A 57671-nucleotide genomic window follows, 5' to 3' on the forward strand; every position below is an offset into this window, starting at 1 on the left:
GTCCGTGGCGGTGAATGCCAGTCGTGATTTATTGGTGGTGGTGCCCAGCCACGTCTTTGGTCAAGTGCTCGGCCAAATCCGGCCCTACTTACGCGCGGATTCTCGCGTTTGCTGGGCCACAAAAGGGCTAGAACCGGAAACCGGACGCCTGTTGCAAGAAGTCGCGCGTGAACAACTGGGTGATTCGCGCTCGCTGGCGGTACTCTCGGGTCCCACTTTCGCTAAAGAGCTGGCGGCTGGCATGCCGACGGCGATTTCTGTTTCCTCGCCTGACCCTGAGTTTGTGCGTGATTTGCAAGAGACGATTCATTGCCAGCAGAGTTTCCGCGTTTACGGCAATCATGATTTTATCGGCATGCAATTAGGTGGCGCGGTAAAAAACGTGATTGCGATTGGGGCTGGGATTTCTGATGGTATCGGGTTTGGTGCCAATGCGCGCACGGCTCTAATTACGCGTGGCTTGGCGGAAATGACGCGCTTAGGTGAAGCGCTAGGCGCATCGCGAGAGACCTTTATGGGCATGGCCGGTTTAGGTGATCTGGTTTTAACCTGCACCGATAATCAATCGCGTAATCGCCGCTTTGGGCTGGCGCTTGGCCAAGGTGAAGGCGTGCAAGCGGCGCAGGATAATATCGGTCAAGTGGTTGAGGGCTTTCGCAACACCAAAGAGGTGTGGGCCCTGGCGCAGCGCGCTGGGGTTGAAATGCCGATTGTGGAGCAAATTTATCAAGTTTTATATCAGGGTAAATTGGCGCATCACGCTGCTCGAGACTTGCTGGCCCGCGATAAAAAATCCGAATAACGGCAACGTGTATCAGCATATAAATAGGCGCGCGGGGTGAGAACCGCGCGTTTTTTTTATACACTGGCACGGTAGGGGAACGTCCCAGTTGCCGGTGATTTTTGATAAGGATGAAGGCAGTGAATCAGGCTAAAAAAGAATGCCAACAGAACCGTGTGTGGCAAGCGGTAAAAACAGAAGCACGCGAACACTCAGAGCGCGAGCCCATGTTGGCCAGCTTTTACCATGCCACAATTATCAAGCACGATAATCTCGCCAGTGCCCTGAGCTATATTTTGGCCAATAAATTGTCGACGCCGTCGATGCCGTCGATGGCGGTGCGAGAAGTGATTGAAGAAGTGTATGCCAATGATGCGTCGGTGGCTGAATCGGCTGCCTGCGATATTTGTGCCACGGTAGAGCGGGATCCTGCGGTGGAACTGTACTCCACGCCCTTACTGTACCTAAAAGGATTTCATGCCTTGCAAGGCTTCCGTGTGGCAAATTGGCTGTGGCACCAAGGTCGCAAAGAGTTAGCGACGTACCTACAAAACCAAATTTCAGTGACCAGTCAGGTGGATGTTCATCCGGCGGCCACTATCGGACGTGGGATCATGTTTGACCACGCCACGGGGATCGTGATCGGTGAGACGGCGGTGATCGAAGATAATGTTTCGATCTTGCAAGATGTTACTCTCGGCGGGACCGGAAAAGAAGGCGGTGATCGCCATCCGAAAATTCGGACCGGTGTGATGATCGGCGCCGGTGCGAAAATCCTTGGCAATATCGATATTGGCGAGGGCGCGAAAATTGGATCATGCTCTGTGGTGCTCAACCCTGTACCGCCGCACACCACGGTGGCGGGCGTGCCGGCTAAAATCGTTGGGCGCCCGAGTTCACACATGCCCTCACTGGATATGGATCAAGAGTTTAACGGCTCACACAAAACGTTTATTTCGGGGGACGGCATATAATTGCTTTGACGCCATTCCACAAAAAAAACGGAACCGCACGGTTCCGTTTTTTGATCGCCATGCGCTAATCAGCGCAATATCGCGAGCGGCTTAGAACAGTTTTTCTGCCACTTCGTAAAGATCATCACGGAATGGGCGCTTCATGTTTTCAATGGCATCAATGATGTCATGGTGAACCATTTTGTCATTTTGAATCCCGACACAGCGTCCGCCTTCGCCGTTTTGCAGCAGGTCGACCGCATAGGCACCCATGCGCGAAGCAAGGATACGGTCAAATGCGCCTGGCTGACCGCCACGCTGAATGTGGCCCAAAATGGTCGCACGTGTTTCGCGGCCAGTTTCGGTTTCGATGAACTTCGCCAGTTCATTAGCATCGGTCATTAGCTCTGTAATCGCGATGATCGCGTGCTTTTTACCCTTGTAAATGCCTTCTTTCACTTTGGCAAGCAGCTTGTCTTTATCAAGACCAATTTCCGGTGTGATGATGTATTCACAGCCGCCAGCGATCGACGCCATTAAGGTCAAGTCACCACAGTGGCGCCCCATGACTTCGACAATAGAGATCCGCTGATGCGACGAGGAGGTGTCACGCAAACGGTCGATAGCGTCGATCACTGTGTTCATCGCGGTCATATAGCCAATGGTATAATCGGTACCGGCGACGTCGTTATCAATGGTGCCTGGCAGGCCAATACAAGGATAGCCCATCTCAGTCAGTTTTTTCGCGCCCATGAACGACCCGTCACCACCGATAACCACCAGTGCATCAATGCCGTGCATTTTTAGATTTTGAATGGCTTGCTCACGCACTTTTTCGTCAGCAAACTCGGGGAAGCGAGCTGAACCTAAAAAGGTTCCGCCGCGGTTAATCACGTCAGATACGCTTGTTCGGTTAAGGCGTTCGATACGGTTTTGATGCAAGCCAAGAAACCCGTCATAAATACCGTAAACTTCTAATCCTTCGCTCAATGCGCTGCGAACCACACCGCGAATCGCTGCGTTCATACCTGGCGCATCACCGCCACTGGTCAAAACACCAATTTTTCTAACCATGGTTACCCTCTGACTGTTCGTCACTTATTTCGTGCCGATTGCGGAAATGGCAACCTGCTTGCCCCAGTGAACCCGCAATGACGCTTGCTTAAACTGTAATTTTCCTACTTCTGTAATAGTATTACAATTACTGTAGAAAAAAAGTTGATACATGTCAGCCCGATGAGCTTTTGTTCAGCCTCTCATCAAGGCTTTTGTTTTCCTTGCCACCACCTGTTTCCCTTGCCACCACCGATTTTGGATCTTGATGAATCATGACATCCGCACCGGGAAAGGCGACCAGTAGCCTATCTTCTACGGCATCTGCAAGGGTATGTGCATCCACTAAGGGTAGCTCGTCATCAAGCTCTATGTGTAGTTGGATAAATTTTGTCATACCGGCTTGGCGCGTACGCAGTTGGTGAATGCCATGAACGCCGACGACAGAACTGGAAAGTACCGCGATTTTCTCTTGCTCTTCAAGCGGTAACTGCCTATCAAGCAGTGATTGGACCGCCTCGTACGCCATTTTGACAGCTTGAGATAGGATAAAAACACTGATGCCGATGGCAAACCAAGCGTCAGCTTGCGTCCAGCCGTACCAACTCAATGCCAAGGCGACGATGATCGCAATATTCATCAATAAATCGGATTGATAGTGAAGTGCATCGGCAGCAATGGCTGGGCTGGCCGTTTTGCGAATCACCCATTTTTGGAATAAGACTAACCCTAGCGTAATCACGGTGGCACCTGCACTGACAGCAACGCCAAGCTCTGGCGATGCAATCGGCACTGGCTTGAACAAACGTTCAAGGCCACTGAGGAGCAAGAAAGAGGCTGATCCGACGATAAAGGTGGATTGCGCGAGTGCGGCGAGGGATTCGGCTTTGCCGTGCCCGAAACTATGTTCACTATCAGCAGGTTGAACGGCGTACCGCACCACAATTAAATTGGTCAACGAGGCCAGTAGATCGAGCAGTGAATCGACAAATGAGGCCAGCACACTGACCGATCCTGTCAGCCACCATGCAATCAATTTGGCCAGAAGTAAGGTGGTCGCTACCGCGGTGGCTGCCCACGCGGCGGCCTCGACCCAGAAAGCATACTGTTTTTTCATAAAAAAGGGCTGTGTAATGAAACGCAACCCTTAGTATATAGACTGTTGACCCGATGCGTATGACACGACGCAGATTTATCGTGAACAATTGCCTCGACGATCATGGTGGCCTTGGCCGCGCTTGCCTTTTTCTTTATCCCAGCCGCCGTGTCGGCGTTGGTCATGCATCTTATCTAAGAAGATTTCTTGTTGCTCTGGCGTCAACACTTGCATCATGGCATGCATGTGGCGAGCGCGCTCGATCCCTTGGCCGTGCATTTGTCGGCCATGTTGTGGCATGGCATTAAATAGCTCGGTGGCCGCCGCTTCATCAAATTCTGGTTGAGTTAGCAGTGCCCCCATTTTCTGCCGGAATCCGTCACGCGGCTGGAGACGTTGATCGCGGTAAGTGTCGCGAAGGGTGTCGAGTTGTGATTGTTGTGCTTCCGTTAAGTCAAGATCCTGCCAGATCCCGCGGTTGGTGTCGTTACCGAACTGCGGTGCAGCAAGGGTGGGAATCGCAATGAGCGCGGCGGCTAAGCCAAGGGTTAAACGTTTCATCCTGTCTCTCCATCATTGAGTAGGTACACGTTTAGATTAACCCTTGGGATGTAAAGTCACGTTATGCGATGTAAAGATGGGTAAAGTCATGCCTGTGCCGATGTCGCTATGATAAAAAGATTGTATTCAGCGTTACTGAATTGAGGAGAGGGTCACGGGCGATGCAGCAGGTTCTAATTATTGACGATGACACCGAATTGACCGCACTGCTTGGTGAGTTGCTGTCATTGGAAGGGTTTTCGGTTCGCTGCGCGGACAATGGACAAATGGGCTTAGCAATGGCGAGTGAATTACCGCCAGATATTATTTTGCTCGATGTCATGATGCCGGTCTTAAATGGTATGGAAACGTTACGGCAACTCCGCGCCACGTCACATGTTGCGATTTTGATGTTGACCGCACGAGGTGAAGAAGTAGACCGCGTGATGGGCTTAGAGCTTGGGGCGGATGATTACCTGGCCAAACCGTTTAGTGATCGAGAGCTTCTAGCAAGAATGCGGGCGATTTTACGACGCACTCGCTTACCGGACCCCGAGCCGCCGACCCAAGCGCAAGAGCCTGTTTTAGCCCATGACGATGTGTGCGTTTACCCGCATCGGTTGGAAACAGTATGCCAAGGCGAGACGGTCGATCTGACCGGCATGGAGACAGAAATGTTGGCGTGCTTGCTGGCGCACCCGGGTGAAGTGGTAAGTAAAGCCCACTTGAGTGAGCAGGTGTTAGGTAAGCGTTTGATGCCCTTTGACCGTGCCGTGGATGTGCACATTTCTAATTTGCGCAAAAAGTTACCTGAGCGTGCTGATGCTAAACCAAGAATCAAAACGCTGCGAGGAAAGGGGTATTTATGGGTCGACTAGCCAGCGTGCGCCAAACCCTGTCGCGTGTTCCTTTTTTCTCCAGTTTGTATGGTCGGGTTTTCGTGATTTTTTGGCTCACATTATTACTGGTATTAGCGGCGGTCATTTGGGCCCAGCGTGGCGATCCGCGATCGCTGCACCCAGTGCCGGCCGCGGAGCAAGCACGTATTGCTGCTCAAATAAATCAGTTAGTGAACATCGCGACGACACGCGACATACCGATAGCCACGCTCGTTGCCAGACATAATCAGCGTCGTGGTCATCGCCACAGTCGGGCAGCGAACACCCTTTACTGGGTCCCTAAATCGGCCCGGATTGACGATTTACCGACCGAGTTACGTCGCTTTATGGCTCAAACCAATGAGACAGAGCAGCCGATGCAACGCTTGGTGCGTCGCGCCATGCTCGCCGGTCCTTTTTCTGTGAGTACGGATAACACGCAAGGCAATCTTTATCATGCCCGTCGTTGGCAGCCTCGTCTTCCTTTCGTGTTGAAAATACTGGAAACGCCGCAGCATTTGTTGCTAGTCACTATGTTGGTCAGTACCCCCCTGTTGCTTTGGTTGGCCTATACACTGACGCGTCCGGCGCGGCGGTTTGAGGCGGCAAGTCGTCGTGTCGCCAACGGCGATTTAGTGCCGGATCCTGCGTTAGAGTGCGGCCCGAGAGAATTCAGTGAGGCTGGGAAGGGATTTAATCATATGGTTACGGCGCTCAATCAAATGGTGACCGGGCAACAGCAACTGGTGTCGGATATTTCTCATGAGTTACGGTCGCCGCTGACGCGCTTACAAATGGCACGCGCCTTGGCGGAGCGTGAATTAGGACACAGTGATAGCTTGGCCAGGATTGAGCGGGAAGCGGGGCAGCTTGAAGCCTTAATTGCGGAGCTGCTTACGTTGTCAAAACTGCAAGCGCAAGGGCAGCTTGAGCGCGCGTCAGTCAGTGCGGATGTGTTGTGGCAGTCGGTGGTGGACGATGCGAGTTTCGAAGCGAATCAACAAGGCAAATCGATCACGATAACGCCATGGCCGTCGGTCACATTGAGTGTTAATTCGCGCCTAGCTTGTAGCGCGTTGGAAAACGTACTAAGAAACGCGATCCGTTATGCGCACCTAGGTATCGATATCACCACATTTATTGATGATACCATGCTGGTCATTCAGGTTGCCGATGATGGTCCGGGAGTGCCAGAGAGCATGTTGACCGATATCTTTCGGCCTTTTTATCGTGTCTCTGCCGCCCGAGAGCGGCAATCTGGCGGCTCTGGGCTAGGGCTTGCGATCACCGCGCAAGCGGTACAACAGCATGGCGGGCAGGTCCTGGCTCACAATCGACCGCAAGGCGGGTTGGTCGTTACACTTCGCTGGCCGGTGCATTAATATTGCGCTGGTTTCCCGCGGTTGCGACAATAACGGCTTATTTCTCACTGTGGTAACTGACCATGTTTGACATTGCGCTTTATGAGCCAGAAATTGCGCCTAATACGGGCAATATTATTCGATTATGTGCTAACTGTGGCGCTAACTTGCACTTGATTGAGCCGTTAGGCTTCGATTTGGAAGAGAAGAAGGTACGCCGTGCGGGGTTGGATTATCATGACTTGGCGCGGGTGACGCGACATGCGAATTATGCCGCCTTCATTGATGCCATGGCGGGACGTCGGATCTTTGCTTGTACAACCAAAGCGACGCAATATCATACTCAGGCAACATTTGCGCCTGGCGACGTGCTGTTGTTTGGCCCTGAAACACGGGGGCTACCGCAGGATCTTATTCAGGCACTGCCGGACACGCAGCGTTTGCGTATCCCGATGCAGCCAGATGCACGCAGCCTCAACTTATCCAATGCAGTGGCAATTATTGGCTACGAAGCCTGGCGCCAGTTAGGTTTTGAAGGCGCATAGCAAACAGACTGAGATACCAAAAAAACGCCCCCTACCAATAAGGGGGCGTTTTTATTCGCGATCTCGTTGCTATTAGCAATCTAACCGCACAACGAATTACGCTTTTTTCGCTTCACCGGCGGCTTTCGCGATTGCAGCAAAGCCTGCAGCGTCAAGCGCGGCACCGCCAACCAAGGCGCCGTCGATATCCGGCATCGCGAACAGCTCTGCGGCATTTCCAGCTTTGACCGAACCGCCGTACTGGATGACCACTTTGCTTGCGACGTCTTCGCTGTAAGACGCAATGTGCTTACGGATAGCTGCATGAATGTCTTGCGCTTGCTGAGCGGTTGCCGCTTTACCGGTGCCGATTGCCCAGATTGGCTCATAAGCAATGATCGCACCGTTTAGCGCTTCAACGCCTTGAGATTGGATCACAGCGTCAAGCTGGCGAGAACACACCGCCAGGGTTTCGCCCGCTTCGTTTTGTGCGTCAGACTCACCGATACAAAGTACTGGCGTGAGGCCATTTTCTTTCAAGAAAGCGAATTTTTTCGCCACAAACTCGTCAGATTCTTGGTGATATTCACGACGCTCTGAGTGGCCGATAATAATATGGGTTGCACCAAAATCTTTCAGCATGTCGGCAGAGATATCACCGGTGAATGCACCGCTGTTGTTGGTATCAACGTTTTGCGCACCCAACTTAATGGCGCTGTCAGCCAGCAGTTGTTCGGCTTGTGCCAGATACATCACCGGTGGTGCGACGGCAACGTCAACGCTTTCAACGTCTTTGAGTTCAGCATTAAGGCCGTTAAGCAGTTCAGTGACCATGGCTTTGCTGCCATTGAGTTTCCAGTTACCCATTACCAATGGACGGCGCATAGGAGTTCCTCCGCGGTTTAGTTGATTTGAAGTCAAAAGATGTAAAGAAGGTAGTCTATTGTAGCGCGGCCTTCTCTGTTTAAAATCATAGAATGGCGAGAATGTCCTCGTTTTTACCCGTTTTGCGCGCAAAAGGGAACCTTCAAGTAGTAAAATTTCATCATTATTGCGCCAATGGGGCGGCCAAAGTGTGACAGAGGTGCTCGTGATGGCGTCTATCTTGCGGCATGATGCAGGTTTGTGTTTTCAACGGAGTGAAACGATGCCTCATTTGGTGATGGAATACACCGACGCGTTAGCAGAGCGCGTGAACATTGATCAGCTGGTGGATGATCTGCACCAAGCGGCGATCGCCACCGATTGTTTTGACCCTGACGCGCTCAAATCTCGCGCCGTTCCATGCGCCGTTTGGCGTGTCGGCGCGCAAGCCGATCGCGGTGAGTTTGTGCATGTCGAGTTTCGCTTACTGGCTGGACGCAGTGATCAACAAAAACAGCAAATCAGTGACGCATTAACCGGGCCGCTGCGTGACCATGCAGGCCATGTCACCAGCCTAACGGTGGAAGTTCGTGACATGGATACCACCAGTTATCGCAAGTGGGTCGGACCCAATCATGCACTATGAGTGGCTCAATCGGTTTATCTCGATTGCGTTGGCGGTGTGGGGGCGTTGGCTGTTTGTCCCACTTTAAATTCCATGATGTCCGCTTGGTGGCTGCGCAAGGCGTCTGGGTTGGTAAACGCAGTCGAAAAGCGCGAATACTGACGAGTCAGTGCTTGGAAGAGCATCATGTTGACGTGTAATGGATTTTTACCATGATCAATCATGCGATTAATATGGCTTAACATGGCATGGAGCTGCGGCTGAGTGGCGTGGGACGCATTGGCGATCACCTCTTCGCTCATTTTAAGCCGTAATGTTTCTAACGCACGAGGATCGGTTTGGGCCAGCGCCGCTAACTCATCAAAAGAAGGAAGGGTCTTCATCGCATACTCCTTACGCGTCGTCGGCCGCGTGGCCGTGTTACCAAAGCGTTAAAGTAACTATGAGTCGAGGTTTGCCAGGGATCAAACTTGCGCTGTCTGGCTAAGCTGGCGCCGTGGATAGAGAGATGGACGACGTATTGAGTAATCAATTGAATCAACGCCGTTTTTCTGGGATTATTTTTGTGGGTAAAAATGCCCCGCTTTACCGTATGCGTATCAGCAAAGCAGGGGGAGTGTTTTTACCAGTAATGCTCAGTGGTCACATTCCCGGGCTTGCGGCGTAAGTTTTTACTGAGGCCTTTTCCTTCCAGCAGTGTTTTCACTTCTTTTACCATGGCTGGGTTGCCACACAACATCACCTGGCTGTGCTCGGAGGTCAGAGGCAGACCAACCACGCGCTCGAGCAATCCGTCTTCGAGCGCGTGTGTTACCCGACCTGATAAGGCGCCAGCTATAGGCTCGCGACTAACAAAAGGCTGAACCACCAGTTGATCAGGGTATTTTTCTGCCAGTGCGTTAATGCGTGCTTGATAGGTTAAATCGGCAGCAAAACGTACCGCATGGACCAAGATAATTTTGCGAAAACGTGACCAGACATCGCCTTGCTCCATCAGCGAAATATAAGGGCCGATGGCTGTCCCCGTGGCAAACATCCAGAGGTGTTGACCTTGTGGTACTTCATCTAGGGTAAAGTAGCCGGCTGGATCTTGGGTAATCATCACGTTATCACCCGGCTCGAGCGCGTGAAGGCGTGGTGACATCAGGCCGTCAGCCACACGTGTCGCATACACTTCTAAGTATTTACTTTGTGGAGGATTCACAAACGAATAGGCGCGCTGGATCAGTTTGCCATCGATCTCCATCCCTAGCTTTGTGAATTGGCCTGCCGTAAATGGCGCGACAGGGGCGGATAACACCAGGCTGAAGAGATCCTTCGTCCAATGTTGGTTCTCCACGACATCAGCCTTGATCCAAGTGGCCATATTACCTCCTCACGTTTTATCTCCAATGCGATAGGTGCAGCGATGCTGTCCTGAAACAATGTGTTCTTCACGTTCCACCCGATAGCGGTCGCCCAGTAAGTGTCGAAATAACTGGATTTCTGAGCGACATAGCGCAGGACAGGTTTTCGCTGCTTGACAGATAGGGCAGTGATGTTCAATCAACATATAGTCAGCGCCGTCTCGATGGAGCTCAGCCATATACCCCTCGCTCTCTCTAAGATACGCCAAGGTTTGCAATTTAGCCTCTAAATTATCGTAATCTTTGAGCGCATCTTGGTATTGGGCGAAGGTGGCAGCTTCACGTTGGGCGATCACTTTTGCGACCCCTTGGTCGCCAAAAACCTCTTGCACCGAATCGATCAAGGTGACGGATAAATCATGATGACTATCCGCAAACCGTCGGTGTCCGGTGGCGGTTAAAGACCAGTGGCGTGTAGGCCGGCCAACTTTGGCGCGGATATCTTCAAAATCCACCAAGCCATCACGCTCAAGGCTTTGTAAATGCTGACGCACGCCCATGGTGGTCATATTCAGGTTATCCGCTAAGACTTTTGCACTGACACGGCCTTCGCGCTTTATGGTGTCTAAAATGCGGTCAGTGGATTTCATCGTCCGGACCTCGATTACCCCAATTGCAAATGTGCGAACGCATACTCACAATTAAATAAAGTAAAGTATTTATAAAAGGGTAATCGAAATCAATGGATTTGACCAGTCAGAGGCTACACTCATCAATGTGAAGATTATAAGATGTGCGGTTTGATCGCTTCATCTTTGCGGCTTAAATAGTGGGTCGAGCGAATACGGCGAATGGTCCGACATTGGCCACGTACCACCAGGGTTTCTGTCGTGGCTAGATCGCCCTGTCGGCTGATCCCATCAAGTAGGTCGCCTTTGGTGATGCCGGTTGCGGCGAAGACAACATTATCGCTACTGGCCATCTGTGACAGCGTGAGGACTTGGCGGGCTTGAATCCCCATTTGTTGACAACGGGCCAGTTCTTGCTCTCCGTAAACACGGTTTTCTGGGGTGTCACCTTTCACATCGTGTCGAGAGAGCAATCGGCCTTGCATGTCCCCGCCTAGTGCACGGATCACGGCCGCAGAGACGACCCCCTCTGGCGCTCCGCCGATCCCAACCATGACATCCACTTCACTTTCTGGCATGCAGGTTAGAATAGAAGCAGCTACATCACCATCTGGAAAGGCGAATACTCGGATCCCTTGCGCTTGCATACTGGCAATAATGGCATCATGACGAGGTTTTGCTAAGGTGGCGACGACGAGGGTGTCGAGGGTTTTTCCGAGCGCAATGGCGACATTCTTGAGGTTTTCAAGCAGGGGCTTATTGAGGTCAATCACACCTTTGGCGCCAGGCCCCACCACTAATTTTTCCATGTACATATCTGGCGCTTTTAAAAAGCTGCCCTTTTCTCCAGCGGCCAGCACTGCCAAGGCATTGGCCTGACCCATTGCTGTCATGCGTGTGCCTTCAATCGGATCAACGGCAATATCAACCGCTTCACCGCCCAAGCCGACTTGCTCGCCAATATATAGCATGGGGGCATCGTCGATTTCCCCTTCACCGATGACGACTTCACCGTCAATCTCGGTCAGGTTTAGCAAGGTACGCATTACCTCAACCGCTGCGCCATCGGCTGCGTTTTTGTCCCCTCTTCCCAACCACTTATAACCCGCGAGAGCGGCGCCTTCGGTGACGCGAGAAAAAGCCAATGCGAGATCACGTTTCATGAGTACTCCGGAATGTCAGCCACATTAAGACAGGCGTTAGCCTAATTTGCGCGCAGTTTACCAGAAATAGAAAACGTTTGCGTGACGAGTGCGGCGGTGATTTTTATCTTCGCAGTGCGATAGTTGGCGAAGTCGCTGCATTTTTGCGCACTTGTCCATGCATAGGTAGTGAGAATAGTGGCAGTCTGACACCACCTGAGTACAATAAAGTCGGGGTGCACACCTGTTGCACGGGTTACTGCCGGATAAGCAGTAACGGGATCAATCGTCAGAAATAAGGTGGCCTTGATGTCATTGGAAGTATTAGAACAACTCGAAGCTAAAGTACAAATGGCGGTGGATACGATTTCGCTGCTACAAATGGAAATCGAAGAGCTCAAAGAAAAGAACGGGTCGCTGGAGCAAGATGCAGTGGCTGAAAAAGAAAGCCGTGAGCAATTAGCGCAAGAAAACGCCAAGTTAAAAGAAGAGCAAGAAGCTTGGCAGAATCGTATCCGCAGCTTACTCGGTAAGATCGAGAGCGTTGAATAAACCAAAAACAGAGCCGATGGGCTCTGTTTTTTTATCGGTCAACTGACGCCACTAATCCTCGTCGAGATCATCGTCTTCTTCGTCGACTTCGGTGATGCTGAGCGGATCCGGCGATAAGATGACGCCAGTGGTGTCCGCATAGACATGGTCATCCGGCAAAAAGGTGACGCCGCCAAAGTTCACGGGGACGTCGGTTTCACCGGTGCCTTGTTCATCAGCGCCCACAGGGATAGAGGCCAAGGCCTGGATACCTATGTCGATTTCATCGATGGTATCCACGTCGCGCACGCAGCCATAGACAATCATGCCAGCCCAGTCGTTATCTGCCGCGAGCTGTGCAATCTCGCCATCAATTAAGGCGCGACGTAACGAGCCACCGCCATCGATCAACATAATCCGCTGCTCGCCGTCTTGCTCGGCCATCTCGCGAATTAAGCCTGTATCTTCGAAGCATTTTACCGTGGTAATTTGGCCACCAAACGAGCTGCGGCCCCCATAAGAGCTAAACATTGGCTCCACGACATCCACTTGGTCGAGGTACATGTCGCATAGTTCCGAGGTATTGTATTCCATAGTCTAACTTCTTGTTGAGGCAGAAAAAGGCTGGCAAGCTTGCGCTGCCAACATGGCAAGTCCAAGTATAACGGGGCAATAAGGGTTTGCAATGACAAAGCGGCTAATCTGTGTCTTTATTAGACTAACAGCATCCCAGTCATAAATAGCCCATTAGTCACTAAGGCGCAGCGCACCATGTTGCCCATCATTGGCCGAAGCGCGTTAGCATTCGCCGTTTGATACACTTCGCGTCCGTGGCGAACCAATAAGGGCACACTCGCCAAGAACAACCATCCCAGCCAAGCTTGTAAGGTCAACGCGGCAAATAATGAGTAACAAACAATCGCACCGGCAAGTAGGATGACATGGTACTGCCGGCCTCGCTCGGGACCCAAGCGAACGACCAGGGTGTGTTTGCCACAAGCACGATCATTATCAATGTCTCGTAAGTTGTTGATGTTGAGCACGCCGACAGCCAGCAATCCGCATGCTGTCGCAGGCAAGATCACTAGCGAGTCAATCTGTCCAACTTGCAAATAGTAGGTCCCGGCGACGCCTAGCCAACCAAAAAACATCAGCACCGATAAATCACCGAGGCCTCGATAGCCGTAAGGTTTATTGCCGACGGTATAGGTGATCGAAGCGACGATGGCCATCAGGCCGAGCAATAAAAAGCTAATAATATCGGTGGGCTGCTGACAGGCAATCGCGATCAGTCCGCCGCCACTTAACACGGTGAGGGCAATATTGAAGGCCAGAGCGCGGCGCATGGTGGCGAGGCTCACTTTGCCCGATTGGATGGCACGCATCGGACCTAAACGGGTCATGTTGTCCGTGCCTTTTATCGCATCCCCGTAGTCATTAGCAAGATTAGAGAGGATTTGTAAGAATAAAGCGGTGATCAGCGCCATGACACTGATAGACCAAGAGAGGTTGCCTTGCGCTGCGGCGACCGCACTCCCTGATAAAATGGATGTCACGGCCAACGGCAGCGTTTTGGGTCGCGCAGCATCAAGCCAAATAGCGAGCGTAGGGTGCAGCATAGCGATCCTCGAGACGAAAAAACGATGTCACTATTATTACGCAAGCAGCACAAGGAGTAACGAGTTCGCGACCGAAATCCGGCTTCCTATTGCGCCAGCTCAAGTTTTGATGCAAAAAAGGGCAGCGTTTGCTGCCCTAAGTTCGATAGTTGACGTGTCGTGACTACAGGATAAACCGACTTAAGTCTTCGTCATCCACCAGCTCTTCGAGGTGGCTACGGACGTATTCTGCGTCAACCACAACCTGTTGACCGGCGCGTTCACTGGCTTCGTATGAGACATCTTCCATCAGTCGCTCCATCAAGGTATGCAGACGACGCGCACCGATGTTTTCGGTTTTCTCATTGACTCGCCACGCCGCGGAAGCCAGCTCATCAATACCGCTTGGCTCAAAGCTCAAGTCAATCTCCTCGGTTTTGAGTAGTGCCGAGTATTGCTGGGTCAGTGAGGCGTTCGGCTCGGTAAGAATCCGTTTGAAGTCATTGGTTGACAATGCTTCTAGCTCGACGCGGATCGGGAGACGGCCTTGTAGTTCAGGGATCAAGTCTGACGGACGTGAGACCTGAAATGCACCAGAGGCAATAAACAGGATATGATCGGTTTTGATCATGCCATGCTTGGTTGAGACCGTACTGCCTTCAACTAACGGTAAGAGATCACGCTGTACCCCTTCACGTGATACATCGCCACCACTGGTGTTACCCGACTTACAAATCTTATCGATTTCATCCACGAACACGATGCCATTGTTTTCCACCATGTGAATGGCTTGCTCTTTGATTTCTTCTTGATTGACCAGCTTAGCCGCTTCTTCTTCGGTCAGCGCCTTCATTGCGTCTTTGATTTTCATCTTACGCTTTTTAGTGCTGTTGCCGGCAAGGTTTTGGAACATCCCTTGCAGCTGATTGGTCATTTCTTCCATGCCCGGTGGTGACATGATTTCTACGCCCATTTGCGGCGCCGCAACATCGACTTCCACTTCTTTGTCGTCAAGTTTACCTTCGCGTAATTTTTTACGGAAGCTTTGGCGTGTTGACGAATCTTCTTGGGTCGCTTCGTTTTGGCCCCATGCATCACGCGCTGGAGGCAGTAAGATGTCGAGGATACGATCTTCCGCTTGTTCTTCGGCGCGGAATTTGACTTTTTCCATCGCCTGCTGCTGGGTCAGATTCATCGCCACATCCGCGAGATCACGAATAATGGTCTCGACTTCTTTACCCACATAGCCGACTTCGGTGAATTTGGTCGCTTCTACCTTGATAAAAGGCGCATTCGCTAATCGCGCAAGACGACGTGCAATTTCGGTTTTACCGACACCGGTGGGGCCAATCATCAAGATGTTTTTCGGGGTCACTTCCGCACGCAAGTCTTCTGGCAGTTGCATACGGCGCCAGCGGTTTCGCAGTGCGATCGCCACCGCACGTTTGGCATTGTCTTGACCAATAATATGGCGGTCAAGTTCGTGCACGATTTCGCGTGGAGTCATTTCAGACATCACTAATCCTGTTTATTACTCTCGAGTTCTTCAACCGTGTGTTGTTGGTTTGTAAACACACATATATCACCGGCGATGGTTAGCGCTTTCTCTGCAATCTCGCGGGCGTCTAACTCGGTGTTTTCTAACATGGCAACGGCGGCGGCTTGCGCATAGTTACCGCCTGAGCCAATAGCAATCAGATCGCGCTCGGGCTCAACCACATCACCATTACCGGTAATGATTAAGGAAGCGGTTTCATCCGCGACAGCCAGTAGGGCTTCAAGGCGACGCAGCGCGCGATCGGTTCGCCATTCTTTGGCAAGCTCAACGGCTGCTTTGGTTAGGTGCCCTTGGTGGAGCTCAAGCTTACGCTCAAAGCGCTCAAATAAGGTAAAGGCATCTGCGGTACCGCCAGCAAAACCAGCGAGCACTTGGCCGTTATACAAGCGACGAACTTTTCGCGCATTACCTTTCATGACGGTATTGCCGAGCGATACTTGACCATCGCCAGCAATAACCACTTTACCTTCGCGACGGACGGAGACGATTGTAGTCACGGGAACCTCTTTGTTTGTGTCTGGTGCACCAGATGGGTGATTAATCTAGATGGTTGGGTTTTGACGCTGACTTTTCAAGGGGAGAGCGCAATACTTTCCCCGTTCGCTATTCCCAATACCAAATAGCACAAGGTTCGACACCGGCGCGACGCAGCATATTGCGATCTTTCTCTGCTTGGCGCTTGCGCGGGTAAGGGCCAAGCACCACACGATACCAAGTGCCTTTCTCACCAGGGCTTACCTTGATTTGGCTTTCTAGCCCTTGAAACGCAATGATCGCTTTACGCTCATTAGCCTGCCCTTGGCTACGGTAAGCACCGCATTGCATGAGGTAAGGACGGGCCGATTGTGGCAGCGCTTTTGCTTTCACTTCTACTTCCTTGTCTTCCAGCTCTTCGATATAGCTCCATTTTTCTTTGGGCTTTTTCGGTAGACTTTCTACCTGGCTTTGCGTGGCCGGTTGCGTGTGAGACACGGGGGGAGAAGGGGGTGTCGGTGCATCGGTTTTGCTCAACCAATACAGGCCATAAGCAAACGCACCCACTAAGACGACAGCAAGCAGCGCCCATTTAAATGGGAATCCAGCCCGCGTCTTGGTCGGTTGGCGGCGAGTATTTTTTTTACGCGGCGCTTTGCCACGTTTAACGTAATCACGAGTTGCCACAGCAAATAATCAAATTAAGAAGCCAGTAAAGGGCTCATATTACTGGCTTGAGCCCGTGCTGACTAGTCTTACTACCGAGACGGAGGGGCGACACTCTCACGGATCACCAGCTTGGCGTCCAAAAGGCGGGAGCCGGGGGTCACTTCTCGTCCTTGTAACGTGTTTAGCAGCATCAACATGGCTTGGCGGCCAATGTCATAGCGAGGCTGCGAAACGGTCGTGAGTGGTGGATCGCAATACTCGGCGAATTGGATATCATCAAAACCAACAATGGAGATATCTTGCGGGACCCGCATGCCTAAACGTTTCGCTTGTTGCATCGCGCCGACGGCCATGACATCGCAGTGACAGAATACCGCAGTGGGTGGCTCAGGCAGTGAGAGCAAGTTGGTGATGGCACGCGCTCCGGAGGCAAAACTAAAGTCACCGACGACGCTATACGCTGGATTGATGGTGATCCCCGCTCGATGTAACGCTTGCTGATACCCTTGTGAGCGGAACTGCGTTAATGCTGTCTCCGGTACGCCGGTAATGTTAGCAATCCGAGTATGGCCGACTTGGGTGAGATAATTAACCGCTTCAAAGGCAGCGGTAAGGTTATCGATATGAACCGTCGGTAATTCCAGATCGGGCGCATATTCACAGGCCATGACCAGTGGCGGTAAGTTTTTTTGCTCAGGCTTGCTGACATCAAAAGGGACGTCGGAGCCAAGCAGCAGCATGCCATCCGCTTGTTTAGTAAACACCAGATTGACGAATGAATTTTCACGGTGGTGTTGCTGGGCACTGTCACCCAGTAGAACTAAGTAGCCATGTTCCATGGCGGCTTCTTCAATGCCGCGAATAATCTCACTAAAGTAGGGATCACAAATGTCCGGTACAATAGCGACGATGGTTTTTGATTCATTGCGACGCAAGTTACGCGCAAGTGAATTAGGGGAATAACCAGCTTCAACCACAGCATGTTCAACTTTTTTACGCGTGCTGGCTGACACCTTCTCTGGGTTCATCAGCGCGCGCGATACCGTTGCTGTGGATACACCGGCAATGTGGGCAACGTCCTTCATTGTCGCCATAATGACAGTCCTCTTGTTATCTATATTGTGAGATCAAACAGTTATTAGCTCATCTGACCTGTTTTCTTAGCCAATTGCGGCCCTATTTTACCTATGCTTGTCCAATTTAAATACGGACAAGCTAACACTTATTGCAATGAAAGTGTGACTTGTGTCGACTTACGGCAAGGGAGTATTAAGAAAGGTCTTGCGGCTCGACATCTAAAGACCAACGTACTTTGCGCGAAAGGGGTAATTGATGGACTGCAGGAAGAGCCACCGTTAGCCACTGCTGCATCACTTTTCGACTTGGGGCTTGGATTAATAATTGCCAGCGATAACGGCCCGCGCGTTTGGCCATCGCTGCGGGCATAGGGCCCATGACATGGCTTTCATCGTGTTGAATGGGGGAGGCAGCGAGCGTTTGACGTACTTGTTGTAAAAACTGCTGCACACTGTTTTCTTCATGGCCTTCGGCGCGAAATAAACTTAAGAACGTATAGGGCGGAAGCCAAGCTTGGCGGCGTTCAGTGAGCGCCGACTCCGCAAAGGCTTGATAGCCTTTGTGTACCAGCGATTGGATCAGGCTGTGCTCGGGATGGTGCGTTTGTAATAGCACCGTCCCTGGCTTGCTGGCGCGACCGGCGCGGCCGGCGACTTGCACCATCAGTTGCGCCAACCGTTCAGGCGCGCGAAAGTCATTACTAAACAAGGCACCGTCGACATCAACTAACGCCACTAGGGTGACATTGGGAAAATGATGGCCCTTAGCGAGCATTTGTGTGCCCAGTAGGATCTGATATTCGCCCTTTTCTATGCCATTAAGGTAGGTTTCTAAGCTGCCCTTACGGCGGGTATTGTCGCGATCAATACGCACGGTTTTATATTCAGGAAAGAGCTCGCCCAACTGGCTTTCAAGCTGCTCGGTGCCCACGCCGACACTGATTAACTGGGTGGAGCCACAATCGTGACACTGGTGCGGAACGGGTTTTTGGTGGCCACAATGATGACAACGCAATTCTTGCTGTTGCTGGTGAAGGGTGTAGTAAGCATCACAACGTTGACAATTCGCGAGCCAGCCACACTCGTGGCACATCATGGCGGGCGCATAGCCACGGCGATTTAAAAACAACATGACCTGATTGCCTTGTTGTAGGTGCTGGCGCATTTCGGCGATCAACGGCGCGGATAATCCAGCGTCGAGGTAATGGCCCTTAATATCGAGTATTCCCTGACGTGCGGTCACCGCATTACCTGGACGCTGAGTCAGCTTGAGGTACTGATATTTACCGGTTTTTGCGTTATGCAAGCTTTCCAAAGAGGGGGTGGCAGAACCGAGTATCACCGGCACTTTTTCTTCATGACCACGCATAACCGCTAAGTCTCGGGCATGATAACGAAAGCTATCTTGCTGTTTATACGAGGGGTCATGCTCTTCGTCAATAATGATAATGCCTAAATTAGCCATCGGCGTGAACAGGGCAGACCGTGTACCAATGACGATTGCTGCTTGATTCTCGCGCGCGGCCAACCAGGCTTTTAGTCGATCGTTATCATTTAAGCCTGAATGCATCACGGTTACCGGGACATGAAAGCGGCGCTCAAACCGGCGAATGGTTTGTGGGGTGAGGCCGATTTCTGGTACCAAAATTAAGGCTTGTTCACCGCGAGCAAGCACAGGTTCGAGCACGTTTAGGTAGACCTCTGTCTTCCCTGAACCGGTGATCCCCTCGAGTAAAGCACAAGCAAAGCCGTCATTGGCATTGATGGTGGCAACCGCCATCGCCTGTTCATGGTTGAGTGCCGGTTTGTCTTCGGTGACGGCAAAATGCGGTTGCCAGGCTTGAGCGTTTAGCGGTGGTGTGTAGGGGGCTATCCAACCTTTTTCGGCCACGGTTTTTAGCACCGGTGCGCCGATGTCTTGTTCGATCAAGTCGGCATGGGTGGCAGGGCCGTGTGTGAGCAACTGCAACACCCGAGCTTGTTTAGGGGCACGGCTCAGGCCCGAGAGGGGTTGGTTTTGTCCTGACTCGGTAATTTGCCACCATTTTTGCTGTTGTAATGCCGCAGGGCGTCCTTTTCGAAGCAGGGTTGGCATCACAGCGCCCATCGCATCCCCTAGCGGATGATGATAAAAGCGGCTTGCCCAGTGGAGTAAATGATAGACGCCGGGCGTCCAAACCGGTTGGGTATCCAATACGGCATCGAGCACCTTGAGTTGGCTCGCGTCCACACTGGCGGTTGCGGATAAGCCGGTGACAATGCCAACCTTGTGCTGGCGGCCAAAGGGCACTTTTACCCGCCCACCGATGATGGGGTGTTGATTCTCACCGATTCGGTAATCAAAAGTTTTCGCTAACGGGACCGGTAGGGCCACCTGAGCAAACTGTTCCATCACAACATCTTATTGACCAGAAGGGGGCTCAGTGTAACGGTTCGCCTTCGGTTGGCAAAGCCTTGTTGTACGGTGACGCGGCGTGGTGATTGCACAAAAAAGTTGCGAAACCGAGGGGGCTTGATTAGAATTGCGCGCCTTAGAAAATATTTGTTAACGACGTGTGGTGCCCGGCTTAGGATCGGGAGAGCGACACGGCCTTTAAAATGAGGTTATCCCTATGAAAGCTGGTATCCATCCAGAGTACAAAGCCGTCACAGCAAAATGCTCTTGCGGTAACGAATTTGCGTTCAGCACAACCCTAGGTAAAAACATCAACCTAGACGTGTGTGACAAATGTCACCCATTCTACACCGGTAAGCAGCGTATCCTTGATGCTGGTGGCCGTGTTGATCGCTTTAAGAAACGTTTCGGTGCCCTTAGCAGCAAAAAATAAGCAGCTATTGACCGAATATAGAGAAGGGACGCATCAGCGTCCCTTTTTTTGATTGTATCGTCCTAGTATTCGGACAACAGGTCCGAGCATCATCGCGAATACGGCGTTAGTACTGGTGGACGTTTCCCCGCTGCGTTACCATCTTTACCCTTATACAAACCTTTCCTGTGTGGTTTGTAGAGTGTCTGGCTAATATCGGTCATCCTTCCCTGCCGGTATTGGTTACCCCTTCACGATAATAACTAGGAAAACGACATGTCGGACGATAAACGCCAGCAAGCGCTGGATTATCATGCATACCCTACACCCGGAAAAATCTCTGTCGAACTCAGTAAGCCTGCTGATTCAGCGGCGGATCTTGCTCTCGCCTACAGCCCAGGCGTTGCTGAACCTGTGCGTGAAATAGCCCAAGATGCGGATGCCGTATATCGCTATACCGGTAAAGGCAATATGGTTGCGGTGATCTCAAACGGCACCGCGATTTTGGGGTTAGGGAATTTAGGGCCGATGGCGTCAAAGCCTGTCATGGAAGGCAAAGCGTTATTGTTCAAGCGTTTTGCCGGCTTGGACTCGATCGACATTGAAGTTAAACACCGCACCATCGATGAGTTTGTTGATACCGTAGCCAATATTGCTGACACCTTTGGCGGTATCAACCTTGAAGATATCAAAGCCCCAGATTGTTTTGAGATCGAAAAGCAGCTGATTGAACGCTGTGAAGTGCCTGTCTTCCATGATGATCAACATGGTACCGCGATTGTCACTGCTGCGGGGATGCTTAACGCGCTCGAGTTGCAAGGCAAAGATATTGGTGAAGCCACCATCGTGTGTCTCGGTGCGGGTGCCGCTGCGGTGGCCTGTATGGAGCTATTGATTAAATGTGGCGCCCAGCGCGAAAAGATTTACATGCTGGATCGCAAAGGGGTGATTCACACCCGTCGTGATGACATTAACAAGTATAAGCAGCTGTTTGCCAATAACACGGATAAGCGTACCCTCGAAGATGTGATTGAAGGTGCGGATCTCTTTGTTGGCGTATCAGGCCCGGATTTGCTCTCGCCTGAGGCATTAAAACTGATGGCGGATAAGCCTGTCGTGTTTGCCTGCTCAAACCCAGATCCTGAAATTAACCCAGAGGTTGCGCACCAAGTCCGGGATGATCTGATCATTGGAACGGGGCGTTCGGATTACCCGAATCAGGTGAATAACGTCTTGTGTTTCCCGTTTATTTTCCGGGGAGCATTAGATGTGCGTGCCAGTGAGATTAATGATGCGATGAAGTTGGCCGCCGTTGAAGCGATTCGTGGTTTGGCGAAAGAGCCTGTACCACAATCGGTCTTAGATGCCGCGGGCTTGTCTTCACTCAGTTTTGGCCCGGATTACATCATTCCCAAGCCGATGGATGCCCGTTTACTGCCCAAGGTAGCACGTGCCGTGGCGCTTGCGGCCGTCGAAACCGGCGTAGCCCGTATTGAGATGCCAGACAACTATATGTTGTAAAGAAAACATGTTGTAAAGAAAACATGTTGTAATTAGAAAACAGTGTCTTACCATAAAAAAACCGCCGATGGCGGTTTTTTTGTTTAGTATTCACTGTCGTCAAACTCAATACCCAACTCTTCCATGATCCGACGTGCCTCGGCAGGAATGCTATCGGGTTTATCCTTACGGATGTCGTCATCGGTTGGCAGAGGCTGCCCGGTATAGGCATGTAAAAATGCCTCACACAATAGCTCACTGTTGGTCGCATGACGCAGGTTATGAACCTGACGGCGAGTGCGCTCATCAGTAAGAATTTTTAATACTTTAAGTGGGATAGAGACGGTGATCTTCTTTACCTGCTCTTTCTTTTTACCATGTTCGGCATACGGATTAATGTAATCGCCGTTCCACTGCGCCATGTCTCACCTATCTTGATTATGGAATACCCAGAATGATGCTGCGGAGATTTTAGCTATATTAACCGCCACATGCAAAGGTGTTTAGACGTCTAGAAGTGTTGACGTCCTAAAAGTACAGAGGTAAGGTAGTATGATGACGACTGGATCACGTAAATCGTGCCAGCGCAACAAGAGCAAGGATGAACCATGACAGGTAAAAAAACCGACACCATTGCCGTTCGAACAGGAATTGGCACTGACACGCAACATCATGCGGTTGTGCCGCCTTTGTATTTATCAACCAACTATCGTTTTCCTGCTTTTGGCGACGTTCCCACTTATGATTATGCCCGTGGGGGCAATCCAACTCGAGCTCAGTTAGAGCAAGCGTTAACGGAACTGGAGGGCGGAGCCGGTGCCGTGGTGACCAACTGTGGGATGGCAGCCATTAACTTGGTGTTGTCTTTACTGGATGCAGGGGATCATATTGTTGCACCGCACGACTGTTATGGTGGTACCTATCGCTTGTTAGAGTCACGCGCCAAGCAAGGGATTTGGCAGGTCAGTTTTGTCGATCAATCTGATCACCAGGCGTTAACCGCTGCGCTGGCAAAACAGCCGAAACTGGTGTTAGTTGAAACACCCTCTAATCCGCTATTGCGTGTGGTCGATATTGCTAAAATCTGCCAACAGGCCCACCAAGTGGGGGCATGGGTGGTGGTCGATAACACCTTTTTATCGCCAGCACTCCAACAGCCTTTTTCACTGGGTGCGGACATCATCGTGCATTCCACTACTAAATTTATTAATGGTCACTCTGATATTGTCGGTGGCGCTGTAGTGGCGAAGACGCCTGAATTGGCTGCAACATTAGCGTGGTGGGGCAACTGCTTGGGCGCGACAGGCAACGCCTTTGACAGTTATATGACATTGCGAGGGTTGCGTACCTTGGGCGCTCGGGTTAAACAACATCAGCAAAATACGCAAGCGGTATTAACCTATTTGCAAACAGTCCCTGCGGTGCGGCAACTCTACTATCCCGGTTTGGCGACACATCCAGGCCATGAGATTGCCGCCCGTCAGCAGTTTGGATTTGGTAGTATGCTCAGCCTCGAGCTGGACACGGACTCCGCTGGGATCGCACGTTTTATTGAAGGCTTATCTTTATTTGCGCTTGCCGAGTCGCTGGGCGGGGTAGAAAGTCTGGTCACGCATCCAGGGTCAATGACCCATCGTGCGATGAGTGATGACGCGCAAGCCGAGGCTGGCATTACCCCGACGTTGTTGCGTTTTTCTATTGGACTAGAAGACGCAGAAGACTTAGTGGCCGATTTGGCGCATGCCTTCGCCCATTTAGCTAACCAGTAAAACCGATTGCTATAGGTGTTGCTGTCATAGCACGCCGCTTTATTGATATTTATTGAGACCAAGAGAGACCTCGCCATGCACGCGCAACCGATGGACACCGCCCCCGAATCACAACGCCAATTGCATAAATTTGGTGGCAGCAGTTTAGCGAGCCCAGATTGTTATCGCCGTGTGGTCGATGTGCTGACGGCGCATGCAAAGGCGCACGACTTAATTGTGGTCTCTGCGGCGGGGAAAACGACCAATCAGCTCATTGCTTGGCTCGCTCAACTGGGCAAAGATGGCCGGTTGGCGCATGAGACCTTGCAAGGCGTCCGTGCCTTTCAGCAAGACTTGATTGAAAATCTGATCAACGGTGATCACAAACAACAGTTGGTTGATGCCTTATCTGCTGACATCGCGACGATCGCGTCGCTCGGGGAGACAGCGCTGAGCGACAGCGTACAAGCCGATGTGCAAGGGTTCGGAGAGGTTTGGTCGGCGCGTTTATTAGCTGCGCTGCTTAATCAGCAGTGTCGTCAGGCGGTGATGTTGGACTCGCGCCACTGTTTACGCGCGGAACGTGCGGCTCAACCTGAGGTCGATCGCGGCGCATCATGGCCACTATTACGGCAGCAACTTTCTCAGCACACGCAATCTCACGTCGTTATTACGGGGTTTATGGCGCAAAATCAAGCTGGGGAAACCGTACTTTTGGGGCGTAACGGGTCAGATTATTCGGCCACGGTACTCGGTGCGTTAGCGGGGGTCCGCCGCGTGACTATATGGAGTGATGTTGCCGGTGTATACAGCGCGGATCCACGCCATGTCGATAATGCTTGCTTGTTACCCTTAATCCGATTGGATGAAGCAGGCGAATTGGCACGCTTGGCGGCGCCCGTGCTTCATAGCCGTACTTTACAGCCTGTGGCGCAAAGTGCGACCGATCTGACCTTACGTTGTACCCAGGCCCCCGATAGTGGCTCGACCCATATAGAGCGTGTACTGGCTACCGGACGCGGGGCAAAAATCATTACATCTTTGGATGATGTGTGCCTATTGCAGTTTGATGTCGCCCGCGGGCAAGATTTTCAGGCAATTAAACAAGAGTTGAGCCGCATCCTCTCTCAGCTGAAAGTGCAACCACTGGCGACGGATTATCAAGATGATCAGTATCGTATCTTGCTGGCCTTTACGGCGGAGGTCGTGGCCTCGGTCATGGCCCAGATCCAGGATGCCGGGCTATCCGCGGAGTTGAAGCTGCGCGAAGGGTTTAACATGGTTGCTGCCGTCGGAGCCGGCGTGGTCAATAATCCCGTGCACTGTCATGGTTTTTATCAGCAGCTGAAGTCACAGCCTGTAGAGTTTATCAGTGAATCTGCATCTGGACTGAGCATGGTGGCGATTTTGCGTCAAGTGCATACGCCTGCCCTTGTGGCCAGCTTGCATGATGCGCTGTTCCAAGCCTAACGTCGCATTGGCTTGGTGTTGGTAGGAAAAGGAAACATTGGCGCGCGTTGGCTCAGCTTGTTTGCCGAGCAAAAATCGCACCTCGAAAAGCGTCATGGCAAGGAGGTGTCGCTGATTTCTGTGGTAGATAGTCGTAATCAATGGTTAGATTTTGCTGGCATCGATCCAATGCAGATCAGGGATGACTTTGATGACAATGGCACGCCATACTTTGATGATGAATGGTTAACACGCTTATTGAATCATCCTTATGATGATGTGGTGATTTTGGATGTCACTGCCAATACCTCACTGGCAGCTCTCTATCCGCGTCTCGCCGAGCATGGTTTTCATTTAATCTCCGCCAACAAAGAAGCCGGCGCGGCACCGGCCGAACAATACCATGCGATTCAACATGCGTTTGCGAAAACGGGGCGCCATTGGTTATATAACGCCACGGTAGGCGCTGGGCTGCCGATTAACTATGCGGTTCAAGACTTACGTGAAAGCGGTGATCATATCCTCGCACTCTCAGGGATCTTTTCCGGCACGTTATCCTGGCTTTTTTTGCAATTCACCGGCGAGGTCCCGTTCAGTGCTTTACTTGAACAGGCATGGCAGCAAGGGCTAACTGAACCTGATCCGCGTGACGATCTGTCGGGTGCCGACGTGGTGCGTAAATTAGTGATTCTCGCAAGAGAGGCGGGCCTGTCATTGGAGCCCGAGCAGGTCAAGGTTGAGTCACTGATACCGCCAGCGCTGCAATCTTTGTCGTTAGATGCGTTTCTCGATAACGCCCATCAAATGGATGCGTGTTTACAGGAGCGATTGGAAAAATCGCAGCAAGATCGCGCCGTGTTGCGCTATGTGGCGCGTCTAGAAGCCAATGGTAATGCGCAGGTGAGCTTAGAAACCTTACCGAGTGAGCATCCGCTGGCGCATCTACTGCCCTGTGATAATGTGTTTGCGATTGAAAGCCAATGGTATCGTGAAAATCCATTAGTGATCCGCGGACCGGGGGCGGGGCGGGATGTCACCGCTGGGGCGATACAATCGGATTTGAATCGCTTAATTGGGCGTCTTCACTAATGTCCTTTTAGTAAACGTGATCTTCGCAAACGTGAAAGCTGTCTTACTCCACATAAGACAGCTTTTTTTTATCTGAAGATCACGTTATATGACGCGCTTTTGGCTGCTGCTCTCGGTGGCTTCCTGCATGTTGACTATCTTCATAATACTATGAGTTCTTTTCATGGCCGAGATCGTTGACATTTCACCCAAATAACGACAACCTTTAGACATATGGACGTCTAAACGTATAAACCAAAAACGCACATGATCGCGAATAAAACCGGTTGCAGGGAGAGGGTATGAGCTATACGCACGCAGGCCACATTGATGCACTTAATCAGAATATTGCCGACTTAGACGGTGATATTAACGTCTCATTTGAGTTTTTTCCGCCCAGCACGCCCAGTATGGAAGAAACCCTCTGGAATTCCGTGCATCGCCTCAAAGGGCTTAAACCTAAGTTTATGTCAGTGACTTATGGCGCCAATTCTGGTGAGCGTGATCGCACCCATGACATCGTGAAAAGTATTCATGATCAAACGGGGGTCGCGGCGGCGCCCCATCTAACCTGTATCGATGCCACTGAAGATGAGCTGCGCCATATTGCCCGTGACTACTGGCAAAATGGTATTCGTGACATTGTGGCTTTGCGCGGAGACTTACCGTCGCCGGAGAAAAAGCCGACTATGTATGCGGCGGACTTGGTGCGGTTGCTCAAAGAAGAACATGACTTTGATATTTCTGTCGCCGCTTATCCTGAAGTGCACCCGGAAGCGAAAAGTGCGCAAGCGGACCTCATTAATCTGAAACGGAAAGTCGATGCCGGTGCCAGTCGTGCCATTACCCAGTTTTTCTTTGATGTGGAAAGCTACCTACGTTTTCGTGACCGCTGTGTGGCGGCGGGGATTGATGTCGAGATTGTGCCGGGGATTTTGCCCGTCTCCAACTTTAAGCAGGCTTCTCGGTTTGCGCAAATGACGCATGTGCGTGTCCCACAGTGGATGCACAAACAGTATCAAGGTCTTGAGGATGACCCTGTGACCCGGCAGATGGTCGGTGCTTCGATTGCTATCGATATGGTGCGCGTACTCAGCCGTGAAGGGGTAAAAGATTTTCATTTTTATACCCTCAACCGGGCCGAATTGACCTATGCACTTTGCCATACTTTGGGGGTTCGCCCATTGGCTGTCGCACCTTAGCTAAACCGCTAAACCGCTAAACCGGTTTACCTTGAGCCAAAAAAAGCGCCCCGTTTCGTGGGGCGCCTAGGTTGCGAGTTGTGTTTATTGTTTTGATTAGGCGCTGGCCGCCAGCATCGTAAGCTCATCGCGCACTTCTTGCGCCCAGGCCATCCAAGCGCGACGTTGATGAATGCTGCGTCGTAATGCTAATCGCATGAGGCGTTGCTGTTGCGTTAATGATGTGGATTGACCGTAATCACGCTGCTCAAGCAGAGCATAATGATTAAGTAGTTGTTGTGATTCCGCAATCAAGTTATTGATATGCTCGAGCATCGGCGCGGGATCCAAGACCTCACAGCTGAGTAGGCGTGCGACGTACTCGTCGCGAGGCGGGGCCAGCTTAGGCGCTTGGATAAACCACGCCTCTAACACCTCGGTGCCGACAGGGGTGATAGCATAGACTTTTCTATCTGGTTTGCCGACTTGCGGCTCAAGTCGATAGGTCACAGCGCCTCGCTCGGCGAGCTTAGTCAGTTCACGATATACCTGTTGATGGCTGGCTTTCCACACATTACTGATAGTGGTAGAAAACGCCTTGGTAATATCATAACCCGTGGCTTCGCAGTTGCTGAGTACCGTCAGTATGACATGGGGAAGTGACATCTTTTATATCCACATTTATTGGTATAACAATCGGTTCGCATGAGTCGCCTATCTCGGGCTATTTTACTGCACTCAATGCTTGTTCAAGGTCGGCAATGATGTCATCAATATGCTCAATGCCGACACAAAGACGGATCATTTCTGGGGTCACCCCGGCCTTCGCTTGCTCTTGCGCATTCAGTTGACGATGGGTGGTAGAGGCGGGATGGCAAGCAAGTGACTTAGCATCACCAATATTGACCAGGCGTTTAAATACATTCAGCGCATCATAAAACTGTACCCCCTCATCAAAGCCACCTTTTAAGCCGAAAGACAGCAGTGATGCGGGCAGTCCACCGCGGATAAGCGACTGGGCACGTTGGTAATGAGGATGAGTTTGTTGACCGGCATAGTTCACCCATGCCACCGCTGGATGACTGGCAAGGTAATCCGCCACCGCTTTGGCATTCTCGCAGTGACGCTCCATACGCAGGCTCAAGGTTTCGAGACCTTGCATCAACATAAAGGCGTTCATCGGCGATAAGGCGGCGCCGCTGTTACGTAAAGGCACGGTACGCGCGCGGGCAATAAATGCCGCCGGACCAAAGGTATCGCTATAGACCACGCCGTGATACGCCGGCTCGGGCTGTGAAAATTGCGGGAAGCGGGCTTGATGTGCCACCCAATCAAAGGTGCCGCCATCAACGATCATACCGCCTAGGGTGGTGCCATGGCCGCCAATGTATTTGGTTAGCGAGTGCACCACGATATCGGCGCCATGTTCAATCGGTTTGCATAGCACGGGCGTCGCCACGGTATTGTCGACCACCAAAGGGACACCGTGCGCGTGGGCAACCTTGGCAAGACCGGGGATATCGGCAATATTGCCGGCCGGATTACCAACCGATTCGCAATACACCGCTTTGGTATTGGCATCAATCAGCGCTTCAATCGCACTGGCGTCGTCACTTTGGGCAAAACGTACTTCAATGCCTTGTTCGGGGAGCATATGAGCAAACAAGGTATAGGTGCCGCCGTAAAGCTGTGGTGTGGCGACGATGTTATCACCGGCCTTGGCTAGGGTTTGGATTGCATAGGTAATTGCCGCGGCGCCAGCACTGACGCATAGGCCTGCGATACCGCCCTCTAATGCCGCCACACGTTGTTCTAATACATCGTTGGTGGGATTCATGATCCGCGAATAGATATTGCCCGGCACATCGAGGTTAAACAGATCAGCACCATGTTGGGCGTTATCAAACTCATAGGCGACGGTTTGATAGATGGGGGTAGCGACTGATTTGGTGGTCGGATCGGTCTGATAACCGTGATGAATCGAGAGGGTTTCGTCTTTCATGGCAATTCCTTTGCGTTTTCCTTTGCGTTGTTAAATCGCGTCACCGCGACCTTCCATAGTAATAATACTATCAATGTAACAGCAAGCCTTAGACGTGGCTATGGATAAAAAATCTCGCGTGTGCGTCGGTTTCTATTTGCTCGCTTGATACAAAAAAAGCCGCACCCGAGGGTACGGCTTGGGTCGATTAGCCGGTGTTACGCAGGCCTGCGGCAATGCCCGCGATGGAGATCATCAAGGCATCGTCAAGCGACTGATCGTCCTCTTCACATTGCCGTGTACGGTATAACAGCTCAGCTTGCAGCATATTCAGTGGCTCGACGTAAATATTACGTAAGCGAATCGCTTCAGCGCCCCATGGGTTTTGCTCCATCAGGTTATCGCTGTTTTCCACCGCCAAAATCACTTGAATGTCTTGGCGTAATTGATCGCGGAGTGATTCACCCAAAGGCCAGAGGCTTTCATCGACCAAACGCTGATCATAGTATTTGGCAATATCGAGGTTGGTTTTGGTAAACACCATCTCCAGCATGCCAAGCCGGGTGGAGAAGAATGGCCACTCACGACACATTTCTTCTAGCTGGGCTTTATGGCCTTTGGAAATGGCATGATCGATCGCTTGTCCAGCGCCTAGCCAAGCCGGAAGTAAGAGGCGATTTTGACTCCAGGCGAAAATCCATGGAATCGCCCGTAAGCTTTCCACCCCGCCTTGCGGGTTGCGCTTAGAAGGGCGTGAGCCCAGTGGTAACTTACCGAGCTCAAGCTCTGGTGTGGTGGAGCGGAAGTAAGGCACAAATTGCTCATGGCCGCGAACCACATCGCGATAGGCTTGGCAAGAAATGTCACTCAAGGTATCCATCAGCGCACGCCACTCTTGTTTGGGCTCTGGTGGCGGTAGCAGGTTAGCTTCCAAAATGGCGCTGGTGTAGAGGTTCAAACTGTTGACCGCGACATCGGGCAGCCCCAGTTTAAAGCGGATCATCTCGCCTTGTTCGGTCACACGGAGGCCACCTTTTAAACTACGAGGGGGCTGTGACAACAAGGCGGCATGGGCGGGCGCACCGCCACGGCCTACGGTGCCGCCACGGCCATGGAAGAGAGTTAGATCAACCCCTTGGTCATCGCATAAGTTGACCAGTGCTTCCATGGCGCGATATTGCGCCCAACCGGCTGCCATCACCCCGGCATCTTTAGCTGAGTCCGAATAGCCTATCATCACCATTTGGAAGTTCTGAGTAAAGCCACGGTACCAATCAATCGCCATGAGCTCGCCAATGACTGATTCCGCGTTGTTCAGGTCGTCCAAGGTTTCGAATAACGGGCACACATCCATGCGGAATGGGCAGCCGGCTTCTTGGAGTATCAAATGTACCGCCAGCACGTCCGAGGCGGTCCTCGCCATTGAAATCACATAGGCACCAAGCGCTTCACGCGGCTGCTGGGCAATCACCCGGCAGGTGTCGATCACTTCTTTGACGTCATCCGACGGGGTCCAATCACGGGGTAATAGCGGCCGTTTCGAGGACAATTCACGGATCAAGAAGGCTTGTTTGTCTTGCTCGCTCCATTGCGCGTAATCGCCCATCCCCAAATAGCGGGTCACTTCTGAGAGCACATCGGCATGACGAGTGCTTTCTTGGCGAATATCGAGCTTGATTAAGTGAACGCCAAAACATTGCACGCAGCGAAGCAAATCAAGCAACTTGCCGTCGGCAATAATGCCCATGCCGCATTGGTGGAGTGACTGATAACACGCCAGTAATGGCTGCCACAGCTGCTGGGTGTCGGTCAGAATGCCCTGTGATGACGTGCGTTCGCCTTTCAGCTTGGCATCTAAATAACTTAATGTGTGATTGAGCTGACTGCGCAGCGTTTTCAAGATCGCGCGATACGGTTCGTGCGCCTCGCCGGCCATCTCGCGCACGGTGTCATCACACTGAGTCATCGACAGTTCGCTGATCAGATCTTGCACATCACGCAAATACAGGTCGGCGGCTTTCCAGCGTGAAAGCAGCATCACTTCACGGGTGACCTCGCTGGTGACATACGGGTTGCCGTCGCGATCGCCGCCCATCCAAGAGGAAATTTGTACTGGCTTGGCATCAATGGGCAAGTTGATGTCTAAGTGGCTCTCAAGCTGCTGATCGAATTGGCGTAAAAATGCGGGCACTGCTTGCCATAATGAATTTTCAATCACCGCGAAGCCCCACTTGGCCTCGTCGAGCGGTGTCGGGCGCTCTTGGCGAATCACATCGGTATGCCAGGCTTGTGCAATCAACTGTTCAAGGCGTTTCTCGGTTTTGGCTCGCTCGTCGGCGCCTAAATAGTCGCTCAGCTCGAGTTTGGATAAGCATTTATTGATTTGCACCAAGTTATGAATGGTGGTGCGGCGCGCAATTTCAGTGGGGTGCGCGGTCAGGACTAACTCAATTTTTAAATCGGCGATCGCCTTCTGCGCGTCATTGGCATCAATCTCACCTTGGCTGACGCGTCGGAGCAGGTTATCAATCGCATCGGGGCTACACTCATGGGTGTCAGATTGGCGCGACACCGTATGGTATTGCTCAGCAATATTAGTCAGATTCAAAAATTGGCTAAAGGCGCGGGCTACCGGAAGCAGTTGGTCTGCGGGTAAGTTTTGCAGCACGGTTTTCAGCTTAGCATGATCATCCTGATTACCTGCTGCAGCCGATTTTGAGAGCTGACGAATTTCCTCAACTTTTTCTAAAAGTGCGGGGCCATGGGCATCTTCAATGGTGTTGCCCAGCAGATGGCCAAGCATACTGACGTTACTTTTTAAGGCAGAGTACTTTTCGTTCATAGCGTATCCATTCTGTAACAAAGTTACATCCTACTGTGACTGTAAAGACCCAATCTAGCGAATGTTGCGTGATCGGGTCAACTTAACCGCAAGTTAGCGCGAAAACTGGCTACCGGATTTGATGCTTATCATAGAGCCACCTCAAAAGATGAAAAAAAGTTTCAGCTTTCATGTTTGCTAGCTTCTAGAGGGTCTCTCCGCGCTCGTCATCGTGGGATTTTGTCGTAAATGACGACCGTGTTATTTGCATGGTTAGATAGAATTATTGCTCTAATATGAATAAATAGAGATTAAAAGTGATTTTTTACGCTTTTTGGGGTTGACGGGTAAACGGGAATGCGATAAAAAATAACCATTCACTATTTATGAATAAAAATATTTTATAAGACGAGTCGACCATGATACTAGGTACCGCCAAACACAATATCCTTGCCCTTCGACGACGCTAGCCTGCTTTGCGTGGCTATCCGCTACGCCCTCGATACTCTGCTGCCCCGCAGCACGCCTTAAATATCCATAAAGAGAGACACCCATGACACTTAACACCATTATTGTCGGTGCCAGTGGCTACACAGGAGCCGAGCTTGTCGCCCTTGTCCATCGCCATCCGCAATTGCACTTGGCCGGTTTATATGTCTCGGCAGGCAGTGAAGACGCTAATCGTCCTGTGAGCGCGTTGCACGGGCAACTGCGTGGCGTGGTGGATATGCCACTGATGCCATTGTCCTCGCCACAGGATGTCGCCAAGCAAGCTGATGTGGTGTTTTTAGCCACCGCGCATGCGGTCAGTCATGAATTGGCGCCGGTTTTTCTGGCTCAAGGTTGCGTGGTGTTTGATTTGTCGGGGGCGTATCGGGTCAATCAAGCCGATTTTTATCCCGAACACTACGGTTTTGCGCACCAATCGCCGACATGGCTGGCGCAAGCCGTGTATGGCTTGGCCGAGTGGCAGGGTGAGGCATTGCAAGCAGCGCAGCTAGTCGCCGTACCTGGGTGTTACCCCACCGCCAGTCAATTAGCGCTCAAACCTGTGCTGGATGCAGGCTTGTTGGATAAACAAATGTGGCCGGTGATCAATGCCACTAGCGGCGTGACGGGCGCGGGGCGCAAAGCGAGTCTGACCAACAGTTTTTGCGAAGTGAGCCTGCATGCCTACGGGGTGTTTTCTCACCGTCATCAGCCAGAGATTGCCGCACACCTAGATACGCCGGTGATTTTCACCCCGCACCTTGGCAGCTACAAACGCGGCATTCTTGCCACCATTACCGCCAAATTAGCGCCAGGTGTTAGTGAGGCGGAGGTGGGGCAGGCACTCTCTCACGCCTATCAAAAGGCGCCTTTGGTACGGGTGCTTCCTGCCGGTGAGGTGGCCAAGCTACACGCGGTGCAACATACCGGCTTTTGCGATATTGGCTATCAGGCCGCGCATGGGCATCTGATCCTTACCAGTGCGATTGATAATTTACTTAAAGGCGCGGCCAGCCAAGCCGTGCAGTGTTTAAACCTGAAGTTTGGCTTTGCCGAAACTACCGCGATTGTCTAGGAGAAACGGATGAAAACGCCATTAGTGATTAAATTAGGCGGCGCGGCACTGAGCTGCAGCGAGACCCTCGCCAAGGTTTTCGGCGCGATCAATACCTATCGCAGTGAGGCGGAGCGCCCGTTAGTGCTGGTGCATGGTGGCGGTTACTTGGTCGATGATCTGCTCAAAAAGCTCAACCTCACCAGTGTCAAAAACCAAGGCTTACGGGTCACGCCCGCCGACCAGATTGATTATGTCACCGGTGCGTTGGCAGGGACAGCAAACAAGTTGCTGTTAGCCCAAGCACGTAAAGCAAACATTAAAAGCTGTGGCTTGAGCTTGGCCGACGGTGGCCTGTGTCAGGTCAGCCAGCTGGACCCTGAGCTGGGTGCGGTGGGAGAAGCCAGCGCCGGCGATCCCAGCCTGCTGCAGGCGGTACTGGCCGCTGATTGTGTCCCCATTATTAGCTCGATTGGCATCAGTGACCAAGGTGAGCTGATGAACGTTAATGCCGATCAAGCAGCGGTCGCGGTGGCTACCACCCTCGGGGCGGAGCTAGTGCTGCTGTCGGATGTCAGTGGTGTATTGGATGGCAAAGGCCATCTACTGCCCTGTTTGACCGAGCTGGATGCGCAACACCTGATAGAAAAAGGCGTGATCACCGATGGCATGGTGGTCAAGGTCAACGCGGCGTTTGCCGCCGCCCGCGAACTGGGTAAACCGGTGGAGATTGCCACTTGGCGTTACCCAGAAAAACTCACCCAATTATTCGATGGCCAGCAAATCGGCACCCGGTTTAGCGCCAGTTAATAAGACGTATAACGACGCTACTCAAACCGTCGCATCATGATTTAAGGAGAGCAAGATGAGCAAAGTCAACAAAGTGGTACTGGCCTATTCGGGTGGATTGGATACCTCGGCCATCATTCCCTGGCTAAAAGAAAACTATGACTGTGAAGTCGTCGCCTTTGTCGCCGACGTCGGTCAAGGCGAACAAGAGCTCGAAGGCATTGAGCAAAAAGCGCTCGCTTCGGGGGCATCACAGTGTTTTATCGCCGATCTAAAACACGAAATGGTAGCGGATTATATTTATCCCAGCCTGAAAACCGGTGCGGTGTATGAAGGCAAGTACCTACTTGGCACCTCGATGGCGCGTCCTATCATTGCCAAAGCGCAGGTCGCGTGCGCCCTCGAGGTCGGCGCGGATGCGCTTTGCCACGGCTGTACCGGAAAGGGGAACGATCAAGTCCGTTTTGAGAGCACCTTCTCCGCGCTGGCGCCGCAGCTGAAAGTGATTGCGCCTTGGCGTGAGTGGGATCTCACCAGTCGTGAAGCCCTGCTCGATTACTTGGCCGCCCGTGATATTCCGTGCACGGCGAGCCTTGAGAAAATCTATTCACGTGATGCCAATGCTTGGCACGTCTCAACCGAAGGCGGCGTGTTAGAAGATACCTGGACGGCGGCCAACCAAGATTGCTGGGTATGGACTGTCGCGCCGGAAGAGGCGCCCAATACGCCCGAGTTTGTCACCTTGGGAGTACAAAGCGGGGAAGTGGTCTCGGTCGATGGTGAATCCATGTCGCCTTATGACGTGCTAACGCTATTGAATGACAAAGGTGCCGAACATGGCGTGGGACGGATTGATATCGTTGAGAACCGTTTGGTGGGGATGAAATCCCGCGGCTGCTACGAAACCCCGGGTGGCACCATCATCATGGAAGCGCTGCGCGGCGTTGAACAATTGGTGCTAGATAAAGAGAGTTATCAGTTCCGTGAGGAGCTCGGTTTAAAAGCCTCTCACCTGATTTATGATGGGCGTTGGTTTACGCCACTTTGTCAGTCGATTGTTGCCGCTGCCAATTCCCTTGCCGCGCCGGTAACGGGCGAGGTGGTGATCAAACTCTATAAAGGGCAAGCGACGGTGGTACAAAAGCGCTCGACCAATAGCTTGTACTCGGAAGACTTTGCCACTTTTGGTGATGATGACGTCTACGATCACAGCCACGCCGAAGGCTTTATCCGTTTGTATTCGCTGTCGAGCCGGATTCGGACACTGAACAAACAAAAACAATCCTAATTAAAAAAGCATCGTGAGCAGTAAGGAGAGACAGCATGGCATTATGGGGCGGACGCTTTAGTCAAGCAGCAGACAAACGGTTTCAAGCGTTTAATGATTCGCTGCGCTTTGACTATCGCTTAGCAGAGCAAGACATTGTGGGCTCCATTGCTTGGTCGAAAGCCTTGCGTTCAGTGGGCGTGCTGAGTGAAGACGAGCAACAGCAATTGGAGCTCGCACTTAACGAGCTCAAGCTGTCGGTGATGGAAAATCCTGAGCAGATCTTAAACTCAGAGGCCGAAGACATTCACAGCTGGGTTGAGCAGCAACTGATCGAGAAAGTCGGGGATTTGGGCAAAAAGCTGCATACCGGACGCTCGCGCAACGATCAGGTGGCCACGGATCTCAAACTGTGGTGTCGCCAGCAAGGCCAGCAAATCTTGCTGTCTCTCGATAAGCTTCAGCAGCAGCTGGTGGATGTGGCGGGTCAGCACCATGGTACCGTGCTGCCTGGCTACACCCACTTGCAGCGTGCACAACCGGTGACCTTTGCCCATTGGTGTCTGGCCTATCTGGAGATGTTTGAGCGTGATACCACGCGTTTGCAAGATGCGCTCAGTCGCTTGGATACCTGCCCACTCGGATCGGGGGCACTGGCAGGCACCGCGTATCCGATTGATCGCGATGCCTTGGCACAAAACCTGGGATTTAAACGGGCTACCCGTAATAGTTTGGATTCGGTCTCGGACCGCGATCATGTGATGGAGATGATGTCTGCCGCATCCATGTCGATGTTGCATCTGTCACGGATGGCCGAAGATATGATCTTCTATAACTCGGGCGAGTCCGGGTTTATCGAGCTGGCGGATACTGTCACCTCAGGCTCGTCGCTGATGCCACAAAAGAAAAACCCCGATGCGTTAGAACTGATACGTGGTCGAACGGGTCGGGTGTATGGTTCCTTGTCGGCAATGATGATGACAGTGAAAGCCTTGCCGCTGGCCTACAACAAGGACATGCAAGAAGACAAAGAAGGGCTATTCGATGCCATGGACACCTGGCATGACTGCTTAGACATGGCGGCCCTGTGCTTTGAAGGCATCACCATCCATAAAGACAAAACCTTACAAGCGGCGCAGCAAGGTCATGCCAATGCGACCGAGCTGGCCGATTATTTGGTGAGCAAAGGGATCCCGTTCCGTGAAGCGCACCATATTGTTGGCGTGGCGGTGGTGTCAGCCATTGAGCAAGGGTGTGCGCTGGAAGCGCTGCCGCTAGAAACCTTGCAGCAATTCTCACCGGTGATTGAAGATGATGTGTATGCCATGCTCACGATTGAATCCTGCCTGGCCCAACGTCGGGCACTGGGAGGGGTGGCACCTGAGCAGGTCAGCTTTGCTATTCAAGAAGCGCAAAAGCGTTTGGATAAGCGCTTTACCCCCAAAGTCACGGTGCGCTCGGCAAGGCTCACCGACCTCGATACCATTGAAGGCATGGTGGTGTATTGGGCGAAATTGGGGGAGAACTTACCGCGCGACCGTCATGAATTAGTGCGTAATATTGGCCTGTTTGCGGTATCTGAGCATCAAGGGGATTTGACCGGCTGCGGATCGCTGTATATTTACGACTCAGGGCTGGCAGAAATTCGCTCCTTAGGGGTTGAAGCGGGCTGGCAGCGCCAAGGACACGGCACGGCGTTGATGATGCACTTGATTAAAAAAGCCAAGCAAATGGCGATTGAGCAAGTCTTTGTCCTCACCCGGGTGCCCGAGTTTTTCACCCAGTTGGGCTTTACCTCAGTGTCGAAATCGCAATTGCCAGAGAAAGTGATGAAAGATTGTGAAATCTGTCCGCGCTTCCACGCCTGTGATGAAGTGGCTCTGACCTATAACATTGCGGGGCCGGCGACGATTTCGACCTTCTCACATGCAGAGATTGAGTAAAAAAGTGTGGGGCGGCTTTAGGGCCGCTTTCTGTTGCGCCGAAACGGATAAATCAGCAAATGAAGCAGCAGCAGCGCGCTGGCACTGCCAGCGGCGAACAGTAATGCGATCGATTCAACTTGCCGTGGCGTGTCGGCATAGGCCCACCACCAAAACGGCCAAAGTATGGCAGAAATGACAGCAAGTTGGGTCATACAGCGCGTGCAGCGTCCTAACTTCTGCTTCCAAATGCCAGATTGACAATATTTACAAGCCATATGGGCTCTCTTGGTCAGTGAGGGCGATACGCCATTGTGGCGCAGTGAGTCGTTGGATACAAAAAAGCCCTCCGCGAAGGAGGGCAAAAGGTAAGCAAGTGCTTGGGGAAGCAACAGGCATTGCCTGTAAAGCGCCGAGCGTTCGGCGAAAAGGACAGTGAATTAGCAGCCTGGGCCGCAATCCATGCAGTGTTTGATCATCTCTGGCCCGAGTTTGAGTTTGGCGTTGACATCACGCAGTGCGGTACGTACCCCTTCTTCAATCACTGGGTGATAAAAGGGCATATCCAACATTTGCGAAATGGTCATTTGGTTTTGGTGAGCCCAGGCGAGTAAGTGTGCTAAGTGCTCGGCGTTCGGCCCAATCATTTCTGCGCCCAAAAAACGCCCTGTGCCTTGCTCGGCATAAACATGCAATAAGCCTTTATTGCGTAGCATGACCCGTGAGCGACCTTGTCCCTCAAAGGAAACCACACCGATTTCAAAACAGCCACATGGGCCGAGACGATCGGTAATTGCTTTATAGCTTTCGCCCACCATCGCAATTTGTGGATCGGAGAAGACCGCGGATAGCTTGCTACGGCGCAGTCCCGCACGGATATCTTTGCCGCGCCCCGCGTTGTCACCGGCAATTCTGGCTTGGTCAGCCGCTTCGTGCAGCAGTGGAATTTGGTTGTTAGCATCACCGGCAATAAAAATATGCGCTGCGGTGGTTTGCAGGGTGTAGCTATCGGCTACTGGGACACCGCGTGCGTCCACTTTGATGCTCGTCGCGTCAAGGTTAAGTTTGTCGACATTGGGGCGACGACCGGTGGCGGCAACCACGTAATCAACCCAACGCAACTGGCTTTCGCCGTTTTTGTCGCGGTAACGGATTTGGACCTTATCACCTTCACGGATCATCTCTTCAACCTTGGCATCGGCATCGAGATAAAACTCCTCGCTGAAGGTTTTATCTGCATATGCCATGATATCTGGGTCGGTGAGTGGACCCACTTGGCCGCCGACACCAAACATAGTCATTTCGACACCGAGGCGGTGTAACGCTTGGCCCAGTTCAAGGCCAATCACGCCCGGACCAAACACGGCAACCGATTTAGGTAAGTCATCCCATTCGAAAATATCATCGTTGACCACCAAACGATCACCGAGGTGATTCCAGGCCTCGGGCCAGCTCGGACGTGAGCCGGTCGCAATCACAATGCGGTCAGCATGGATAGTGGTGTGATCGTCAACCATCAAGGTATGATCATCGACAAAACGAGCATAGCCATCGATTTTGTCTTGGGCGGGGATGTCGTCGACACTTTCCAATACAAAGCCGACAAAGCGATCGCGCTCGCGTTTAACCCGATCCATTACCTCACGACCATTTATCTCGGTACTTCCGCCTGGGTAGACACCAAAACCGGGCGCTTTGTCGATATGGTGCGCCGCTTCAGCCGCCGCAATTAACAGTTTGGATGGCATGCAGCCAACCCGTGCACAGGTGGTGCCATACGGGCCGCCTTCAATCATCACCACGCTATCTGTCTGTGCTTTTGCCGCGCGATAGGCACCGAGCCCGGCGGTCCCGCCACCAATCACAGCCACATCAACCGTTAATGTTTTCATTGCTTTCTCCTGGGAAAATAACGGGCGGCAAGGCTGCCGCCCAAACAGCGGATTACTGGTTTAGGTAAGTGTCGAGCTCTTCGCTGCCACCGATGTGACGGCCACCGATAAATACTTGTGGCACCGTGGCACGGCCGGTGACTGCGCGTAAAGAGACCGTGGTGGCATCTTTACCGAGGATAATTTCTTCGAACTGAAGTCCTTCATCGATCAGTGCTTGTTTTGCTTTGGCACAGAATGGGCAGCCTGGCTTGCTAAACACGGTGATCGAATCTTGCAGTTTATGCTCAGGAGCAATATAGCCCAGCATGGTGTCGGCATCAGAGACCTTGAACGGGTCACCTGGTTCGTTTGGCTCAACAAACATTTTTTCGACCACGCCGTTTTTCACCAGCATGCTGTAGCGCCATGAGCGTTTGCCAAAGCCAAGATCATTTTTGTCGACCAGCATGTCCATGCCATCGGTGAATTCACCGTTACCATCAGGTAGTACATGGATGTTGTCAGCATCTTGGTCGGCTTTCCATGCGTTCATTACAAAGGTGTCATTGACCGAGACACAAACGATGTCATCAACGCCGTGTTGTTGAAAGACAGGGTACAGCTCGTTATAGCGTGGCAGATGCGAAGAAGAACACGTCGGGGTGAACGCGCCTGGCAGGCTGAACACAATGACGGTTTTGTTGGCAAAGATGTCATCGCTGGTCACGTCTTTCCACTGATCGCCTTCGCGAGTGCGGAAGGTTACTTGTGGTACTGGCTGGCCTTCTTTGGTTGCTGTCATGAATCGTTCCTTTTGTTTTCAATTAAAGTTGTTAAGCGAGAAGTGACTCGCTGTGTTTTGATGGGTCTAGTATTGCTAAATAAGATTGATAGCTCTAATCGCTTGATGCTATGGTTTTGATAGTTATCCCCTATAGAAGAGACAACGATGAACATTCGTGACTTGGAGTATTTGGTTGCGTTGGCTGAACACCGACATTTTCGCAAAGCCGCTGAGGCTTGCTTTGTCAGCCAGCCGACCTTGAGTGGCCAAATTCGTAAACTGGAGGATGAACTCGGCGTCAGCTTACTTGAGCGTACCAGTCGTCGGGTTCTGTTCACCGATGCCGGTATGAGGTTAGTACAGCAAGCACGTAACGTATTGCGGGAAGTCACAATTTTAACCGAATTGGCCAGTGAGCAAGGTGAAAGTATGACCGGCCCCCTACATATTGGCTTTATTCCCACCGTGGGGCCGTATCTATTACCCAAAATCATTCCGATGCTGCGAGATTGTTTCCCAGATTTAGAGCTGTTTATTCATGAGGGACAAACCCAGCAACTGGTTCAGCAGTTGGAAGAAGGCAAGCTCGATTGCGTTATCCTGGCCTCTGTCGAAGAAACACAGCACCTTAAAGAGCTGCCACTCTATGATGAGCCGATGTTGCTTGCGGTCAACGAAAAGCACCGGTTGGCGGAATGTGCTGAAGTTGCGCTTGATGTGTTAGACGGGGAAACCTTGTTGATGCTGGGCGATGGCCACTGTTTGCGCGATCAAGCCATGGGCTTTTGTTTTAAAGTCGGTGCGCAAGAGGATCAACGTTTCCGCGCGACCAGCCTAGAAACGTTACGCAACATGGTGGCCGCAGGAAGTGGGATTACCTTATTGCCTCAGCTGTCCGTGCCTGCCGATAAACGCGATGGTGTGGTGTATATCCCCATTACGTCACCGACGCCGTCGCGACAAATCATGCTCGATTATCGCCCTGGATCACCGTTACGAGGACGATATGAACAGCTTGCGGACGCCATTGGTGGCCAGATGACCGCGATAAGGAGCGGCTTAAATCACCGCTAACACAAGATACTGGCATTGAGGTGACAACGCCCACGGATGTGGGCGTTGTGGTTTAAGCGTTTATCGAGTTAAAACAAGGATTCCGTGTTGGACTCGTAAATGTTGCCATCAGGCTGAGCCGATACATATTCTGTCGGCTCGGTGCCTTTGATAAAGTACTCAAACATCGAGGTATGATCGGTTTTTCTTGTCAGCAGTCCGGTCTCGCGATCGATCCGTACTTTGACTATGCCGGACGGCACCACTTTATTTTGCTCTGGCACATCCGCAAGAGCATGCTGCATAAAGTCAATCCAAGCAGGTTCTGCGGTTTTCGCGCCAGATTCCGCCCCATAAATCGGTTGGCGCTCGTCGCCTAAATTAGCATTACGAGTGGTGCGACCGAGTTCACGCGAATGATCATCAAAGCCAACCCAAACCGTGGTGACGATACCTGGGCCATAACCAGTGTACCAAGTGTCTTTGGAGTCATTGGTGGTCCCGGTTTTACCACCGATATCGCGACGTTTGAGCGCTTGAGCGCGCCAGCCCGTGCCGTTCCAACCGGTGCCATAACGCCAATCGCCGCCGCCCCAAATGTTGCTTTGCATCATTTCGCGCACCAAGAAGGCATTTTGTTCATCAATCACTTGCTTGGCATTGCGCGGTGTTGGTTGGTCACTGCCATTGTCCGTCAATAAGTTTTGCTCATTAAACGGGTCAGCTTTTTCCGGTTTGCGCTCACAGTGGTCGCATATAACCGGTGGGTTGGCACGATAAATTTCCTCACCGAAGGGCGTTTCTACCCGATCGATGATGAAAGGCCCCATAAAGTAGCCACCATTGGCAAATACGCTAAACCCTTGTGCCATTTCAACCGGCGTTAAGCTACCTGCGCCGAGTGCAATGGCTTCGGCGCGAGGGAGGTCATCACGTTTAAAGCCAAAGCGAGTCAGATAATCTAAGGTATCGTCCAAGCCAACACGACGGAGGACACGCACAGCCATCACGTTTTTCGATTGTGCCAGTCCAAGGCGAGCACGTAGTGGCCCTTCATAACGTGGCGGCGAGTTTTTCGGACGCCATGCCACCCCTTGGCTGCGATCCCAACGGTTAATGGGCGCGTCATTGATAAGGCTGGCTAGCGTCATTCCCTCATTGACTGCGGCGGAGTAAATAAAGGGCTTGATACTTGAGCCCACTTGGCGAACCGACTGGGTGGCACGATTAAATTTGCTATGCACAAAGTTAAATCCACCCACTAAGGCTTTGATCGCCCCCGTGGTGGGGGACATGGATACTAAGGCGGTATTGGCGTTGGGCACTTGCGCCAAATGCCAGCTGTCATTGACTCGACGAATAAACACTTGTTGGCCACTGGCGAGGAACGCATCAGCACGTTTGGGCGCTGGGCCTTGGCGACTATCAGTAATATAAGGTCGCGCCCAGTCGAGTCCTTTCCAAGGCAGTTCGATTTCACGGCCATTGGGCCCAATAACCTGTGCCGATTGTGCCTTTACATCGGTCACGACCGCAGGCTCCAAGGGGCCGTAACTGGGTTGCTTGGCAAGGTGATCAACAATACGTTGATGTTGCCAGCGTTCGCTAGGCGCCTGCCAAAGCGTGGCTACTGGGCCACGAAAACCATGGCGCCTGTCATAGGCGAGGATATTCTCTATGGCGGCGTTGTTGGCCGCGCGCTGCATATCCGCATCCACACTGGTGAAAATACGTACCCCTGAGGTGTAGGCATCATCGCCAAGCGCATCGACCGCCCAAGCCCTAGCCATTTCAGCAACATAGGGTGCTGAGAGTTCTATTTCGGCGCCATGGTAGCTGGCGACAATAGGCTCATTTTTTGCTTGCTGGTATTCCGCATTAGAAATGTAGCCCTCATTCAACATGCGGCCGAGCACTACGTTCCGTCGCTCGGTTGAGCGTGAAAGCGAGTAAAGTGGGTTCATGGTGGAGGGCGCTTTGGGTAACCCCACGATCACGGCCATTTCGCTTAAGGTCAGTTGATCTAAGGTTTTGCCAAAATACACGTGTGCGGCTGCTCCTACGCCATAAGAGCGATACCCCAAGAAGACTTTGTTGAAATAGAGCTCAAGGATCTCTTCTTTACTGAGCAATTGTTCGATATGCACCGCGATAAAAATTTCTTTTATCTTGCGCATAATTCGCTTTTCGTTGGTCAGGAAGAAGTTTCGTGCTAGCTGTTGGGTGATGGTGCTGGCACCTTGCTTGGCACTGCCAGACATGGCGACAACCGCCGCGGCACGAACAATACCAATAGGATCAATGCCTGGGTGTTGATAAAAGCGGCTATCTTCGGTGGCAATTAAGGCATCAATCATAGGTTGAGGTATATCCTCGAGTTTGACTGGAATACGCCGTTTTTCGCCGAATTGCGAGATTAACTCACCATCCGCGCTATAGACCTGCATCGGAGTTTGTAGCTCAACATCTTGCAATGTCGCCACATCGGGGAGGTCGGGTTTCACATAAAGGTAAAACCCAAAGATTGTTGTGACTCCAAGCACTGTGCAAACCAGTGCAAAGATAAGCAAACGCTTTATGAACTTCACCTGAGATTTCCCGTTTCGTTGCCGTTTAGCCGTTTAATAATCATACGTGAGTAGTATAAAGGCACCAGCATAAAAAATAACCCGTGATGAGGACAGTTTTGTAAATACTGACCTTACTCTGACGTTGGAGCCTAACACGAAATGATTCCAAGTTCGGCAGTTTTAGGTATCGCTTTGGGCCAAACGGAAAGCCACGCGATTGCGCTATGCCCGTCCCCTTCATCCTTCAAGGTTTCCGGGCATCATATCTTGACCGCTGGTGATGAAAACACCCTGACAACCACGATGAAAACGCTCAAAGACACACTATTGAGCCGAGTGTCCTGGTATCAACGTTTGTCACCGAATGTGGTGGTAGGCGTTGAGGATGACACCGTGATCAGTAAGACCCTGATGGCAGCCGATGTGGATGATCCTCTCGAGCAGGAAGCCGTGGTCGGACAAGCATTGGGCATGGCGCTCAATATGGAAATTAGTGGTCTTTTCTTCGATTTTACCAAACAGCATGCGTTGAACCATCAGCCAGGACAGGCGCAGTACCAGGTAGTGGCCTGTCGCCAACAGACACTCACGCCAATACTTTCGGCGTTGAAAGACGTGGGATTAAAAGTAAGTGTTGTCGATACGCAGCAGCATGGGCTGCAAGAAGTTTATGATGCGTTGATAGGTCACTACCAACCACAGACTTCACCGCTATGGCTACATCTTGATGCCGGCAAGTTGACGGCGATGCGCGCGTTATCCGATGGCGGGCTGTACCAACAATCTTTGACCGTCGCAATGCCGTTAAGAAGAGCTGGCTCAGAAGACGAGGCAACGGCGTCCTCTCGCGTTCTACAACAACATTTGGATCATGCCTATCAACGCGTGGAGAGCGAACACGCGGTGCCTATCTCAACCCTATGGCTAAGCGGTCACTGGCCCAGCGACATTCTCTGCCCTTCATCTGCCCAACGTGTGTTTATTCAACCTGGAGAACCCTTTGGCGCGCCCTCTCTAAGCCCTCATGCTAGCTCGGCGCTTGGGCTTGCGCTCCGAGGAGCGAGCGGTTCATGAGGATTAACTTACTCCCCTGGCGCGCGCAAGTGCAACGTCGACAGGCACGCCATTTTATCCTGCAAACCCTTGCGGTTGTGGGGAGCGCACTGATCATCGGAATGGGATTCATCCAGTGGCAGCATTATCAGATAGCGGGGCAGCAACACCGTAATCAACAACTTGAACAAGGCATCACGCAGTTTAAACAAACCTTAGTGCGCTTTGAGCAACAAGACACTAAACGTCGCGCCTTGCAATCACGGCTCGGGTTGGTCAATCAACTGCAAAGACAGCGTAATAATGTCACTGAGGTGCTCAACTTTATACCGACGGTGATGCCTGCTGGTGCCTATTTAACCCGGTTGGCACAACAAAAAGGCCATATCCGTTTAGAAGGGTGGGTGAATTCAAACGCAGAGCTCGCGCGTTTGCTGGCCGCGTTGGAAGCGCAGCAAGCGGTAGAGGCGCTCGATATCGATACCGTAGTGACGGGTGATCACACCGTCGGGCCCAATAAACGGTTTCGACTGAGCTTTTCACTGACACACTATGTTTCCCCCCAATTACCGGAGCGCGAGGAGGACGAACAGTGATGGATTCGATGGCATGGGAGTGGCGACGGCTACCGTTTGCGCCTTGGTCGGTAAAGCTGAGTTTATGGGGTGCTTTACTGACAGTGATGGGGTATGTCGGCTGGTTAGGCGCTGGACAGCCAAATCAAGCGACCTTGCTTGATGCTCACCGGCAAGAGTCTCAACTGAAAGCACGTTATCGACAGTTAGCGCATGAGGTGGCTGCGTTACCCGATGTCCAGGCGCAAATAGAGACGCTTAATCAACGCTACGCAAGACTGATTCGGCAATTGCCTGAGGAAGAAGAGCTCGCGGGCCTGCTGGCTGGTGTGAACGAGGTGGGGATGCGTCACCAGTTGCAGTTTGAAACGCTCGCATGGCAGCCGAGAAAGCAAGGAAGCTGGCTAGACGCCATTCCAATCAACATTGTGCTTGAAGGCCAGTATCGAGATATTGGCGCGTTCAGTGCCGATATTGCCGCGATGACTCGCTTAGTGTCATTGCAGGACTTTGTCCTCGCGCGCGAGACCGAACAGCCGCCGTCTGCGGCGCCATTGCAATTTTCGGTGTCTGCGACGACGTATCGCTATACCGGCCGCCCCGCGCTCAATCAACCCACAAACTAGGACGCGTCATGTTAAGAGCCAGTGTATTTTTGTTGATCGTGATCTTGAGTGGTTGTCAAAAAACGGATGATGACATGCATCAGTTTATGCGCCAGGTGCAAGCACAAGCGACGGTTACCGCGACACGCATGCCGCCGCCTAGTGTTTATCAACCTGTCCCCTTTGCAAAAGAAGCGCGCGATCCATTTGTTCTGTCGGTCTCATCGGACCCTCAACGGATGTCTCCTGGTGATTGCTGGCAACCGGCCTTGCATTGGCGTGACAGTCCGCTTTCAACCTTACCTTTAGCACAACTTGAAATGAAAGGAAGCCTCACTAAAGGGGGGCAAAAACAGGCACTCATTGCTTTGCCGAATGGGATGGTCAAGCAAGTCGCACGTGGCGACCGGCTTGGTGAACACCACGGCCGAGTGATGGCGATGACGCGTGATCATGTCGCGATAAACCAGGCACTACCTGATGGTTTAGGATGCTGGCAGCAACGGACCGTGACGCTTTCAATCGAACCTAACCTGTCGTAAAGGATAACTGTTATGATGATTTTCGCGGCGTATAACGCCCGATATACCCTTATACCGTGGTCGCTTGTGCGCGTGGCGCTGATCGTGGTGTGTTTTATGGGCGCGTCCGCTCAGGCTGCGGAGATGACAACCTTGAGCCAGTTGCAGTTAACCCGCTCTGCTCAGGGAGAGGCGCAACTGATTTTGGGCTTCGACAGCCCTGCGATCATGGCGGATTTTCGTCAGCCCAGCGCCGATCAACTCCATATCCGATTACCGCAGGTAACGATTAAACCGTCATTAATGAAGCGGATCGATACCCAAGACAGGGATTCGGCAATTACGGCGATCGATGTGTCACAATCCTCTGGACACGCAAAAATTTATCTGCAAGCGGCGCAAGCGATCGCCTTTGATTACCATCAACAAAAACAACAATTAGTGGTAACCATACAAGCCACCGAACCGACGACACCTGCATCCTTTGATCCGAATGCACCGATTTCGATCAACTTCCAAGACATTCCAGTTCGCGCTGTGCTCCAACTGATTGCTGAGCAAAATCAGTTTAATTTAGTCACCTCAGACAGTGTTCAGGGCAATATCACCATGCGGATTGACGGTGTGCCTTGGCAAGACGTGTTAGAGGTTATCTTAAGAGTGAAAGGGCTGGACAAGCGTCAACGTGGCGAGGTGATGCTTGTTGCCCCTCGTCGAGAGCTGATGGCGCAAGAAAAACAGGATTTGGAAATGGCGCAGCAAGCAGAAACCTTGTTGCCGCTATCGTCGGCGGTTATCACGGTAAATTATGCCAAAGCCAGCGAGGTAGCCGCATTAATTCGCGGTCAAACGCAAGGCGTGAGCTTGTTATCTCCAAGGGGGGCGGTGTCGCTGGATGAGCGGACCAATGCGATCATCATTCGCGATATTGACAAGAACATTGATCGTATCCGCACCTTGGTTCAGCACCTCGATGTGCCGGTTAAGCAGGTGGAAATCGAAGCGCGTATTGTCACGGTAGAGCAAGGTTCGGTCGACGAGCTTGGCGTACGTTGGGGGCTTTTGAATCGCAACGGCTCAACCACGGTGGGATCGTCGGTCGAAGGGAATATCATGTGGGATAGCGATTTGGCGCAGCAAGGTCCTGACAGCCTAAATGAAGCCGCCGGTGAGGGGAGCAGTATTGGTGATTTCCTCAATGTTAATTTAGCTGCAGTCAATCCTTCTGCCTCGAGCATGGCCTTTCAAGTGGCTAAGTTAGGCAACGATTTACTGCTCGATTTGGAGCTTTCTGCGCTCGAGAGCGAACGAAAAGCCGAAGTGGTCTCGAGCCCAAGATTAATCACTACCAATAAAAAAGCCGCCTATATTGAACAAGGGACGGAGTTGCCCTATTTAGAAGCTTCTTCCAGTGGGGCGGTGGCCGTCTCTTTTAAGAAAGCAGTGTTGAGTTTGTCGGTCACGCCTCAGATCACGCCGGATAATACGTTGGTGCTGGATTTAAAGCTGACCCAAGATATGCCGGAAAAGTCGGTCGTGGCCGGAAAAGGTGAGGCGATGTCGATCAGTACCAAACGGATCAATACCCAAGTCTTGGCGCGGAATGGCGAAACCGTGGTCTTAGGTGGCATTTTTCAGCACACGATGATCAACAAAGAAACCAAAGTGCCTCTCCTTGGGGATATTCCCTTGCTCGGAGGTTTGTTTCGACATCAGTTAAAAGACCATGCAAAACGCGAACTTCTGATCTTTGTGACCCCTAAAATCGTCACAGGGTAGGTTAGGTGTTGCCAAAGGGGTCACTGTCCTGAGATAATTTTTAATCTGATCACGAAATATCTGTGAGGAATTGGCGCCTCGGGCTTTTTACATTAAGCCTGCGGGCGGTGTTGTCTTATTTAACCGCGCGTAAAATTGCTTAAAATGGCTGAAAAACGAAACATCTTTTTGGTAGGCCCTATGGGGGCTGGTAAAAGCACAATTGGTCGTCATCTCGCTCAGCAACTTCACATGGAATTCTATGATTCTGATTCAGTGATTGAAGATCGTACTGGAGCAGACATTGCATGGGTCTTTGACGTTGAGGGTGAAGAAGGTTTCCGTAAACGCGAAGAAAACGTGATAAACGACCTCACTGAAGAGCAAGGTATCGTTCTCGCGACTGGCGGTGGCTCGATTATGAGCAAAGAAAGCCGTAATCGCCTCTCTGCTCGTGGGGTGGTGGTGTATTTGGAAACCACCATCGAAAAGCAGCTCGCACGTACCCAACGCGATAAGAAACGACCATTGTTGCAAACTGACCAACCACGTGAAGTGCTGGAGTCATTGGCAGAAGAACGTAATCCTTTGTATCAAGAAATTGCGGATTACGTTGTACGAACTGATGATCAAAGCGCTAAAGTGGTGGCAAATCAAATCATGGCGCTCTTAGAGCAGCAATAACCGACCACAGGACCCGACCATGGAACGGATAGACGTTAACTTAGGGGCACGTAGCTACCCTATCTCGATTGGTGAAGGGCTTTTAGCAGATGCGAGCCTGTTTGAGGGCGTCCATTCCCGTCGGGTTGCTGTTATTAGCAATGAGACAGTGATGCCGCTTTATGGCGCCACTCTGGTCTCAACCCTTCAGCGGGCAGGCGCAACTGATGTAGCCTGCCTTAGCTTGCCTGATGGTGAAGCGTATAAATCGCTCGAAACGTTTAACACCATCAACACCTTTCTTTTAGAAAATAATTATAACCGTGATGTCGTGCTCGTCGCCCTCGGGGGCGGCGTGATTGGCGATATTGTTGGATTTGCCAGTGCTTGTTACCAGCGCGGCGTTGATTTTATTCAAGTTCCCACGACATTACTGTCGCAAGTCGATTCGTCCGTCGGTGGGAAAACAGCAATTAATCATCCTCTTGGCAAAAACATGATTGGCGCATTTTATCAACCCAAAGCGGTGGTGATTGATACGCAGGTGCTAAGCACCTTGCCCGGTCGTGAGTTTGCTGCGGGGATGGCAGAAGTGATCAAGTATGGTGTGATTGCCGATGCCCCTTTCTTTGATTGGCTTGACAGTGAAATGGTGGCGCTGACCGCGCTCTCTCCTGATGCATTGATTTACGCGATAAGGCGTTGTTGTCAAATCAAAGCCGATGTAGTGGCCGAAGATGAAACCGAAACAGGCGTGCGCGCGCTGTTGAATTTGGGGCACACGTTTGGTCATGCGATTGAAGCAGAAATGGGCTACGGCAATTGGCTTCATGGTGAAGCGGTCTCGGCTGGAACCGTGTTGGCGGCACAAACGGCGTGCCAGCATGGTTTGATTGATGAAAAAACGGTTACTCGCATCACGGCCCTGTTACAAAGTGCACATCTTCCCGTGCAGGCTCCCCGTGAAATGGACTACGATGCTTTTATTAAGCACATGATGCGTGATAAAAAAGTGCTTTCAGGACAGTTGCGTCTGGTTTTACCAACAGCGATAGGCCAGGCTCAAGTGGTTGCAGATGTTCCACACCAGCTAATCGCTGATGTGATTGATGCCGGTTAACCATTGAATGCATGACAGACACGTTTGATACGCTAGCTCTGGATCTGGAAAGCCAAACCCAGCTCCTTTCTCGATTGCAATTTATCACTCGATTTAGCGCGAATCTGATCCAAGTCACCGGGCCTGATGGGGCGGGTAAAACCTGGTTAAGTGAGCGCTACATGGAGCAGTGGGCGGATGCCCATGTTCATGCCTTACTCGCGTGCCATACGGCACAAAGCGATGACCAACGTCGCGCTATCGTGCTACGACAAATTGTCAAAGACGGTGTTTTTAATCAAGCGGATCCGCTGCTAGATAGCTTGACGATGATGCTTGACGGGGCTGGGTGTGATGCACTCATTGTGATTGATGATGCGCATCGGCTGACTCCTGGATTACTGTCTGAGCTATGGGCGTTGGTGCAATATGCACAGCATCAAGCACACTGGCGTATCAATGTTGTACTCTTTGCCTTGCCAGGAAAGTTGAACAAGTGGCTACGTCAGGTGTCTTACGGGCACGACCAAAAGCCGCTGGAGCTCGAGATTTCGCCGCTTAATGACGGTGAAGAAGAGATGTTCATCGATGTGTTAGCCGTCACGCAACGTATTGATGCAGCGGGTAAAAAACAGTGGTTAGCCAAGCTTGCTAATCAAACCGTTTACCCCGGCACCATCATGGGAAAGGACAATCAGGAGATAGGCGCTGTGAGTAAAGACAATAAAAAGCCCGCGAAAAATAATAAACCCTTTTTAATGCTGCTGTTGGCCGTGGTGCTGATGATTGTGGGTGCCGGTGCGATCTGGTGGGCTTTTCCGAGTCAAGATGACGCCTCGTCGGCTGAGACAATGCTCCCTGACGGGTTAAAAAACTTGGATGATTTACTCAACGAGCAGCAAGCGACCACTGACCCACAAACCCTTGATGGGCAAGTGACAGGTCAAGATAGCAACTCGGCAGCGGATCAAACCGACACCGTGGCGGGATCGAACGCAGCGGTGACCGATGATCAAGCGAATTTACCGCAGGAAGTCAACGGTGAGGGGTTAACCGTCGGTCGCAATGATGCGGGCCAGAGAGTGGTTTTACCTGATGATGTTGTCGACGCCATTATTAATGAACAAGATGCCGGTGGCGATGGCACCCAGGCGGTTGAGGAAGCACTTGCTAGCGAGATTAACCAAGCGATTCCTGCGCCCGCGACACCGGATCAGCCCTCAGATGTGGCGCAATCGCAAAATACCGCCGCCTCGTCGTCTGCAGAGGCAGCATCTACAGAGACAGCGTCGACAGCGGACGCGGCCAGTGATAATCGCTTATCTTTTGACGCGCAAGCTTTGCTTGATGTACCTGCCCAGCGTTATGCCCTGCAGCTCGCAGCGTTGCGTTCGCGTCAAGATGCGACAGACTTTATCGCTAACTACCAACTGAGTGATCGGGTTCAGGTGTATCAAACCCAACGCAACAATGCTGACTGGTACATGGTGTTACTGGGTGATTATGCCAGCGTCACGGATGCGCGTCGTGCGGAACTGACATTGGCGGATAATCTACGGGCGCTGCAGCCGTTTGTGAAGTCTTTTAGTCAGGTTCACCGTGAAATCAACCGCGCAAATGGGCAGTAAAATCCGCTGATTGATGAGCCAAAATAGGGTACAATCCGCCCCTTTTCACACCGCAGAGATAGATCAGGGGCAATGAGAAAGCATCGCGCGTTTCTAAAGTGGGCTGGTGGCAAATACTCGCTAGTCGATGACATTCGTCGTCATCTTCCCGAAGGGAACACGCTTATCGAGCCCTTCGTCGGTGCTGGATCGGTATTTCTAAACACCGATTACGAACATTACATTCTGGCTGACATCAACCCAGATCTTATCAACCTATACAATATTATTAAGCAAACGCCGTTGCGTTTTGTGGCGGATGCGCGCGTCTTCTTTTGCCAAGAGTACAACCAAAAAGAGCGCTATCTAGATGTCCGCCGGGAGTTTAACCTTACCACAGACCCTTATTTACGCTCGCTGTACTTTTTGTATATGAATCGTCACGGCTTTAATGGCTTGTGTCGGTACAATAAAAAAGGCGGTTTCAATGTCCCATTTGGGTCGTACAAAAAGCCATATTTTCCGGAAAAAGAGCTCGCGATCTTTGCAGAAAAGGCCCAGCGTGCAGAATTTGTATGTGAAGGGTATGGGGAGAGTTTTGCTCGGGCGACGAAAGGAACAGTGATTTATTGCGACCCTCCTTACGCGCCTTTAACTGCTACGGCGAATTTTACCACCTACGCCACCAATGGTTTTACGCTGGATGATCAAGCCTTGCTGGCTGAGCATGCTGAGCAAGCGTCGTTGGCCCAAGGGGTGCCGGTATTAATCTCCAATCACGATACGCCCTATACACGCCGTTTATATCGTGGCGCGAGTTTTAATGTGGTGAAAGTTAAGCGTACCATCAGCCGTAATGGCAATGGTCGTAATAAGGTAGATGAGCTATTGGCACTTTTTTCCCCTCAGCCATCCACGCCTTAAGCGCTGTTGCCTCAAAGCGCTCACGTCAACCAGCTCACGATCACCAGCAGCGCGCCAATGACGAGTCCGATCATGATAACGCCGGTAATGATATAAATTGCCGGTGAATCATAGCCGAAATCTCGCTCGCGATTGCGTTGTGATTGCACCCCAAACAAAGCAGCGATGACACTTGTTACTACCTGTTTCAGTCTAGGTTTTTCGCCCATCCTGCCTCCATTTTCAGCCTCTGTTTTTACTCTAGTTAATTCTCTGGCACTTGCCAGTGTTCGCTGAGATTAAGCATGGTTAAGGTAAGACTTCATGGCCGATATCGGGTAGAATTACGGCGACTTTTTGGCAATTGAGGCGACCGCACTATGAAGGATTTTTTGATTGCGCCATCGATTTTATCTGCAGACTTTGCCCGATTGGGCGAAGAAGTTGAAAACGTATTGGCGGCGGGTGCAGATGTGATTCACTTTGATGTGATGGATAACCATTACGTTCCGAACCTGACATTTGGTGCCCCGGTTTGTCAGGCTTTACGTGACTATGGGATCACCGCACCGATTGATGTTCACTTGATGGTTAAGCCGGTCGACCGCATTATTCCTGATTTTGCTAAAGCGGGCGCGAACATGGTGACGTTTCATGCTGAAGCCAGTGAGCATATTGACCGCACGTTGCAGTTGATCAAAGAGCACGGCATGCAAGCGGGTTTGGTCTTTAACCCGGCAACGCCGCTCCACCACTTAGATTATGTGATGGATAAGCTCGATATGATCCTGCTGATGTCGGTCAATCCTGGGTTTGGCGGCCAGTCTTTTATTCCCACCACCTTAGATAAACTGCGTGAGGTCCGTCAGCGTATTGATGCCAGCGGGCGAGATATTCGTCTGGAAATTGACGGCGGTGTAAAGGCCAATAACATTGCAGACGTTGCCCAAGCGGGTGCGGATATGTTTGTCGCAGGGTCGGCCATTTTTGGTCAACCGGATTATAAAACCGCAATTGAAGAAATGCGTGCCGAACTGGCAAAAGTAGAAAGGTAATGAAGTCGTATGAGCCTGCGTTATATTGCATTTGATTTAGATGGCACCTTGGTTGATAGCGTGCCCGATTTGACCCAAGCGCTGCAGATGATGCTGGCGGATTTGGACCGGCCAACAGTGAGTGTAGCCGAGGTGACCGGTTGGATAGGGAATGGTGCGGATATTATGATTCGTCGCGCATTGTCCCGTGCGCATGATCATGATCCAGCGCTTGACCCTGAGCTGGTCGCAACTGCACGCACGCGTTTTAATTACCATTATGAGCACAATGGTCACGAAAAAACCGTGCTGTACCCTGGCGTGAAAGAGACCCTAACCGCATTGCACCAGCAGGGATATCAGCTGGGCGTCGTCACGAATAAACCGATCGCTTTCGTGCCCGCTATTTTAGAGGATTTAGGGTTAGCGCCCTTGTTCAGTGATGTGATTGGTGGTGATAGTCTGTCAACCAGCAAACCTGACCCAGAAGGCTTGCACCTGTTGCGCGATAAGCATGGGTTAACCAATGCCCAGATGTTGATGGTCGGTGACTCAAAAAATGATATCTTAGCAGCACACAATGCGGGAATGGCCTCCGTTGGCCTCACTTATGGCTACAACTACGGTGAGCCAATCAGTGACAGCCAACCCAGCTATGTGCTGGACCATTTTAGCCAACTAGAGGCAGTGGTGGCTAATTACTCCGCGTAACGCTTTCAACCAGCAAATAAGACCGCCCACACGGGCAACATGTAAAGGAACCGAATCATCATGAGTCAATCTTCGAAACCCATTGTATTGAGTGGTGTGCAGCCCTCAGGCGAGCTGAGTATTGGTAATTATCTGGGCGCGTTGCGTCAGTGGGAACAGATGCAAGATGATTATGATTGTCAGTACTGTGTGGTGGATTTACATGCCATTACGGTTCACCAAGATGCGGATGCCTTGCGCGAAGCGACTTTAGATGCGCTGGCGCTGTGTCTCGCGGTGGGAGTCAGTCCAGAAAAAAGCAACTTGTTTGTCCAGTCCCACGTGCCTGAGCATGCTCAACTCAGCTGGGTGTTAAACTGCTACACCCAAATGGGTGAGTTGAATCGGATGACCCAGTTTAAAGATAAGTCGCAGCGCCATGCTGAGAACATTAACGCGGGATTGTTTAGTTATCCGGTATTGATGGCGGCAGACATTCTTTTGTATCAAACCAACCAAGTGCCGGTGGGTAACGATCAAAAGCAGCACCTTGAACTGGCGCGTGACGTGGCGACCCGTTTTAATAATCGCTATGGCGATGTGTTTGCTCTGCCTGAGCCTTACACACCCGATGTCAATGCGCGGGTCATGAGCCTGCAAGATCCGACCAAAAAAATGTCGAAATCTGACGATAACCGTAACAATGTGATCGGGCTGCTCGAAGATCCAAAAGCGATTGCGAAAAAAATCAAACGTGCGGTCACGGACTCAGAAGAGCCGCCGCGTGTCCGTTTTGATAGTGCACAAAAACCGGGTGTTTCCAACTTGCTTGGGTTATTGTCTGGGGCGACGGGTGAGTCAATTGATACGCTAGAAAAAGCGTATGAAGGCAAGATGTATGGCCACCTGAAAAAAGACACTGCAGACGCCGTCGTCGCGATGCTAGAGCCGTTGCAAGCGCGCTATCATGCGTTTCGAGCTGATCGCGCAATGCTCGATAATGTGATGCAAAAAGGGGCGGCGCATGCCTCTGCACGGGCACAAGACACCTTACGCAAAGTTTATGATGCGGTCGGTTTTGTGCCACGTGTGTAGCACGCGTTTGTAATAGTACAAACCTGGTACAATCACAAAACAAGTAAGCAGCGGGCCAGTCTCGCTGCTTTTTTGATCAAGGCTGATCCGGCCTCTCACTTCTAACGAATTCATCAATAATCGCTAGCCTCGATGCGATTCATATCACGTCATATTCTGTATCTATCATGAATAATGCATCCGATTTTCGAGTAAACACTCAATTTACGTGAAGGAACAGGTATGAAAAAGCCATTGATGTGGTCGCCCCTTGCTTTGGTGCTGGCCGGCGTTGCACTGCCCGCGGCGGCAAAAGCCCCACCGACTGAAACTTATCAATGTGGTGTGACAACCCCAACCCCCATCTACGCGATTCAAGGTGACGGCGCGCGTAGCCCATTGGTCCCAGACGGGCAGTACCGCTCAGATAAAATTTATGCGGTACAAGGCGTAGTCACTGCCGTTACCCAAGGCTTGTATAAAGGAGCCTGGATACAAGATCCGCAAGGCGATGGTAATCGTGCCACTTCCGATGGCTTATTTGTTTACTTGCGAGGCGCTGATGACCTCAACTTACAGCCCGGTGACACCTTATGTGCCAGTGGTTACATCAACGAGTATTACGGCCATACCCAACTGGGTGTTACCGATGAACAAGTGGCTAAGGGAGCACCTCAGGGGACGATTGCACCGACGGCACTCCGTGTTCAACCCGATGAGACTTTGCACGAGGCACTTGAGCGCTACGAAGGGATGTACGTCACCATGGACGCGGATAGCGATTTGGTGATCACGCGTAACTTTGGCTTTGACTACGATGCCTTCCGTAACAATATGGTGTTATCGCATCAATCCCCTTTATACAAACCCACGCAACAGTATCCCGCGTTAACGCCTGACGCTGAGGCATTAGCCGCAAAAAATAGCGATAACCAGCTGTATATCGAGAGCGATCAAAAAGCGAAAGACGGCAAGATCCCGTATTTTCCAGGCTTAGATGCCGAGCAGGGATATCTACGTATTGGCGATCGGGTCGAGCGTTTGAGCGGTGTTATGGGTTATAGCTACGACCAATACCGACTTGTTGCAACAAACACCATCACTGCCGGTGATATTGTGCACCAAAATGATCGTCAACCGGCACCGAATAACGTGCCTGGCGCTGACATTAAGGTGGCGAGTTTTAACGTACTTAACTATTTCACCAGTGCCAGTGCGGTCGGTGGCCCACTCAACGTGACCTGTGATGATCGTGCCGATGCCGATGCGAATCGTGGCTGTAACCGTGGGGCGAAAACGGCGGCTGAGTTTGGGTTGCAACGCACTAAAATTGTCAATGCACTCACCGCGATGGACGCCGACATTGTCGGTTTGATGGAAATTGAGAATAATGGCTTTGAGGCTGGCAGCGCCATTGCTGATCTGGTGACCCATTTAAATGCGCAATTTGCTGACTCGCGTGATCATTACCAATTTGTCGAACCCAGTGACCAAGAGAAAAATCAGGGCGCCTATTTTGGCTCAGATGCGATTATGGTGGGCATGATTTATCGCCCCGCGAAGGTCAATCTCGCAGGTGAGGCGCAAGCGGTACCCATGCCAGAGCAGCATATCAGCGGCGAAAGTCCAGACGGAGAAACCAAGACACTCGACAAATACCAGCGTGATAGCCTAATTCAACGTTTTATGGTTAATGACCAGCCGCTCAGTGTGGTGGTGAATCACTTTAAATCGAAAGGCTCAGGCTGCTATGAAGACTGGATTGCGGGTGAGTTTGATACTGATACCGCGGATATGCAGGGATACTGCAATGCGTTTCGCGTGTCTGCCGCCGTTGCATTGCGTGACCATCTCAAAGCGGTCGACGGTGACGTATTAATTTTGGGTGATCTCAATGCTTATGCGCAAGAAGATCCGGTGCGGGTGCTAACGGATTATCAGCGTACTGAGGGCCAGCGCGATATTATTACCGCGGCGGGCACTGAAATTCGTGGTGTGCCTATGCATCCAACGCCAAGCGTCGTTGAGCAAGGT

53 protein-coding genes and 1 pseudogene (2 of these 54 cut by a window edge) are annotated in these 57671 nt (G+C 51.6%); 30 read left to right on the forward strand and 24 right to left on the reverse strand.

The features are described from left to right. Positions 1-802, forward strand: partial view of an NAD(P)H-dependent glycerol-3-phosphate dehydrogenase gene (gpsA, locus tag BZJ21_RS00965; protein ID WP_025744225.1) — the 3' portion only. The gene continues 218 nt to the left of window position 1, outside the view; the window shows 802 of its 1020 coding nt (coding positions 219-1020); its start codon lies beyond the left edge, outside the window; its stop codon occupies positions 800-802. A gap of 119 nt (positions 803-921) precedes the next feature. After that, on the forward strand, positions 922-1755 hold the full coding sequence (gene cysE, locus BZJ21_RS00970; RefSeq protein ID WP_236719494.1) for a serine O-acetyltransferase: 834 nt from the start codon (positions 922-924) through the stop codon (positions 1753-1755). Between the two features lie 90 nt (positions 1756-1845). On the opposite strand, the gene pfkA is transcribed toward cysE, so the two are convergent. The 3 genes from pfkA to BZJ21_RS00985 form a co-directional block, all read right to left on the reverse strand. After that, a complete protein-coding gene (gene pfkA, locus BZJ21_RS00975) occupies positions 1846-2808 on the reverse strand; it encodes a 6-phosphofructokinase (RefSeq protein ID WP_025744227.1) in 963 nt (320 codons plus the stop codon). 154 nt (positions 2809-2962) lie between these two features. Then, the gene (fieF, locus tag BZJ21_RS00980) at positions 2963-3904 is read right to left on the reverse strand and encodes a CDF family cation-efflux transporter FieF (protein ID WP_025744228.1); all 942 of its coding nucleotides are present in this window, start codon (positions 3902-3904) and stop codon (positions 2963-2965) included. A 75-nt stretch (positions 3905-3979) separates the two neighbouring features. Next, complete coding sequence (locus BZJ21_RS00985; protein WP_077668909.1) at positions 3980-4444, reverse strand: Spy/CpxP family protein refolding chaperone; 465 nt, start codon at positions 4442-4444, stop codon at positions 3980-3982. 161 nt (positions 4445-4605) lie between these two features. On the opposite strand from BZJ21_RS00985, the gene BZJ21_RS00990 reads away from it, so the two are divergent. The 3 genes from BZJ21_RS00990 (at position 4606) to trmL (ending at position 7207) form a co-directional block, all read left to right on the forward strand. Beyond that, the gene (locus BZJ21_RS00990) at positions 4606-5301 is read left to right on the forward strand and encodes a response regulator (RefSeq protein WP_077461523.1); all 696 of its coding nucleotides are present in this window, start codon (positions 4606-4608) and stop codon (positions 5299-5301) included. Beyond that, entirely contained in the window at positions 5289-6683 is a 1395-nt protein-coding gene (gene cpxA, locus BZJ21_RS00995; protein ID WP_077668910.1) for an envelope stress sensor histidine kinase CpxA, read from the forward strand. The genes BZJ21_RS00990 and cpxA overlap by 13 nt, the downstream gene beginning before the upstream one ends. 62 nt (positions 6684-6745) lie before the next feature. After that, a complete protein-coding gene (trmL, locus tag BZJ21_RS01000; protein WP_077461525.1) occupies positions 6746-7207 on the forward strand; it encodes a tRNA (uridine(34)/cytosine(34)/5-carboxymethylaminomethyluridine(34)-2'-O)-methyltransferase TrmL in 462 nt (153 codons plus the stop codon). A 96-nt stretch (positions 7208-7303) separates the two neighbouring features. Here trmL and tpiA read toward each other — a convergent pair whose 3' ends face one another. Beyond that, positions 7304-8071 carry a triose-phosphate isomerase gene (tpiA, locus tag BZJ21_RS01005; protein WP_025744232.1) on the reverse strand — a complete coding sequence of 256 codons (768 nt, stop codon included), beginning with the start codon at positions 8069-8071 and terminating at the stop codon, positions 7304-7306. 208 nt (positions 8072-8279) lie between these two features. Between tpiA and BZJ21_RS01010 the strand changes: the two genes are divergently transcribed. Further along, entirely contained in the window at positions 8280-8696 is a 417-nt protein-coding gene (locus BZJ21_RS01010; RefSeq protein ID WP_236719495.1) for a 5-carboxymethyl-2-hydroxymuconate Delta-isomerase, read from the forward strand. A 14-nt stretch (positions 8697-8710) separates the two neighbouring features. On the opposite strand, the gene BZJ21_RS01015 is transcribed toward BZJ21_RS01010, so the two are convergent. The 4 genes from BZJ21_RS01015 to glpX form a co-directional block, all read right to left on the reverse strand. Beyond that, complete coding sequence (locus BZJ21_RS01015) at positions 8711-9058, reverse strand: DUF3135 domain-containing protein (protein ID WP_025744234.1); 348 nt, start codon at positions 9056-9058, stop codon at positions 8711-8713. A gap of 239 nt (positions 9059-9297) precedes the next feature. Beyond that, positions 9298-10041 (reverse strand): ferredoxin--NADP reductase, encoded by a 744-nt coding sequence (locus BZJ21_RS01020; protein WP_025744235.1) that lies wholly within the window; start codon positions 10039-10041, stop codon positions 9298-9300. A 9-nt stretch (positions 10042-10050) separates the two neighbouring features. Continuing rightward, positions 10051-10671: a helix-turn-helix transcriptional regulator gene (locus tag BZJ21_RS01025; protein ID WP_077668911.1), complete on the reverse strand. Its 621-nt coding sequence runs from the start codon at positions 10669-10671 to the stop codon at positions 10051-10053. Between the two features lie 134 nt (positions 10672-10805). Beyond that, a complete protein-coding gene (glpX, locus tag BZJ21_RS01030) occupies positions 10806-11813 on the reverse strand; it encodes a class II fructose-bisphosphatase (RefSeq protein WP_077668912.1) in 1008 nt (335 codons plus the stop codon). Between the two features lie 288 nt (positions 11814-12101). On the opposite strand from glpX, the gene zapB reads away from it, so the two are divergent. Continuing rightward, positions 12102-12344: a cell division protein ZapB gene (zapB, locus tag BZJ21_RS01035; RefSeq protein WP_025744238.1), complete on the forward strand. Its 243-nt coding sequence runs from the start codon at positions 12102-12104 to the stop codon at positions 12342-12344. Between the two features lie 51 nt (positions 12345-12395). On the opposite strand, the gene rraA is transcribed toward zapB, so the two are convergent. The 7 genes from rraA to priA form a co-directional block, all read right to left on the reverse strand. Next, the gene (rraA, locus tag BZJ21_RS01040; protein ID WP_025744239.1) at positions 12396-12917 is read right to left on the reverse strand and encodes a ribonuclease E activity regulator RraA; all 522 of its coding nucleotides are present in this window, start codon (positions 12915-12917) and stop codon (positions 12396-12398) included. Positions 12918-13036: 119 nt separating this feature from the next. Further along, positions 13037-13942 (reverse strand): 1,4-dihydroxy-2-naphthoate polyprenyltransferase, encoded by a 906-nt coding sequence (locus BZJ21_RS01045; RefSeq protein ID WP_077660335.1) that lies wholly within the window; start codon positions 13940-13942, stop codon positions 13037-13039. Between the two features lie 163 nt (positions 13943-14105). Beyond that, positions 14106-15437, reverse strand: a complete 1332-nt coding sequence (hslU, locus tag BZJ21_RS01050; RefSeq protein ID WP_025744240.1) for an HslU--HslV peptidase ATPase subunit — start codon at positions 15435-15437, stop codon at positions 14106-14108. A gap of 2 nt (positions 15438-15439) precedes the next feature. Further along, on the reverse strand, positions 15440-15976 hold the full coding sequence (gene hslV / locus BZJ21_RS01055) for an ATP-dependent protease subunit HslV (protein WP_077577212.1): 537 nt from the start codon (positions 15974-15976) through the stop codon (positions 15440-15442). Positions 15977-16082: 106 nt separating this feature from the next. After that, positions 16083-16640, reverse strand: a complete 558-nt coding sequence (locus BZJ21_RS01060) for an SPOR domain-containing protein (protein ID WP_077668913.1) — start codon at positions 16638-16640, stop codon at positions 16083-16085. 71 nt (positions 16641-16711) lie between these two features. Further along, a complete protein-coding gene (gene cytR, locus BZJ21_RS01065; protein WP_269087430.1) occupies positions 16712-17740 on the reverse strand; it encodes a DNA-binding transcriptional regulator CytR in 1029 nt (342 codons plus the stop codon). Positions 17741-17891: 151 nt separating this feature from the next. Beyond that, positions 17892-20090 carry a primosomal protein N' gene (priA, locus tag BZJ21_RS01070; RefSeq protein ID WP_101494531.1) on the reverse strand — a complete coding sequence of 733 codons (2199 nt, stop codon included), beginning with the start codon at positions 20088-20090 and terminating at the stop codon, positions 17892-17894. A gap of 220 nt (positions 20091-20310) precedes the next feature. On the opposite strand from priA, the gene rpmE reads away from it, so the two are divergent. Together rpmE and BZJ21_RS01080 are read left to right on the forward strand one after the other, a co-directional pair. After that, positions 20311-20526 carry a 50S ribosomal protein L31 gene (gene rpmE / locus BZJ21_RS01075; protein WP_077461534.1) on the forward strand — a complete coding sequence of 72 codons (216 nt, stop codon included), beginning with the start codon at positions 20311-20313 and terminating at the stop codon, positions 20524-20526. Positions 20527-20781: 255 nt separating this feature from the next. Next, positions 20782-22026, forward strand: coding sequence for a malic enzyme-like NAD(P)-binding protein (locus BZJ21_RS01080; RefSeq protein WP_077461535.1), 1245 nt, complete (start codon positions 20782-20784; stop codon positions 22024-22026). Between the two features lie 83 nt (positions 22027-22109). Here the strand turns inward: BZJ21_RS01080 and metJ are convergent, their stop codons facing one another. Continuing rightward, the gene (metJ, locus tag BZJ21_RS01085; protein WP_025673335.1) at positions 22110-22427 is read right to left on the reverse strand and encodes a met regulon transcriptional regulator MetJ; all 318 of its coding nucleotides are present in this window, start codon (positions 22425-22427) and stop codon (positions 22110-22112) included. A 186-nt stretch (positions 22428-22613) separates the two neighbouring features. On the opposite strand from metJ, the gene metB reads away from it, so the two are divergent. The 3 genes and pseudogenes from metB (at position 22614) to metF (ending at position 27472) form a co-directional block, all read left to right on the forward strand. Then, positions 22614-23774, forward strand: a complete 1161-nt coding sequence (gene metB / locus BZJ21_RS01090) for a cystathionine gamma-synthase (RefSeq protein ID WP_077660330.1) — start codon at positions 22614-22616, stop codon at positions 23772-23774. A gap of 90 nt (positions 23775-23864) precedes the next feature. Further along, positions 23865-26291: pseudogene (locus tag BZJ21_RS01095) on the forward strand (bifunctional aspartate kinase/homoserine dehydrogenase II). 281 nt (positions 26292-26572) lie between these two features. Beyond that, positions 26573-27472 (forward strand): methylenetetrahydrofolate reductase, encoded by a 900-nt coding sequence (gene metF, locus BZJ21_RS01100; RefSeq protein WP_025744244.1) that lies wholly within the window; start codon positions 26573-26575, stop codon positions 27470-27472. Positions 27473-27568: 96 nt separating this feature from the next. Here metF and BZJ21_RS01105 read toward each other — a convergent pair whose 3' ends face one another. From BZJ21_RS01105 to ppc, 3 genes are all read right to left on the reverse strand, one after another. After that, on the reverse strand, positions 27569-28117 hold the full coding sequence (locus BZJ21_RS01105) for a PadR family transcriptional regulator (protein ID WP_077660328.1): 549 nt from the start codon (positions 28115-28117) through the stop codon (positions 27569-27571). A 58-nt stretch (positions 28118-28175) separates the two neighbouring features. Continuing rightward, positions 28176-29453, reverse strand: coding sequence for an O-acetylhomoserine aminocarboxypropyltransferase/cysteine synthase family protein (locus tag BZJ21_RS01110; RefSeq protein ID WP_077461539.1), 1278 nt, complete (start codon positions 29451-29453; stop codon positions 28176-28178). A 187-nt stretch (positions 29454-29640) separates the two neighbouring features. Beyond that, a complete protein-coding gene (gene ppc, locus BZJ21_RS01115; RefSeq protein ID WP_025744245.1) occupies positions 29641-32274 on the reverse strand; it encodes a phosphoenolpyruvate carboxylase in 2634 nt (877 codons plus the stop codon). A 532-nt stretch (positions 32275-32806) separates the two neighbouring features. On the opposite strand from ppc, the gene argC reads away from it, so the two are divergent. Genes argC through argH form a run of 4 tightly spaced genes read left to right on the forward strand, consistent with a single transcriptional unit; the run spans position 32807 to position 37795 of the window. Then, positions 32807-33817 carry an N-acetyl-gamma-glutamyl-phosphate reductase gene (gene argC, locus BZJ21_RS01120; protein ID WP_077660326.1) on the forward strand — a complete coding sequence of 337 codons (1011 nt, stop codon included), beginning with the start codon at positions 32807-32809 and terminating at the stop codon, positions 33815-33817. A 9-nt stretch (positions 33818-33826) separates the two neighbouring features. After that, entirely contained in the window at positions 33827-34606 is a 780-nt protein-coding gene (argB, locus tag BZJ21_RS01125) for an acetylglutamate kinase (protein ID WP_077461542.1), read from the forward strand. A gap of 55 nt (positions 34607-34661) precedes the next feature. After that, a complete protein-coding gene (locus BZJ21_RS01130; RefSeq protein ID WP_069361869.1) occupies positions 34662-35873 on the forward strand; it encodes an argininosuccinate synthase in 1212 nt (403 codons plus the stop codon). A 35-nt stretch (positions 35874-35908) separates the two neighbouring features. Beyond that, on the forward strand, positions 35909-37795 hold the full coding sequence (gene argH / locus BZJ21_RS01135; RefSeq protein ID WP_077668915.1) for an argininosuccinate lyase: 1887 nt from the start codon (positions 35909-35911) through the stop codon (positions 37793-37795). A gap of 17 nt (positions 37796-37812) precedes the next feature. Here argH and BZJ21_RS01140 read toward each other — a convergent pair whose 3' ends face one another. The 3 genes from BZJ21_RS01140 to BZJ21_RS01150 form a co-directional block, all read right to left on the reverse strand. Next, entirely contained in the window at positions 37813-38052 is a 240-nt protein-coding gene (locus BZJ21_RS01140; RefSeq protein WP_025744249.1) for a DUF3624 domain-containing protein, read from the reverse strand. A gap of 162 nt (positions 38053-38214) precedes the next feature. Continuing rightward, on the reverse strand, positions 38215-39666 hold the full coding sequence (locus BZJ21_RS01145) for a dihydrolipoyl dehydrogenase (protein WP_077668916.1): 1452 nt from the start codon (positions 39664-39666) through the stop codon (positions 38215-38217). A gap of 52 nt (positions 39667-39718) precedes the next feature. After that, a complete protein-coding gene (locus tag BZJ21_RS01150; protein WP_025744251.1) occupies positions 39719-40450 on the reverse strand; it encodes a glutathione peroxidase in 732 nt (243 codons plus the stop codon). Positions 40451-40597: 147 nt separating this feature from the next. Here BZJ21_RS01150 and oxyR point away from each other — a divergent pair, with 147 nt between their 5' ends. Beyond that, a complete protein-coding gene (oxyR, locus tag BZJ21_RS01155; RefSeq protein ID WP_077668917.1) occupies positions 40598-41506 on the forward strand; it encodes a DNA-binding transcriptional regulator OxyR in 909 nt (302 codons plus the stop codon). A 68-nt stretch (positions 41507-41574) separates the two neighbouring features. Here oxyR and BZJ21_RS01160 read toward each other — a convergent pair whose 3' ends face one another. After that, a complete protein-coding gene (locus BZJ21_RS01160; protein WP_077668918.1) occupies positions 41575-44073 on the reverse strand; it encodes a penicillin-binding protein 1A in 2499 nt (832 codons plus the stop codon). 141 nt (positions 44074-44214) lie between these two features. Here BZJ21_RS01160 and pilM point away from each other — a divergent pair, with 141 nt between their 5' ends. The 9 genes from pilM to BZJ21_RS01205 all read left to right on the forward strand — a co-directional run bounded on the left by pilM (position 44215) and on the right by BZJ21_RS01205 (position 52860). After that, positions 44215-45129 carry a pilus assembly protein PilM gene (gene pilM / locus BZJ21_RS01165; RefSeq protein WP_077668919.1) on the forward strand — a complete coding sequence of 305 codons (915 nt, stop codon included), beginning with the start codon at positions 44215-44217 and terminating at the stop codon, positions 45127-45129. Continuing rightward, a complete protein-coding gene (locus BZJ21_RS01170; RefSeq protein WP_077668920.1) occupies positions 45126-45704 on the forward strand; it encodes a PilN domain-containing protein in 579 nt (192 codons plus the stop codon). The genes pilM and BZJ21_RS01170 overlap by 4 nt, the downstream gene beginning before the upstream one ends. Beyond that, positions 45704-46309 carry a type IV pilus inner membrane component PilO gene (gene pilO, locus BZJ21_RS01175; protein WP_077660320.1) on the forward strand — a complete coding sequence of 202 codons (606 nt, stop codon included), beginning with the start codon at positions 45704-45706 and terminating at the stop codon, positions 46307-46309. The genes BZJ21_RS01170 and pilO overlap by 1 nt, the downstream gene beginning before the upstream one ends. Before the next feature lie 8 nt (positions 46310-46317). Next, positions 46318-46830 carry a pilus assembly protein PilP gene (locus BZJ21_RS01180; RefSeq protein ID WP_077668921.1) on the forward strand — a complete coding sequence of 171 codons (513 nt, stop codon included), beginning with the start codon at positions 46318-46320 and terminating at the stop codon, positions 46828-46830. 12 nt (positions 46831-46842) lie between these two features. Then, complete coding sequence (locus tag BZJ21_RS01185; protein ID WP_077660318.1) at positions 46843-48588, forward strand: type IV pilus secretin PilQ; 1746 nt, start codon at positions 46843-46845, stop codon at positions 48586-48588. 144 nt (positions 48589-48732) lie between these two features. Further along, the gene (gene aroK / locus BZJ21_RS01190) at positions 48733-49251 is read left to right on the forward strand and encodes a shikimate kinase AroK (RefSeq protein ID WP_025739049.1); all 519 of its coding nucleotides are present in this window, start codon (positions 48733-48735) and stop codon (positions 49249-49251) included. 19 nt (positions 49252-49270) lie between these two features. After that, positions 49271-50350: a 3-dehydroquinate synthase gene (gene aroB, locus BZJ21_RS01195; RefSeq protein ID WP_077668922.1), complete on the forward strand. Its 1080-nt coding sequence runs from the start codon at positions 49271-49273 to the stop codon at positions 50348-50350. Between the two features lie 11 nt (positions 50351-50361). Then, positions 50362-51957, forward strand: coding sequence for an AAA family ATPase (locus tag BZJ21_RS01200; RefSeq protein ID WP_077668923.1), 1596 nt, complete (start codon positions 50362-50364; stop codon positions 51955-51957). A gap of 72 nt (positions 51958-52029) precedes the next feature. Further along, positions 52030-52860 carry a Dam family site-specific DNA-(adenine-N6)-methyltransferase gene (locus BZJ21_RS01205; RefSeq protein WP_077461556.1) on the forward strand — a complete coding sequence of 277 codons (831 nt, stop codon included), beginning with the start codon at positions 52030-52032 and terminating at the stop codon, positions 52858-52860. A 20-nt stretch (positions 52861-52880) separates the two neighbouring features. Here the strand turns inward: BZJ21_RS01205 and BZJ21_RS01210 are convergent, their stop codons facing one another. Further along, positions 52881-53069, reverse strand: coding sequence for a DUF2970 domain-containing protein (locus BZJ21_RS01210; RefSeq protein ID WP_037367268.1), 189 nt, complete (start codon positions 53067-53069; stop codon positions 52881-52883). Positions 53070-53219: 150 nt separating this feature from the next. Between BZJ21_RS01210 and rpe the strand changes: the two genes are divergently transcribed. The 4 genes from rpe to BZJ21_RS01230 all read left to right on the forward strand — a co-directional run. Further along, a complete protein-coding gene (gene rpe, locus BZJ21_RS01215; RefSeq protein WP_025744259.1) occupies positions 53220-53894 on the forward strand; it encodes a ribulose-phosphate 3-epimerase in 675 nt (224 codons plus the stop codon). Between the two features lie 9 nt (positions 53895-53903). Next, entirely contained in the window at positions 53904-54584 is a 681-nt protein-coding gene (locus BZJ21_RS01220; protein ID WP_025744260.1) for a phosphoglycolate phosphatase, read from the forward strand. Positions 54585-54644: 60 nt separating this feature from the next. Next, positions 54645-55658, forward strand: coding sequence for a tryptophan--tRNA ligase (gene trpS, locus BZJ21_RS01225; protein WP_174566329.1), 1014 nt, complete (start codon positions 54645-54647; stop codon positions 55656-55658). 222 nt (positions 55659-55880) lie between these two features. Beyond that, positions 55881-57671, forward strand: the 5' portion of a protein-coding gene (locus BZJ21_RS01230; protein ID WP_077668925.1) for an ExeM/NucH family extracellular endonuclease. The gene runs 555 nt beyond the window's last position; the window shows 1791 of its 2346 coding nt (coding positions 1-1791); it begins with the start codon at positions 55881-55883; its stop codon lies off the right edge, out of view.

The sequence above is a fragment of the Salinivibrio costicola subsp. alcaliphilus genome (assembly GCF_001996185.1).
Lineage (GTDB): Bacteria > Pseudomonadota > Gammaproteobacteria > Enterobacterales > Vibrionaceae > Salinivibrio > Salinivibrio costicola.

Excerpts from the sequence above, each read along its gene's own strand:
- pfkA (WP_025744227.1), bottom strand. The coding sequence starts at position 2,808 with ATGGTTAGAAAAATTGGTGTTTTGACCAGTGGCGGTGATGCGCCAGGT.
- fieF (WP_025744228.1), bottom strand. The coding sequence starts at position 3,904 with ATGAAAAAACAGTATGCTTTCTGGGTCGAGGCCGCCGCGTGGGCAGCC.
- BZJ21_RS00985 (WP_077668909.1), bottom strand. The coding sequence starts at position 4,444 with ATGAAACGTTTAACCCTTGGCTTAGCCGCCGCGCTCATTGCGATTCCC.
- BZJ21_RS00990 (WP_077461523.1), top strand. The coding sequence starts at position 4,606 with ATGCAGCAGGTTCTAATTATTGACGATGACACCGAATTGACCGCACTG.
- cpxA (WP_077668910.1), top strand. The coding sequence starts at position 5,289 with ATGGGTCGACTAGCCAGCGTGCGCCAAACCCTGTCGCGTGTTCCTTTT.
- trmL (WP_077461525.1), top strand. The coding sequence starts at position 6,746 with ATGTTTGACATTGCGCTTTATGAGCCAGAAATTGCGCCTAATACGGGC.
- tpiA (WP_025744232.1), bottom strand. The coding sequence starts at position 8,071 with ATGCGCCGTCCATTGGTAATGGGTAACTGGAAACTCAATGGCAGCAAA.
- BZJ21_RS01010 (WP_236719495.1), top strand. The coding sequence starts at position 8,280 with ATGGCGTCTATCTTGCGGCATGATGCAGGTTTGTGTTTTCAACGGAGT.
- BZJ21_RS01015 (WP_025744234.1), bottom strand. The coding sequence starts at position 9,058 with ATGAAGACCCTTCCTTCTTTTGATGAGTTAGCGGCGCTGGCCCAAACC.
- BZJ21_RS01020 (WP_025744235.1), bottom strand. The coding sequence starts at position 10,041 with ATGGCCACTTGGATCAAGGCTGATGTCGTGGAGAACCAACATTGGACG.
- BZJ21_RS01025 (WP_077668911.1), bottom strand. The coding sequence starts at position 10,671 with ATGAAATCCACTGACCGCATTTTAGACACCATAAAGCGCGAAGGCCGT.
- glpX (WP_077668912.1), bottom strand. The coding sequence starts at position 11,813 with ATGAAACGTGATCTCGCATTGGCTTTTTCTCGCGTCACCGAAGGCGCC.
- zapB (WP_025744238.1), top strand. The coding sequence starts at position 12,102 with ATGTCATTGGAAGTATTAGAACAACTCGAAGCTAAAGTACAAATGGCG.
- rraA (WP_025744239.1), bottom strand. The coding sequence starts at position 12,917 with ATGGAATACAATACCTCGGAACTATGCGACATGTACCTCGACCAAGTG.
- BZJ21_RS01045 (WP_077660335.1), bottom strand. The coding sequence starts at position 13,942 with ATGCTGCACCCTACGCTCGCTATTTGGCTTGATGCTGCGCGACCCAAA.
- hslU (WP_025744240.1), bottom strand. The coding sequence starts at position 15,437 with ATGTCTGAAATGACTCCACGCGAAATCGTGCACGAACTTGACCGCCAT.
- priA (WP_101494531.1), bottom strand. The coding sequence starts at position 20,090 with ATGGAACAGTTTGCTCAGGTGGCCCTACCGGTCCCGTTAGCGAAAACT.
- rpmE (WP_077461534.1), top strand. The coding sequence starts at position 20,311 with ATGAAAGCTGGTATCCATCCAGAGTACAAAGCCGTCACAGCAAAATGC.
- BZJ21_RS01080 (WP_077461535.1), top strand. The coding sequence starts at position 20,782 with ATGTCGGACGATAAACGCCAGCAAGCGCTGGATTATCATGCATACCCT.
- metJ (WP_025673335.1), bottom strand. The coding sequence starts at position 22,427 with ATGGCGCAGTGGAACGGCGATTACATTAATCCGTATGCCGAACATGGT.
- metB (WP_077660330.1), top strand. The coding sequence starts at position 22,614 with ATGACAGGTAAAAAAACCGACACCATTGCCGTTCGAACAGGAATTGGC.
- metF (WP_025744244.1), top strand. The coding sequence starts at position 26,573 with ATGAGCTATACGCACGCAGGCCACATTGATGCACTTAATCAGAATATT.
- BZJ21_RS01105 (WP_077660328.1), bottom strand. The coding sequence starts at position 28,117 with ATGTCACTTCCCCATGTCATACTGACGGTACTCAGCAACTGCGAAGCC.
- BZJ21_RS01110 (WP_077461539.1), bottom strand. The coding sequence starts at position 29,453 with ATGAAAGACGAAACCCTCTCGATTCATCACGGTTATCAGACCGATCCG.
- ppc (WP_025744245.1), bottom strand. The coding sequence starts at position 32,274 with ATGAACGAAAAGTACTCTGCCTTAAAAAGTAACGTCAGTATGCTTGGC.
- argC (WP_077660326.1), top strand. The coding sequence starts at position 32,807 with ATGACACTTAACACCATTATTGTCGGTGCCAGTGGCTACACAGGAGCC.
- argB (WP_077461542.1), top strand. The coding sequence starts at position 33,827 with ATGAAAACGCCATTAGTGATTAAATTAGGCGGCGCGGCACTGAGCTGC.
- BZJ21_RS01130 (WP_069361869.1), top strand. The coding sequence starts at position 34,662 with ATGAGCAAAGTCAACAAAGTGGTACTGGCCTATTCGGGTGGATTGGAT.
- argH (WP_077668915.1), top strand. The coding sequence starts at position 35,909 with ATGGCATTATGGGGCGGACGCTTTAGTCAAGCAGCAGACAAACGGTTT.
- BZJ21_RS01140 (WP_025744249.1), bottom strand. The coding sequence starts at position 38,052 with ATGGCTTGTAAATATTGTCAATCTGGCATTTGGAAGCAGAAGTTAGGA.
- BZJ21_RS01145 (WP_077668916.1), bottom strand. The coding sequence starts at position 39,666 with ATGAAAACATTAACGGTTGATGTGGCTGTGATTGGTGGCGGGACCGCC.
- BZJ21_RS01150 (WP_025744251.1), bottom strand. The coding sequence starts at position 40,450 with ATGACAGCAACCAAAGAAGGCCAGCCAGTACCACAAGTAACCTTCCGC.
- oxyR (WP_077668917.1), top strand. The coding sequence starts at position 40,598 with ATGAACATTCGTGACTTGGAGTATTTGGTTGCGTTGGCTGAACACCGA.
- pilM (WP_077668919.1), top strand. The coding sequence starts at position 44,215 with ATGATTCCAAGTTCGGCAGTTTTAGGTATCGCTTTGGGCCAAACGGAA.
- BZJ21_RS01170 (WP_077668920.1), top strand. The coding sequence starts at position 45,126 with ATGAGGATTAACTTACTCCCCTGGCGCGCGCAAGTGCAACGTCGACAG.
- pilO (WP_077660320.1), top strand. The coding sequence starts at position 45,704 with ATGGATTCGATGGCATGGGAGTGGCGACGGCTACCGTTTGCGCCTTGG.
- BZJ21_RS01180 (WP_077668921.1), top strand. The coding sequence starts at position 46,318 with ATGTTAAGAGCCAGTGTATTTTTGTTGATCGTGATCTTGAGTGGTTGT.
- BZJ21_RS01185 (WP_077660318.1), top strand. The coding sequence starts at position 46,843 with ATGATGATTTTCGCGGCGTATAACGCCCGATATACCCTTATACCGTGG.
- aroK (WP_025739049.1), top strand. The coding sequence starts at position 48,733 with ATGGCTGAAAAACGAAACATCTTTTTGGTAGGCCCTATGGGGGCTGGT.
- aroB (WP_077668922.1), top strand. The coding sequence starts at position 49,271 with ATGGAACGGATAGACGTTAACTTAGGGGCACGTAGCTACCCTATCTCG.
- BZJ21_RS01200 (WP_077668923.1), top strand. The coding sequence starts at position 50,362 with ATGACAGACACGTTTGATACGCTAGCTCTGGATCTGGAAAGCCAAACC.
- BZJ21_RS01205 (WP_077461556.1), top strand. The coding sequence starts at position 52,030 with ATGAGAAAGCATCGCGCGTTTCTAAAGTGGGCTGGTGGCAAATACTCG.
- BZJ21_RS01210 (WP_037367268.1), bottom strand. The coding sequence starts at position 53,069 with ATGGGCGAAAAACCTAGACTGAAACAGGTAGTAACAAGTGTCATCGCT.
- rpe (WP_025744259.1), top strand. The coding sequence starts at position 53,220 with ATGAAGGATTTTTTGATTGCGCCATCGATTTTATCTGCAGACTTTGCC.
- BZJ21_RS01220 (WP_025744260.1), top strand. The coding sequence starts at position 53,904 with ATGAGCCTGCGTTATATTGCATTTGATTTAGATGGCACCTTGGTTGAT.
- trpS (WP_174566329.1), top strand. The coding sequence starts at position 54,645 with ATGAGTCAATCTTCGAAACCCATTGTATTGAGTGGTGTGCAGCCCTCA.